General features: G+C 38.1%; 51 protein-coding genes and 2 tRNA genes (2 of these 53 cut by a window edge). 29 read left to right on the plus strand and 24 right to left on the minus strand.

Going from position 1 to position 57671, the window contains the following annotated elements; translation table 11 throughout:
* Positions 1-2406 carry the 5' portion of a M16 family metallopeptidase gene (locus FBD94_RS00485; RefSeq protein ID WP_136878709.1) on the minus strand. It extends 528 nt beyond the left edge of the window, so 2406 of the gene's 2934 nt are visible here — the first part of the coding sequence; it begins with the start codon at positions 2404-2406; its stop codon lies off the left edge, out of view.
* 170 nt (positions 2407-2576) lie between these two features.
* Between FBD94_RS00485 and surE the strand changes: the two genes are divergently transcribed.
* Genes surE through lpxB form a run of 3 tightly spaced genes read left to right on the plus strand, consistent with a single transcriptional unit; the run spans position 2577 to position 4797 of the window.
* Entirely contained in the window at positions 2577-3398 is an 822-nt protein-coding gene (surE, locus tag FBD94_RS00490; protein WP_131607322.1) for a 5'/3'-nucleotidase SurE, read from the plus strand.
* Between the two features lie 2 nt (positions 3399-3400).
* Positions 3401-3682: a stationary phase survival protein SurE gene (locus FBD94_RS00495; protein ID WP_131607324.1), complete on the plus strand. Its 282-nt coding sequence runs from the start codon at positions 3401-3403 to the stop codon at positions 3680-3682.
* Entirely contained in the window at positions 3682-4797 is a 1116-nt protein-coding gene (gene lpxB / locus FBD94_RS00500) for a lipid-A-disaccharide synthase (protein ID WP_131607326.1), read from the plus strand. Before FBD94_RS00495 ends, lpxB begins: the two co-directional genes overlap by 1 nt.
* Here lpxB and FBD94_RS00505 read toward each other — a convergent pair.
* The 4 genes from FBD94_RS00505 to FBD94_RS00515 are packed head-to-tail and all read right to left on the minus strand — an operon-like array spanning position 4741 to position 7368.
* Positions 4741-5310: an acyl-CoA thioesterase gene (locus FBD94_RS00505; RefSeq protein ID WP_136878710.1), complete on the minus strand. Its 570-nt coding sequence runs from the start codon at positions 5308-5310 to the stop codon at positions 4741-4743. The two genes, lpxB and FBD94_RS00505, sit on opposite strands and share 57 nt — an antisense overlap.
* A gap of 24 nt (positions 5311-5334) precedes the next feature.
* Positions 5335-5526, minus strand: a complete 192-nt coding sequence (locus FBD94_RS26200) for a hypothetical protein (RefSeq protein ID WP_235884327.1) — start codon at positions 5524-5526, stop codon at positions 5335-5337.
* Positions 5527-5583: 57 nt separating this feature from the next.
* Complete coding sequence (locus tag FBD94_RS00510) at positions 5584-6939, minus strand: Na+/H+ antiporter (RefSeq protein WP_235884328.1); 1356 nt, start codon at positions 6937-6939, stop codon at positions 5584-5586.
* 60 nt (positions 6940-6999) lie between these two features.
* Positions 7000-7368, minus strand: coding sequence for a type II toxin-antitoxin system HicB family antitoxin (locus FBD94_RS00515; protein WP_131607332.1), 369 nt, complete (start codon positions 7366-7368; stop codon positions 7000-7002).
* Between the two features lie 204 nt (positions 7369-7572).
* On the opposite strand from FBD94_RS00515, the gene FBD94_RS00520 reads away from it, so the two are divergent.
* Together FBD94_RS00520 and FBD94_RS00525 are read left to right on the plus strand one after the other, a co-directional pair.
* A complete protein-coding gene (locus tag FBD94_RS00520; RefSeq protein WP_235884329.1) occupies positions 7573-9966 on the plus strand; it encodes a TonB-dependent receptor in 2394 nt (797 codons plus the stop codon).
* Positions 9967-10369: 403 nt separating this feature from the next.
* On the plus strand, positions 10370-10708 hold the full coding sequence (locus FBD94_RS00525) for a hypothetical protein (RefSeq protein ID WP_136878712.1): 339 nt from the start codon (positions 10370-10372) through the stop codon (positions 10706-10708).
* 39 nt (positions 10709-10747) lie between these two features.
* On the opposite strand, the gene FBD94_RS00530 is transcribed toward FBD94_RS00525, so the two are convergent.
* Positions 10748-10830, minus strand: a tRNA-Tyr gene (locus tag FBD94_RS00530).
* A 49-nt stretch (positions 10831-10879) separates the two neighbouring features.
* Positions 10880-10956: transfer RNA gene (locus FBD94_RS00535), tRNA-Ala, on the minus strand.
* A 421-nt stretch (positions 10957-11377) separates the two neighbouring features.
* Here FBD94_RS00535 and FBD94_RS00540 point away from each other — a divergent pair.
* From FBD94_RS00540 to FBD94_RS00560, 5 genes are all read left to right on the plus strand, one after another.
* Positions 11378-11839 (plus strand): DUF4268 domain-containing protein, encoded by a 462-nt coding sequence (locus FBD94_RS00540; protein WP_136878713.1) that lies wholly within the window; start codon positions 11378-11380, stop codon positions 11837-11839.
* 40 nt (positions 11840-11879) lie between these two features.
* Positions 11880-12332 carry a DsrE family protein gene (locus tag FBD94_RS00545; RefSeq protein WP_136878714.1) on the plus strand — a complete coding sequence of 151 codons (453 nt, stop codon included), beginning with the start codon at positions 11880-11882 and terminating at the stop codon, positions 12330-12332.
* A gap of 31 nt (positions 12333-12363) precedes the next feature.
* Complete coding sequence (locus FBD94_RS00550; protein ID WP_136878715.1) at positions 12364-13677, plus strand: alpha/beta fold hydrolase; 1314 nt, start codon at positions 12364-12366, stop codon at positions 13675-13677.
* Between the two features lie 114 nt (positions 13678-13791).
* Entirely contained in the window at positions 13792-14154 is a 363-nt protein-coding gene (locus tag FBD94_RS00555) for a response regulator transcription factor (protein ID WP_131607345.1), read from the plus strand.
* A 78-nt stretch (positions 14155-14232) separates the two neighbouring features.
* On the plus strand, positions 14233-15150 hold the full coding sequence (locus FBD94_RS00560; protein ID WP_235884330.1) for a glycerophosphodiester phosphodiesterase family protein: 918 nt from the start codon (positions 14233-14235) through the stop codon (positions 15148-15150).
* Positions 15151-15192: 42 nt separating this feature from the next.
* On the opposite strand, the gene FBD94_RS00565 is transcribed toward FBD94_RS00560, so the two are convergent.
* The gene (locus tag FBD94_RS00565) at positions 15193-15441 is read right to left on the minus strand and encodes a hypothetical protein (RefSeq protein WP_131607347.1); all 249 of its coding nucleotides are present in this window, start codon (positions 15439-15441) and stop codon (positions 15193-15195) included.
* Between the two features lie 109 nt (positions 15442-15550).
* Here FBD94_RS00565 and FBD94_RS00570 point away from each other — a divergent pair, with 109 nt between their 5' ends.
* The 6 genes from FBD94_RS00570 (at position 15551) to FBD94_RS00595 (ending at position 19581) form a co-directional block, all read left to right on the plus strand.
* A complete protein-coding gene (locus tag FBD94_RS00570) occupies positions 15551-16252 on the plus strand; it encodes a DUF4377 domain-containing protein (RefSeq protein WP_136878716.1) in 702 nt (233 codons plus the stop codon).
* Positions 16253-16400: 148 nt separating this feature from the next.
* A complete protein-coding gene (locus FBD94_RS00575) occupies positions 16401-16883 on the plus strand; it encodes a MarR family winged helix-turn-helix transcriptional regulator (RefSeq protein ID WP_136878717.1) in 483 nt (160 codons plus the stop codon).
* A complete protein-coding gene (locus tag FBD94_RS00580) occupies positions 16867-17550 on the plus strand; it encodes a GNAT family N-acetyltransferase (RefSeq protein WP_131607351.1) in 684 nt (227 codons plus the stop codon). Before FBD94_RS00575 ends, FBD94_RS00580 begins: the two co-directional genes overlap by 17 nt.
* A gap of 82 nt (positions 17551-17632) precedes the next feature.
* Complete coding sequence (locus FBD94_RS00585; protein ID WP_131607352.1) at positions 17633-18229, plus strand: hypothetical protein; 597 nt, start codon at positions 17633-17635, stop codon at positions 18227-18229.
* Positions 18230-18286: 57 nt separating this feature from the next.
* Positions 18287-18784, plus strand: coding sequence for a cupin domain-containing protein (locus FBD94_RS00590; RefSeq protein WP_131607353.1), 498 nt, complete (start codon positions 18287-18289; stop codon positions 18782-18784).
* Positions 18785-18849: 65 nt separating this feature from the next.
* Positions 18850-19581, plus strand: coding sequence for an acyl-CoA desaturase (locus tag FBD94_RS00595; protein WP_136878718.1), 732 nt, complete (start codon positions 18850-18852; stop codon positions 19579-19581).
* A 183-nt stretch (positions 19582-19764) separates the two neighbouring features.
* On the opposite strand, the gene FBD94_RS00600 is transcribed toward FBD94_RS00595, so the two are convergent.
* The gene (locus FBD94_RS00600; RefSeq protein WP_131607355.1) at positions 19765-20187 is read right to left on the minus strand and encodes an SH3 domain-containing protein; all 423 of its coding nucleotides are present in this window, start codon (positions 20185-20187) and stop codon (positions 19765-19767) included.
* A gap of 15 nt (positions 20188-20202) precedes the next feature.
* A complete protein-coding gene (locus tag FBD94_RS00605; RefSeq protein WP_136878719.1) occupies positions 20203-20706 on the minus strand; it encodes a BON domain-containing protein in 504 nt (167 codons plus the stop codon).
* Positions 20707-21041: 335 nt separating this feature from the next.
* Between FBD94_RS00605 and FBD94_RS00610 the strand changes: the two genes are divergently transcribed.
* A complete protein-coding gene (locus FBD94_RS00610) occupies positions 21042-21914 on the plus strand; it encodes a sigma-70 family RNA polymerase sigma factor (RefSeq protein ID WP_136878720.1) in 873 nt (290 codons plus the stop codon).
* A gap of 130 nt (positions 21915-22044) precedes the next feature.
* Here FBD94_RS00610 and FBD94_RS00615 read toward each other — a convergent pair whose 3' ends face one another.
* The gene (locus tag FBD94_RS00615) at positions 22045-23355 is read right to left on the minus strand and encodes a DEAD/DEAH box helicase (RefSeq protein WP_131607358.1); all 1311 of its coding nucleotides are present in this window, start codon (positions 23353-23355) and stop codon (positions 22045-22047) included.
* 181 nt (positions 23356-23536) lie between these two features.
* Between FBD94_RS00615 and FBD94_RS00620 the strand changes: the two genes are divergently transcribed.
* Entirely contained in the window at positions 23537-25438 is a 1902-nt protein-coding gene (locus FBD94_RS00620) for a DNA topoisomerase IV subunit B (RefSeq protein WP_131607359.1), read from the plus strand.
* 228 nt (positions 25439-25666) lie between these two features.
* Positions 25667-27676, plus strand: a complete 2010-nt coding sequence (locus FBD94_RS00625; RefSeq protein WP_169472177.1) for an ATP-binding protein — start codon at positions 25667-25669, stop codon at positions 27674-27676.
* Positions 27677-27678: 2 nt separating this feature from the next.
* On the opposite strand, the gene FBD94_RS00630 is transcribed toward FBD94_RS00625, so the two are convergent.
* From FBD94_RS00630 to FBD94_RS00640, 3 genes are read right to left on the minus strand one after another with little or no spacing between them, the layout of a single operon-like run.
* Entirely contained in the window at positions 27679-28704 is a 1026-nt protein-coding gene (locus tag FBD94_RS00630; RefSeq protein WP_136878722.1) for a YihY/virulence factor BrkB family protein, read from the minus strand.
* Between the two features lies 1 nt (position 28705).
* The gene (tamL, locus tag FBD94_RS00635; RefSeq protein WP_136878723.1) at positions 28706-31057 is read right to left on the minus strand and encodes a translocation and assembly module lipoprotein TamL; all 2352 of its coding nucleotides are present in this window, start codon (positions 31055-31057) and stop codon (positions 28706-28708) included.
* Entirely contained in the window at positions 31041-36182 is a 5142-nt protein-coding gene (locus tag FBD94_RS00640; protein ID WP_136878724.1) for a translocation/assembly module TamB domain-containing protein, read from the minus strand. Before FBD94_RS00640 ends, tamL begins: the two co-directional genes overlap by 17 nt.
* A gap of 265 nt (positions 36183-36447) precedes the next feature.
* On the opposite strand from FBD94_RS00640, the gene FBD94_RS00645 reads away from it, so the two are divergent.
* A complete protein-coding gene (locus tag FBD94_RS00645; protein ID WP_136878725.1) occupies positions 36448-39597 on the plus strand; it encodes a DNA gyrase/topoisomerase IV subunit A in 3150 nt (1049 codons plus the stop codon).
* 5 nt (positions 39598-39602) lie between these two features.
* Here FBD94_RS00645 and FBD94_RS00650 read toward each other — a convergent pair whose 3' ends face one another.
* Entirely contained in the window at positions 39603-41930 is a 2328-nt protein-coding gene (locus FBD94_RS00650) for a M1 family metallopeptidase (RefSeq protein WP_136878726.1), read from the minus strand.
* A 21-nt stretch (positions 41931-41951) separates the two neighbouring features.
* On the minus strand, positions 41952-42539 hold the full coding sequence (locus tag FBD94_RS00655) for a HupE/UreJ family protein (protein WP_136878727.1): 588 nt from the start codon (positions 42537-42539) through the stop codon (positions 41952-41954).
* Positions 42540-42605: 66 nt separating this feature from the next.
* Between FBD94_RS00655 and FBD94_RS00660 the strand changes: the two genes are divergently transcribed.
* Positions 42606-43082 (plus strand): DUF6702 family protein, encoded by a 477-nt coding sequence (locus tag FBD94_RS00660; protein ID WP_136878728.1) that lies wholly within the window; start codon positions 42606-42608, stop codon positions 43080-43082.
* A gap of 185 nt (positions 43083-43267) precedes the next feature.
* Here the strand turns inward: FBD94_RS00660 and FBD94_RS00665 are convergent, their stop codons facing one another.
* From FBD94_RS00665 to FBD94_RS00680, 4 genes are read right to left on the minus strand one after another with little or no spacing between them, the layout of a single operon-like run.
* Positions 43268-44326, minus strand: coding sequence for a hypothetical protein (locus tag FBD94_RS00665; protein ID WP_136878729.1), 1059 nt, complete (start codon positions 44324-44326; stop codon positions 43268-43270).
* 25 nt (positions 44327-44351) lie between these two features.
* On the minus strand, positions 44352-45236 hold the full coding sequence (locus FBD94_RS00670) for a class I SAM-dependent methyltransferase (RefSeq protein WP_136878730.1): 885 nt from the start codon (positions 45234-45236) through the stop codon (positions 44352-44354).
* 12 nt (positions 45237-45248) lie between these two features.
* Positions 45249-46001, minus strand: a complete 753-nt coding sequence (locus tag FBD94_RS00675) for an ABC transporter ATP-binding protein (RefSeq protein ID WP_131607370.1) — start codon at positions 45999-46001, stop codon at positions 45249-45251.
* Positions 45998-46732, minus strand: coding sequence for an MlaE family ABC transporter permease (locus tag FBD94_RS00680; protein ID WP_131607371.1), 735 nt, complete (start codon positions 46730-46732; stop codon positions 45998-46000). Before FBD94_RS00680 ends, FBD94_RS00675 begins: the two co-directional genes overlap by 4 nt.
* Positions 46733-46911: 179 nt before the next feature.
* Here FBD94_RS00680 and FBD94_RS00685 point away from each other — a divergent pair, with 179 nt between their 5' ends.
* Genes FBD94_RS00685 through ispG form a run of 5 tightly spaced genes read left to right on the plus strand, consistent with a single transcriptional unit; the run spans position 46912 to position 51998 of the window.
* Positions 46912-47601, plus strand: coding sequence for an SDR family oxidoreductase (locus FBD94_RS00685; protein ID WP_131607372.1), 690 nt, complete (start codon positions 46912-46914; stop codon positions 47599-47601).
* A 21-nt stretch (positions 47602-47622) separates the two neighbouring features.
* Positions 47623-48351, plus strand: coding sequence for a PspC domain-containing protein (locus tag FBD94_RS00690; protein ID WP_136878731.1), 729 nt, complete (start codon positions 47623-47625; stop codon positions 48349-48351).
* A 2-nt stretch (positions 48352-48353) separates the two neighbouring features.
* Complete coding sequence (locus FBD94_RS00695; protein WP_136878732.1) at positions 48354-49295, plus strand: LiaF transmembrane domain-containing protein; 942 nt, start codon at positions 48354-48356, stop codon at positions 49293-49295.
* Positions 49296-49339: 44 nt separating this feature from the next.
* The gene (locus tag FBD94_RS00700; RefSeq protein ID WP_136878733.1) at positions 49340-49957 is read left to right on the plus strand and encodes an RDD family protein; all 618 of its coding nucleotides are present in this window, start codon (positions 49340-49342) and stop codon (positions 49955-49957) included.
* A gap of 46 nt (positions 49958-50003) precedes the next feature.
* Complete coding sequence (ispG, locus tag FBD94_RS00705) at positions 50004-51998, plus strand: (E)-4-hydroxy-3-methylbut-2-enyl-diphosphate synthase (RefSeq protein ID WP_394347779.1); 1995 nt, start codon at positions 50004-50006, stop codon at positions 51996-51998.
* Here the strand turns inward: ispG and FBD94_RS00710 are convergent.
* From FBD94_RS00710 to FBD94_RS00725, 4 genes are all read right to left on the minus strand, one after another.
* Entirely contained in the window at positions 51995-52759 is a 765-nt protein-coding gene (locus FBD94_RS00710) for a LuxR C-terminal-related transcriptional regulator (protein WP_136878734.1), read from the minus strand. The genes ispG and FBD94_RS00710 overlap by 4 nt on opposite strands.
* A gap of 217 nt (positions 52760-52976) precedes the next feature.
* Entirely contained in the window at positions 52977-53267 is a 291-nt protein-coding gene (locus FBD94_RS00715) for a hypothetical protein (RefSeq protein WP_136878735.1), read from the minus strand.
* A 56-nt stretch (positions 53268-53323) separates the two neighbouring features.
* The gene (locus FBD94_RS00720; RefSeq protein WP_136878736.1) at positions 53324-54133 is read right to left on the minus strand and encodes an outer membrane beta-barrel protein; all 810 of its coding nucleotides are present in this window, start codon (positions 54131-54133) and stop codon (positions 53324-53326) included.
* A 212-nt stretch (positions 54134-54345) separates the two neighbouring features.
* Positions 54346-55362 (minus strand): lipid A deacylase LpxR family protein, encoded by a 1017-nt coding sequence (locus FBD94_RS00725; RefSeq protein WP_136878737.1) that lies wholly within the window; start codon positions 55360-55362, stop codon positions 54346-54348.
* Between the two features lie 189 nt (positions 55363-55551).
* Here FBD94_RS00725 and FBD94_RS00730 point away from each other — a divergent pair, with 189 nt between their 5' ends.
* The 3 genes in view from FBD94_RS00730 to FBD94_RS00740 are tightly spaced (at most 42 nt apart) and all read left to right on the plus strand, a layout consistent with a single transcriptional unit that may run on beyond the window.
* A complete protein-coding gene (locus tag FBD94_RS00730; protein WP_131607380.1) occupies positions 55552-56142 on the plus strand; it encodes a TetR/AcrR family transcriptional regulator in 591 nt (196 codons plus the stop codon).
* A gap of 42 nt (positions 56143-56184) precedes the next feature.
* Complete coding sequence (locus FBD94_RS00735; protein WP_131607381.1) at positions 56185-56409, plus strand: hypothetical protein; 225 nt, start codon at positions 56185-56187, stop codon at positions 56407-56409.
* Positions 56410-56440: 31 nt separating this feature from the next.
* Positions 56441-57671, plus strand: the 5' portion of a protein-coding gene (locus FBD94_RS00740; RefSeq protein WP_131607382.1) for an MFS transporter. Its footprint extends 2 nt past the window's final position; 1231 of the gene's 1233 nt are visible here — the first part of the coding sequence; it begins with the start codon at positions 56441-56443; its stop codon straddles the right edge of the window (only 1 of its three bases is visible, at position 57671).

Here is a 57671-nt window from a genome sequence, read left to right on the forward strand (position 1 = left end):
AGTTACCTTAGGTGTCCAGGTAGGCGTGTATAAACCGCCATTACGCACCCAACGGATCTCTGACTGTACCATGTCGTAATCAGCAAAATAAACCTGATTTTCCGTGCTGTTGGCATAAGAGAATTTACTAGCAGGAGCCTCAGGACTGAATTCCTTAGGTAGATTATGTAATTTACCAATAGTTGTGGTAAATGTGTTTAGGTGTTGCGGACCATAATAGGTAATGGTATGCTTGTAGTTGTTAATGTTATGTAAAATATCCAGCAATTGAGCTGAAGTCATGTTTTTCACCTCTTCGTTGCTCATTGTATGGTTAAAAGGATTACTTGCGCCATATTGTGCATAACTTGTTAACCCATTAAGGATTGCGGTTTTGTTGAGCTTATTGTTCTCTCTTGATTTTAAGAGGCGGCTTTTAAGTTCCACAAGCGCTTGCTCATTAGGCTTACAATTGGCAAAAATATGCTCAACCAAACTCACCGCCTTGTCAAAGTTTTCCTGCAGTCCAGTTATGGTAATAGAAGTAGTTTCATTACCTACGTTAAAGCTATAGTTACAAGCAATGTTGTAAAACTCTTTGCTAATCTGCTCTGCAGTGTATTTATCTGTGCTCAAAAAAGTTAAGTATTGAGCAGCATAAGGCTGTAACTTATTGTTCCATGCACCCATGTCGAAACGGTAGGTTAGGTTAAAGATGCTATTGTCTTTATTTTGAACAGCAATAACCTCAGCAATGCCTGATTTTCCAAAATCTAAATCTTTTTTGTAATCCAAAAATTTAGGGGAAATAGGATTAACCGGCATTGATTGTAGGTTTTTTGCAAAGTCTGATGTCTCAGCAGCATTTGTGTTTACCGGAGTGATAACTGGTTTTTCAACCTTAACAATGTTTTTGTCTTCACCTTTGTGTTTGTAGACTACAACATAATTGTCTTTAAAAAACTGATTGGCAAAGTCTGTGATTTGTTTCTTAGTCACTTTGGCCATCGCATCAGGACTGCCTAATGATTTGTCCCAATTTACTCCGCGGTTAAGAATAAACTCATTGGTGATACTCTCAACGCGGAAGTCGTTTTTGTCGAAAGCTTGCAAAAGTCCGAGCTTACTATTTGCCACAGTCGCTTTAATCAGACTTTCATCAAAGTTTCCTTTTTTAAGGATGTTAATCTGGTCCAGCAATAATTGCTGTGCCTGTTCCAGGCTTTGTCCTTGTTTAGGTTGTGCCGAGAGCGTGAAAATGCCATAATCCTTCATCTGTTGGTAGCCGGCACCCGCACCTAAAACTTTTTGCTGTTTATTTAAGTTGATATCCAATAAACCTGCTTTTCCATTAGATAGAATGCTGGAAATCAAATCCAGTAGCATGCTCTGTGTGGTATTTTGCGCAAATCCTCTATAGGATAGTCTTACACTTTCTGCACTAGGGCCGTAGATGTCTACCTTCTGTACCTTTGTAAGCGGTTTTTCAGGAGCTGGATTGTAAAGAGAAAGCGGCTTTGGTTTCATATAGGCAAACGATTTGTCTACCTTTTTAATCATCTCGTCTGGATTAAAATCACCAGATAAAGCAATGATCATGTTGTTGGGTACATAATACTTGTTATAGTATTTTCCGATCTCTACCAGTGATGGGTTTTTTAAATGCTCAATAGTCCCAATCGTGGTTTGTTGTCCATAATTGTGAGTCGGGAACAACAATGCTCCAGTTTGCTCATTTATCTTCCAGGAATCGTCATCTAGTCCACGGTTCTTTTCTTCGTATACGGCTTCTAGCTCAGTGTGGAAGATACGGAAGATTGGATTGCGGAAACGTTCGGCCTGAAGCGCAAGAAACTGATCTGTAGCATTGGCAGGGAAATCCTCATTGTAAACTGTTTCTTCGTACCAGGTATGGGCATTGGTAGACTGACCGCCAATTGCTTTCATCATTTTATCATACTCATTGGCAATAGAGTAATTAGAGGCCAGGCCTGATGTTTTGTCAATCTCAGCATAAATCGCTTTGCGTTTTGCAGGATCAGTAGTATCATGATACTGCTCATAAAGTGCCGAAATCTTATCTAGTAATGGTTTTTCTTTAGCAAAGTCCATGGTGCCAAACTTATCCGTTCCTTTAAATAATAGATGCTCCAGATAATGGGCTAGACCTGTTGCCGTATGGGGATCGTTGTTGCTACCCGCTCTTACCGCAAGACGAAATTCAATGATTGGTTCCTTGGTGTTTTGCGAAAGTACTACTGTTAGTCCATTCTTTAAGGTATAGAAACGGGCTTTTGTAGGGTCATTAGTTACGTACTTATAGGTGTAGCCTCCTGATGATGCCGTTTTCCATTGGTAGGCGGATTGCGCCATTAAGCTCGAACCTGTTATCAGCAAACAGACAAGCAACAGTAAATTTTTTTTCATTAGAATAAGTTATTTGTTAGTTTTTTAAGCTACTATAGTTTTCGTAACTCATTTCAAATATAAGTTGAATGCTAAACTTTTTGTTCGAATTCTTGTACTTTTACAGCTACAAAAGTAGTTTGTTAAGTATTTCATCAAGAATGGTGAATATGGCATATTAATATACACACATGAAGAAAGAAAATTCAAGACCCAATATTTTAGTAGTGAATGATGATGGTATTACAGCACCAGGAATTAAAAACCTGATTGAGGTAATGATGGAGTTGGGAAATGTGGTGGTTGTGGCACCTGATGGGCCGCAGTCGGGTATGGGACATGCCATTACTATAGGAAAACCATTGCGTTTTGACCGGGTTGATCTGTACCCAGGTGTAGAAATGTACAAATGCTCGGGTACGCCGGTGGATTGTGTAAAGCTGGCTGTAAATAAAATATTTAAAGGTAAAAAGCCTGATCTTTGTGTATCTGGTATCAACCATGGTTTAAATAATTCTATCAACGTAATATATTCTGGGACAATGTCGGCAGCCGTAGAAGGTGCAATCGAAAATATTCCATCAGTAGGTTTTTCATTAGATGATTTTTCTGAGCAAGCAGACTTTAGTCACTGTAAAAGATTTATCAAAACTATTGCCTTACAGGTACTGGAACATGGATTGCCACAGGCCACATTGTTAAATGTGAATTTCCCTAATGGGGCCGACTTGAAAGGTATTAAAATTTGCAGACAGGCGAATGCCAAATGGGCTGAAGAATTTGATGAACGTAAAGATCCGCACAATCGCTCCTATTATTGGCTTACTGGTGTATTCCAAAACAATGATAAGGGTGAGGATACAGACGTATGGGCATTGGATAATGGATATGTATCGGTAGTTCCGGTACAGTTTGATCTTACTGCGCATCACGCTATCCCGGTATTGAACAGCTGGACTTTCGATGTTCCTCCTGCTGTTGTAGCTGCACCCGATGGGCCTTCACTTGGATAATTATGACATTAGGAAATCGGTTAGCACAAATTAAAGATTCTGTATTTACAGGCTTGGGTATCGGATTACTAATACCCGGAGTCTTACTTGCTATAGTTTGGTACCTGATGCATAAGTTTGCTTTTTTGGCAAAGGCCGATTTATTATTGATCGGATGTATTGCTGTAAATGCGGGACTAATGCATTACTTTTTTAAATTAAATAAGGACAATATTGGCCGTGGCATTATCAGTGCTACTTTTCTTTGGGCCTTTGCATTCTTTTTTTATAAAATAACCCAATAATGAGGTATTATATAGTAGCAGGAGAAGCTTCAGGTGATTTGCACGGTGCTAATTTAATGAAAGCGCTAAAGGCGGAAGATTCAAATGCCGAATTTAGGTATTATGGGGGCAATAAAATGCTGGCCGAAGGTGGAGTATTGGATAAGCATTATGCGGAAATGGCCTTTATGGGTTTCACCGAAGTGCTTTTAAATCTACGCACCATTTTTAAAAACCTAAAGGCCTGTAAGGCTGCTATACTGGCTTATAAACCAGATGTGTTAATTCTTATTGATTTTCCGGGTTTTAATTTAAAAATTGCGGAGTTTGCTAAGGCGAATGACATTAAGGTTTGCTACTATATTTCACCAAAGGTTTGGGCTTGGAACCAGAAACGCGTACTTAAAATAAAACGGATAGTTGATAAGCTGTTCTGTATTTTGCCTTTCGAAGTTGATTTCTATAAGAGCTGGGGGATGGAGGTTGATTACGTAGGGAATCCATTGCTGGATGAAATTGCCCAGTTTACCCCGGACTCTGAGTTCCGCAAAAAATACCAGCTTGAAAAGGATGTTATTGCCTTGTTGCCTGGTAGCCGTAAACAGGAAATAGAGCGATTACTCCCGGATATGCTTAGTGTTACACAAAGTTTCCCTGATTGTCATTTTGTGGTTGCTGCGGCACCGAGTTTTGACGAGACTTATTACCGACAGTTTATTAAAACGGATAATGTGACACTGGTTTTTGCACAAACTTATAACCTGCTTCATGTAGCCAAAGCGGCAATTGTTGCATCAGGTACAGCTACACTTGAAACTGCTTTGTTTCATGTGCCCCAAGTTGTAGTTTACCGTGGCGGTGCTATCTCTGTCGCGATAGCGCGGGCATTGGTCAAAATCAGGTTTATATCCCTCGTTAATTTAATCATGGATAGGGCTGTAGTTACGGAGTTGATCCAGAATGATTGTAATACGACCAATATTACCCGTGTGCTTAAGGGGATTCTAAATGGGGCCGAAAGAGCTCAGATGCTTAGTGATTATAATGAGCTCTCTGCAAAAATGGGTACAGCTGGAGCATCAGGACGTACTGCTAAACTCATTCTCAACTATTTGGCAACGCTCTCCAACAAGTAATAGCCTACATTGTTCGTCTTTTTCCGGAATATTTACATCGTTCAAGTCCTTTCGGTATTGTCGCCTAATGTCGATTCTACTTTTAGCTTCGATAAACCGTCTTACCTGCTCCCTGTTTTCCAATATCAGGCCCGGTACCTGCACGGGTTGATTATTGTCATCTTTGGCCACCATGGTAAAATAGCAGGTGTTGGTATGCTTAACCGCGTTAGTTTTAACGTTTTCAGAAATTACTCGTATCCCCACTACCACCGATGTGTTTCCTACATAGTTTATAGAAGCCATTAAGGATACCAATTCTCCAACTTCAACAGGCGCTAAAAAATTAACGGTATCAATAGAGGCGGTTACGCAGTAATTGCCAGCATGTTTTGCTGCACAGACATAAGCAACCTTATCCATCAAGGAAAGTAAAGTGCCCCCATGTATCTTTCCGCCAAAGTTGGCATAAGCGGGAATCATCAATTCTGTAAGTACGGTTTCCGAAAAACGTACTGGTTTATAATTTTCCATTTAGTTTTGCCAGTTAAATTGCTATTAGTGTTTGTTTAATCTTGCTTCTTCAAGGTCAAGATTCTCTTCCATATCTCTCAGTACTTCGTGGTCATATTTCTTTGTAGCTTTCATTTTCTTCAGCCCTTTTCTTCTTAAAGTAACCAATTCCAGCATAATTTTTCTGTATAGTTTTCTTACCGATGTAACCTCTTCTTTCTGAGTTTGCTCAAGCAAGGTGCGCTCCGTAGCATTTATACTTCTCTCAAGCTGCTCTTTAATTCGGGAAATAGTTTATAATTGACTCATTTCTGAGCTGTATTTGTCGTTCAGGAAACTTACACAATCCTTAGCCAGTTGTAAACGGATCGATTCCATCTGCTCATCTTCAGGGATATGCTCGTCTACTTCTTCGATTTTTAAGAGTCTAAGAAAAATAGGCAGTGTTAATCCTTGAAATACAAGTGTTATCAGTATCACCACAAAAGTGATAAATAAAATCATATTGCGATGTGGAAAAGGCTCGCCTGTATTTAAGGTGAGGGGAATTGCTAATGCGGAGGCCAAAGAAACTACACCTCTCATACCTGCCCAACCTATGATGAACGGAAGCTTAAAACCTGGGCTAGTTTCTTTTTTTCTGATTCGTGGACTTAAAAACCTTGGAATAAAGGCGGAAGCATAGACCAAAACGATTCGGACAATGATCACAATTAAGCTAATGATTAGGGCATATTTAATCGCTTCCCCCATAGAATAACCTTCCAATCCATTCACAATTACAGGCAGCTCTAATCCAATGAGGATAAATACAAAACCATTTAAAAGAAAACCTACTGTAGCCCAAACTTCTTTTCCTTGTATACGGGTATGGTAGTTTAGAAAATCACCAGATCGGAATGATAAAAATAGTCCACCGCTAACCACAGCCAGTACACCCGACCAATGGAACTCCTCTGCTACTATATACATCAGGTAAGGGGCAATTAGGGTAATCGGAGTGGTAATGCTTGATGATTTTGCCCAGTACCTTAATACAATATAAAGCAAGTGGGCAATAGCTAATCCTACTATTATACCCATTACAGCTAAAATAAAGAAGTCGGTAGCTGCTTTTTGGAGCACAAATTGTCCCGTTAATATAGACGCTAAAGCAAATCTAAATACGGTTAAAGAAGCTGCATCATTAACGAGACTTTCGCCCTCCAGTATTGTTAGTCCTCGTTTAGGCATTTTAAGGCCTTTTAAAACCGAAGTCGCAGCAACGGCATCTGGAGGAGAGATGATACCGCCTAGTAAAAAGCCAAATGCTAATGTAAAGCCCGGTATAATGCTGACCGAGAAATAGGCAATGGCAAGGGAGGTGATTAAAACTAAAGCAAATCCAAGAGAGAAGATGGATCTTCTCCATTTCCAGAACTCATTCCATGAAGTATACCATGCCGCTTCAAATAACAAGGGCGGTAAGAAAATAAGGAATACAATATCAGGATTGATGTTTATCGAAGGAATGCCAGGGATAAAGCTAATTCCCAGACCACCAATGACAAGAAAAATGGGATAGGAGATTTTCCAGTGCTGACTCAACAAGAAAAGAAGAGCCATAGCGAAAAACAATGCAAGAATTAAAAGGAGGTTCGCATGTATCATTTTTTAAAAATAAGCAATTGAACTTTCTTTTTACGCTTTTTTTAAGGGGTAAGGCTGTGTTTATGCATACAGGGTTTCCTTATCGAGTAATTCTTCATGTTGCACCATGTAGCTTAAAGAAGCTTTTACAAGTTCATTAAGGTTAACGCCTTTCTTTTTAGCTAGCAGTGCAGAATCTTGATGAAGCTTTTCAGAAACTCTTACATTAAAAGAACCCTTGTATGTTTTGTTGGGTTTTTTTCCTAATTCTTTGCAGGTTTTCAAGTAATCGATTATAGCGTCTTTAAAAGCTGACTCTAACTCATTCACAGAAGCCCCTTCAAAAGTTACTAAATCATTTATTCCGTGTATTTTGCCAAAAAAAACACGGTCTTCTGCGCTAAACTCTACAGAGCCTATATATCCTTCGTATTCAAAATAGTTTTTCATAGTGCTGATTAAGTTGTTGTTTAATTAAAGAATAGCTTCTCTATTTTGCTCATACAAATATACAATTAGTTTTGTAACTAAAAAATAGTTACTCTATACCTAAAGCTTATTCCGTTGGGTGAAGAGTTGTTGATTAAATTTTTGGTCGACATAGGGGTAAACTTTAAACTCGGTGTCATAAGGGGAAACCAACTCATAATGAATATGAAATTTTCCCCCATTCTCTTCGTTGCTTTTCTGATGCAAAGTTTACATGTTGTGGCTCAGCACAAAGATTCAACAACTTTAAATAGTAAAATATTAACCGAAACCATCAAAGGTACCGTGTTAGACAAGGGCAGCAGGTTACCATTAGCTGGTGTTACGATAAGGTTAACCTCAAATCCATCTGTTAAGGTGTCTAGTACAGATCAGAATGGTGTATTCCGTTTAATTGGTGTGCCTTTAGGTCGTCAGGTATTACAGGCCAGTATAACCGGTTACCAACAAGTAGTTCTTGCCGAACTATTGATTACCAGTGGCAAAGAAAATATACTGAATCTGGAGATGGAGCCGCAAAGCAATAACCTGAACGAAGTCGTCGTAAATGCGAATTCAGGTAAAAAGCCATTAAACCAAATGGCACTGGTTAGTGGACGTTCCTTTTCTCCTGAGGAAACGAATCGTTATGCTGGTGCATTTTTTGACCCAGCAAGAATGGCTCAAAGCTTTCCAGGCGTTGTTGCCGGCGGCGATGATAACGAAATCATCGTAAGAGGGAATTCTCCAAAAAGTTTACAATGGCGATTAGAAGGAATAGAAATTGTAAATCCGAATCATTTTGGTAGTGAAGGGGCCTCTGGAGGTGGAGTGAGTATGATCAATACCACCGTTTTAAGTACCTCTGACTTTTATACAGGAGGTTTAGCGGCAGAATATGGTAATGCGATTTCTGGTGTTTTTGACTTAAAGTTTAGAAAGGGAAATACAGACAAGAGAGAATATGCCTTTAATATTGGAGTATTAGGAGCTGGGGCTACTTTGGAAGGTCCATTTAAAAAGGGTGGGACTGCCTCATATTTGGTTAGTTACCGTTATTCTTCCTTGAGTTTACTGGAAAAGGTGGGAGTTGAAGTTTCGGATGCGGGTACGCCAAAATATCAGGATTTGTCTTTCAATTTTGTATTCCCTACAAAAAAGGCAGGTACTTTCTCCTTGTTTGGAATTGGTGGCTTGGGTAAGATCGATAAAGTGGCAGACCACGATTATACAAAATGGGAAGAACGGTATGACGGCTCGAATCAAAATTTGAGTTTTAATGCTGGAAGTGCAGGCTTGAAGCACCTTTATATTGCCAACAACAAACTTTATTTTAATAATATCGTTTCTGTTTCTGTTAGTCGAAGCGCTAATACTACCGACACGCTCACTAAAAACTATCAGCCTAGTCTCGATTATAAAGATCAGTATACCAATACGGCGATTCGGTATGCGGGAAGCCTAAATTATAAGATCAACGGTTCAAATACGATCAGGGCAGGTGTAAATGCTAGTTTTTTAAAATATGACTTGTATGCATTAACTCATGATACACAACTTAATGCATTAAAAGAGTTGATTAATCAACAAGGTAATACCAGTAGTTACGATGGATTTGTGCAACATAAAGCCGAATTAAACAGTAAACTAACCTTAAACACGGGACTGCATATCAATTATTTTAACTTAAGCAAGAGTTGGAGTTTTGAGCCCAGATTAGGTTTAAAGTATCAACTGTCTCCGGATCAGCTGCTATCTTTCGGAACAGGTTTGTATAGCCGTCTTGAACCGCTTTCCTACTATTTTGCTAAAAGTGGAGCATCATCTGGAAGAGCTGAGCCTGTTAAACCGCTTACGCCTACAAAGTCTGCGCAAGCTGTATTGGGATACGAAAAGCTATTTGGTGGAAACCTGAAATTTAAAACAGAATTGTATTATCAGCATTTGTATGATGTGCCGGTGTCAGTAGATCCAACTGTGAATTTTTCATTGCTCAATGTCTCAGATAATTCCGCCATCAGTTCTTCCGCTTACCGTCAGCTTGTCAATAAGGGGACTGGTAAAAACTATGGTGTCGAGTTTTTACTTGAAAAATCCCTGAGTAAAGGTTATTATTTCATTGCCACAACTTCATTATTCGATTCGAAATTTAAAGCTTTGAGTGGTAAAGAATTTAATACGTCCTTCAATACTCGATGCGTAGGTAATCTTTTGGCAGGAAAAGAATGGATAGCAGGCAAAAAAAAGAACAATATTTTCGGGTTGAATGCAAAATTGATTTATGCCGGTGGCAGAAGGTATTCTCCAATTCTGGTTGAAGAGTCTTTTAGGTTGGATGAAGAAGTCATAGATCAGAACAAAATTAATACTTTAACTGCTGATCCTTATGTAAGGGTTGATTTTTCTGCCAGTTATCGTATCAATAGTAAGAGCGTAAGTCATTTGATTATTATTGATATTCAGAATCTTTTGAACCGTGAAAATACGGTTGGGATGTTCTATAATTCGAGTAAACGGGTTATAGAACCACAAAAATGGAGTGGAATTATTCCCACAATTAATTATAGGATAGAGTTTTAAGTGTATTTGTAAATATACTTTTAGCGAGGATGCTGTTTTTTTGTGTAAAAAGTGTATCTTTGCGACAGTTTGGTTAAGTAGGTGTTTAAGCTTCAAATCATTGGACACTTGCTGATTAATTTCGATACATTACATATTGAGGCCATACTACACCCAGAAGTGCTATTAGCGCTTCTGGGTGTTCTTTTTTAAGGCTTTTTTCTGCCTCAAGCTTTATAAGCTTCAATCTCTTTTGCCAAAAACTAATGCAGCTTACAATTGGTGCCATAATCCTATGGACTTAAATTATCCGATAACGCTTCTGCATTAATTCCTGGTAAATGTTTTTCAACGGATCTTATGCAGAATTGGTTGTACGCCAATTTCAGCTGTTATAAATTGTTTCGCTAAATTTGTTAGTATTATGATTTTGAATGAAGAGCAAGTAATTTCATTTAACCGGTTTGCAGCTGCCTTTGTAACCGCCAATAAATATATGAGTAAGGCAATAAGTCGTCATAATAAATTGATTGTCCTGACAGAAAGCAATAGGCTCATCTTTGATTTCAATGGTTTTACTGAAGAGTATCAGCGAAAATTCATTCTTAATAATTTTGAACTTTACTGCACATCCTTATTTATTGCTTTTAAACCAAGGATTGTCACATTTCTAAAAAATGAAGGTATGACTTCCTATAGCTTTGATTGCGTGTTCTTATTAGGTGATCGGGGGTTGACTAAAATTGAAATTGTAAAGGTGTAGTTGTTGGTAATTGGCTTTTATGTGGAAAAGCTTTAGAAGTGGGGGGAGAAGGATTCGAACCTTCGAAGTCTTGCGACAACAGAGTTACAGTCTGTCCCATTTGGCCACTCTGGTATCCCCCCATTTATATCGTTCTAAATAATAAAGCTTCAGATTGCTCTGAAGCTTTATTGGTGGAGAATATCGGATTCGAACCGATCACCTCTTCACTGCCAGCGAAGCGCTCTAGCCAAATGAGCTAATCCCCCTTAAAACTGCCGATAATCAATTACCAGCGTGGGGCAAAAGTAATTAAATTTAGAAACCCTACAAATTAAATATTGAAATAACTGCTCTGGGAATCTGTAATAGAATCATATGACCACGTTGTCAGTGGATTATCGTTTTGATTTATTCTTTGCGTGACTTTAATTCAGAGAGGATCTCTCTAAGAATTTGGTTCTTTTCCTTTGCTGTGTTACGAAAGCTGTTTAGAATTAAGAAAAATAGAATGGTTGCCACCAGTGTAAACACGATGGGAAGTAGAGCCATTAATTGAAATAAATGCATAGTTTGGGTTTAAGTTATCTTAAAGTTATAAAAAATAGTTCTAAACTAGTCGTAGTTTTGTGGCTTTATACCCCATTACCTACGTTTGGGGAAGTTTAACTATTTTCAATACGATTCAAATTGTACTCAAAAGATCAAGTATCACAATTAAAACAGGAATTCTGGACCGCATTTGGACAGTATATTGCACCGCAACTATCAGCTGAAGGGTTAAGAATCAATTGGATTAACTATAAAACAGGAATAAAACACCTGTTCTTTAAAATGCAAGCTGATAAACGTCAGGCTACAATAGGGATAGAGATCACGCACCCAGATGCAGGTATGCAGGAATTGGTATTCGAGCAATTTAAAGAGTTTAAAAAGTTGTTTGAAGCTCAGGTGCAGGAAGAGTGGGAATGGGAACTTGGGGCAGTTGATGAGTATGGTAAAAAGATTACCCGCATTTATACAGTCTTGCCAGGGGTTAGCATCTTTAAAAAAGAAGACTGGCCCGCATTGATCTCATTTTTTAAACCAAGAATGATTGCATTGGACGAATTTTGGAACGATGCACAGCATAGTTTTGATGTGTTTAAATAAAAAAATCGGGTATATTGTGCCATTATAATTTTTAATATACATGAGACAATACACCGTAATTTTTTCTTTCCTTTTGCTATTGGGCATCTCTTTTTCTGCTCAATCTCAAGTACAGCCAGTTTTTACTGGGGCAAAAGCTACGTTGAAGCACTATAAGGCATTGTATGTGCTAAATAGTGGTGATGAAAAAAAGATCAATGGCACCCTCCGCAATATTAAAAATGCACTGGAAGATCCACGACTTAAAGGAAAATTAGAATTAGAATTTGTTGTTTTTGGAGATGGGGTAACCATTTATGACAAAAATAGCCCGTATCAAGAAAAGCTAAAAGACCTAAAGGCAAGAGGAGTGTTACTCGCGCAGTGCGAAAATACCCTTAAGGAACGAAATATCGATAAAAATACCCTATACGATTTTATAAACTTTGTGCCTAGCGGCAATGGAGAGATCATCATCAGACAGCAACAAGGCTGGGCGATTGTTCATCCTTAAAATTATACCTAAAAACCTTTAAACCATTGATATGAAGAAAGTATTTCTTTTGTTTTTTGCCCTTTTAATTTCAAGTGCATCATTTTCGCAAGGTATTTTAAGCCTTATAGGCAAATCACAAAATTTGTTTAATCAGTTCTCCGAAGATAAATTTACTGAAGCTTATGCTAATTTTGATGCTACCTTTCAAGCTAAGGTGACCCAGGATGATTTAAAGTCGCTATGGGGTAAAATAGGCGAACGATTTGGTAAGCTAGATGCTGTATCGGTCATAAATAGTAAAACTGAAGGTGACTTTTACACAGTTATAGTAGAAGGGAAGTTTACTAACGATACGCAGAATTTTATGATTGCTTATAATAAAACTGAAAAGATAGTAGGCTTTTTCCTTCAGCCTAAGTCAACAGCAGCTGCTTACGTAGCTCCTGCTTATGCTGATACAACTTTATATAAAGAGAAAGAGGTCTATGTCAAGTCGGCAGATCATAATCTTGTTGGATTACTAACTGTTCCTAAAAATGTGACCAATTATCCGGTTGTGGTGTTGGTGCATGGCTCTGGTCCAAGTGATATGGATGAAACTATTGGTCCAAATAAGCCATTTAAAGACCTGGCAGCGGGTTTGGCTGCCAAAGGCATTGCTAGCATCCGCTATGTGAAAAGAACAATGGTTTATCCAAATGATTTTGGTGGTGCTTTTACTGTTAAGGAAGAGGTTTTAGATGATGCATTGGCTGCGGTTGCCTTGGCGAGAACAATTCCGGAGGTAGATAAAAAGCAAATTTACTTATTAGGGCATAGTTTGGGTGGAATGTTGGCTCCAAGGTTGGCAATGTTAGCACCTGATTTAAATGGGGTTTTGTTACTTGCTGCACCTGCAAGATCATTGACCGATTTAATGGTGGAACAAAATAAGTACGGCTTTGCACTTTCTAAGGATACCACTCAGGCGGGTAAATTACAGCTCGATAGTGTGATTAAAATGCTTGATAAAACCAGAATTACTCAATTGGGTGCAATGAAGCCGGATTCTAATGTTTTAGTTCTGCCAGCATCTTATTTGGTTGATATTAATAATTATAATCAGGTTGAAGTCGCAAAGAAATTGAAACAGCGCATTTTTATAGCTCAAGGAGGTCATGATTTTCAGGTATCGACAACCGATTATGATTTGTGGAATGCTGCGCTTGGTAAAAAGAAAAATGTGGAGTTGAAACTGTACCCTAGTCTTAATCACTTAATGAGTTGGCAGACAGAAAAGGGATCAATGAATCAATATAGTGTCCCTTCAAGCGTATCAGAAGAGCTGATTACTGATCTCGTCAATTGGATTAAAGCTAAGTAATGATATAATTGGCTATGTTAAATTATGATATTGTCTGATAGTTTAGCTTTATTTAATTTATGGCAAAATTGTTGCATGTATTAAATTGAATTTAAACGTAAAGCAAAGTTAATTATGATTAAAAGGGTGCACGTACTTGAAGATGATGAAGATATCAGATATATTATTGGAGTTTTATTGAAGGATGAGGGATATGAACTTCAGCTTTCATCGTCATTTAGTGACCTAAAAAGCAAACTGAAAGACTCTGTTCCTGATTTGTTTATTTTAGATGTAATGATTCCTGATGGTAATGGTACAGATATTTGTGCGGACCTGAAAAATGATATTTTTACAAAACAGATCCCCATTATAGTAATGTCTGCAGATGACAAAAATAAAGATAAAAGTCTAGGAGCTGGGGCTGATGATTATATCAGTAAGCCTTTTGACATTGATCATATTGTTAATCGAATTAACAAATTGTTAGTAAAATAGATTAATCTCAATTTATAAAAAAGGCTGATCATGTATATTTGTGATTAGCCTTTTTTATGAAAAAGCCGTACCCCAGAAATGATGATGAAAATTTTGAAAAATAACGGTCTTGTATTGATGCTGACCTTATGCCTTCTAGGTGTAAGTTGTATAGCTTCGGCTCAGAAACTCCACACGCTAAATGTTAAAAACACCAAGCAACTGAAAGAATTTTTTAGGTACAAAGGCAAAAATATACCTGTTATTAGCGGTCATAGAGGAGGCATGATCAAAGGCTTTCCTGAAAATAGTATTGAGACTTTTGAAAACACCTTACGTTTTACGCCTGCTTTTTATGAGATAGATCCGCGTTTAACAAAGGATGGTGTGGCTGTGTTGATGCACGATGCTACATTGGACAGAACCACTAATGGTACGGGTAAAGTTTCTGATTATACTTATGCAGAACTACAGAGATTTAGGTTAAAAGATCCTGAAGGCCATGTGACTGAGGCTAAAATTCCGACGCTGAAAGAGGTGATTCTTTGGAGCAAAGGTAAAACGATAGTGAACCTGGATAAAAAGGATTTGCCTTTGGAGGTGACAGCAAAGATTTTGACGGAATGTAAAAATGACATCATCATGCTTACGGTACACAACGCGGAACAGGCCAAGTTTTATTATGATTATAATCCTAAGTGGATGCTTTCTGCTTTTGTGAAAACTAAAAAGGCGTTTAAGGAATATGAAGCCGCCGGGATTCCATGGTCAAATATGATTGCTTATATCGGTCCGGAAAATAAGCCCGAGAATAAGGAATTGTTTGATATGCTGCATGCTAAAGGAGTAATGTGTATGATTTCGGCTGCACCAACTTATGATAAACTAGCTGATGCTGCTGAACGCGCAAAAAATTATAGAGAGACTTTTGTGCAAGGAGCAGATATTTTAGAATCTGATTTGCCAATAGAGGTTGCAGAGGCTATAAAATCGATCAAGCCTCAGACTAAATTTTAGGGAATATTCCCTTATCTGCTTGCGGCCGTTCGCTATAAGGCCTTAGTTTAAGGTGAAAATGAAGTCTGCCTCATCCGAATTCCCTACATAAAATTTAAGGGTGGTTTTAGGCGATTTTATTAAAGGTGCAATTGGAGAGATTAAATCCGAAAATTGCACCTTTAACATGTCCATATCGGTTTCTTCTGGAACGCGGATCAAAAGATCACCACCGCTACTCCTTACTTTCCAGTCTTCAAATGTTTCATCTTTTTGTAGCATTTGCTTCCATTCCTGTTGATATTTTCCCATGATTTTTTTCTTTTTATAAAGTTAAGGACATTCCTTTAAAGATCTGTTGTTTTTTGGTCGTTATGGAAACGGAACAATTGTTGCATCCTGCTGTTATAACACAAATAAAATGAAAAGAAACATGATCAAGAGTATCGCAGTAAAATTGGTTTTAACCCTTATTTTAATCATAGGGGGCAATATGATCAGCAAGGCTGATGAGATTAGGTTAGTAGTTAAAGAAGATCTTGCCAGTTGTACCGGTGTTGCACCTATGACCTGTATGCAGGTAAAATATAAGACCAGTAAGAACTGGGAGCTGTTTTACAGCCAGATTTCTGGATTTAAATATAAGCCGGGTTATCGTTATGTACTTCTGGTAAATCGTACCAAAAGAACCAATGTTCCTGCAGATGCTTCGGCTTATGAGTATAAGCTAAAAAGGGTGGTAAAGAAAGTGAGAATGAAACAGAATACTACAACTGCATGGGATTTTGTATTGAAACACAAATGGAAGCTGATTCAGATGAATGGTGTGACGCAGAGCGAATCTCCGGTATACATGACATTTGATGGAGAGAAAAAACGTGTTGGCGGAAAATCGGGTTGTAATTCTTTCTTTGGAGGCTTTAAGAAAAGTGATGACACGTTAACTTTTAATCAGATGGCTGGTACGATGATGGCTTGTAGTCCGGAATTGAATAAGTTAGAGCATGAGTTTTTAACATTGATAGGTGATAAAACCTTTAGATACGATGTTGCAGACCAAACGCTTAATCTTTATCAGGGTAATAAGCTGGTGCTAATGTTTGGAATGGCACCTTTAAAATAAGTTTATCCTGGATATTTTTAGATCTGATCAATAAAACGGCTAGATAGATAGGGCTTTTGACCTATCCATCTAGCCGTTTTATTTTTCTTTTGGAAGCTAAATCTTTATCTCTTACATTTGGTAAATATTTACGTAAGTATTTACCTATATGGCGCAGAATATTATCAATGAATTGGGTGCTTTAGCTATTGGTTCTAGAATGAGGCGGCTTTATGACGCTTTGTCTAAAGATGCAGCAAGGGTTTATGAAGATCATGAATTGCAATTTGAGATCAAATATTTCACACTTTTCTATCTCATTAGTAAAAGAAAACAGATTGGGATAATGGATATTGCTGAAGAGTTGAGCCTTACACATCCAGCGATTATACATTTAGCCAAAGAGTTGGAAAAAAAGGGATACATCGAATCTGCGAGTGCTCCTGGCGATAGCAGAAAAAGAATGCTGCAGCTTTCTGCTAAAGGGAAAAAAAGTCTTCCCGCTTTTAAAAAGGTCTGGGAGAAGATTAACACTTTAAATGAACAGCTTTTTGTGCAGCAGCACCAGTTGTTGCAAACGCTTGAAGCGATAGAAAAGACATTGGAAGAAAGGTCCTATTATAAAAGATTTCAAAATGATACAGCTAGATAATCCTACCTGGAGTGCTTTAACCAGCACGCACAAACACTTTGCGTTGGGCTCAAATACCGCTAAAAGGTATCCGGCGAATGTTTTACCTTTCGTAGCTTTTGATCCCAATGCGACTGAGCCATTGGATACGTTGGGAGATATAGTAACCAACGAAGGTGTTTGTATCATTGGAGATCTTCCTGAGATTCCTTCTACATGGACTGTATTTAAAAAATTGGAATGTGACCAAATGGTTTGTTCCGAATTGATATCCCTGAAACAAGATGACAGCATTGAAGTTTTGAAGCTGGGAGAGGAGGATGGTCCAGCGATGTTTGAACTGATCAACAGTATTCAGCCCGGTTTTTATAAGGATTATACAGCAAACCTTGGAAGCTATTACGGGATCAGAATAGAAGGGAAGTTGGTGGCTATGGCTGGTGAGAGACTTAAAATGACAGGTCTGAGCGAGGTGAGCGCAGTTTGTACCCAGCCCGATCATATTGGAAAAGGCTTTGCAGCCCACTTGGTTTCGGTCGTATGCAAAAATATGATCGCACAGGGCAATACTCCCTTTTTACATGTATTAAGCACTAATTTAAGAGCAGTTCAACTTTACGAGCGCTTAGGCTTTGTAAAAAGAAGAAGCATTCTGTTTTGCCTGATCAAAATAAATTCGGTCAAGTAATTAAATGAAGCCTGCTATTCGATTTTGTAAAGTCATCCGATGTAATTACCTTCAAATCTAATATGTCAATGGAAGGAAGAATTTGGAAGATGAAATAAAGGGGCTCGTGCCTCATGTGTTAAGTTTCATTGTTAGTGAGTTTTGTAAGTACGGCTTTTTAATTGCCTATGAGAAGGATTTATCGGATTTGAAAGGTCTCATTGAACCAGATTCGATTGCGGCAGAAGATTTTGAATTGCTGGAGGCTGTAGATGATGAGGTGGTGCAATTGCTACTCCGATCCATAGATAAAGTTGTGGAGTGTTCTAAAACCTTTTTCATGATCAATAACCTGGATGAGTTTGAGGTGATGGAAAATGAGGAGTATAATCAGTTGGCTTCTGATAATTATTACATTTATATCATGGATTGGGAACATAAGTCCTATAACGATTTATTGGTCAATCTGAATGCTGTTTATTTTACCATTGCCAGGTTGTTGCACCATTGTGCTGCCCAGTTAAAACGCAACGTAATAGAATTACCAGATGAGTTTTATGATAGTGATGAGTTTTTGAATCAATATTCAGATATACTAGATCATAAACTTTATGATGATGATGATAAGAATGTAGCTTTGCTGTACGACCTTATTGTGGATTTAAACCTTGACTTACTGGATATTGACCGATTGTCTTAATAGGCCTTCGATTTAATTGATATTATTATCTTTGGTGATTATAAATAACAGAGATATATGTCAGATCAGAAAAAAGAAATATTCGACAGTGTAGCACAGCGTTTAAAAATCGAAGGCTTTAATGTTGTTAATCGTGATGAGACCCGTCCTTGGGGTGGTTTTTTTGTAATTGATGAAGAACAAGCACAGCAGTTTGCTAATGTATATTTTGATAAATTAAATGTTGATGATTTAAAAATATCAGGTAAACTTAGCCCAAAAATATTAATAGTTGCCCCAAATACCAGGCTTTCATGGCAATATCATCATCGCCGTGCAGAAATCTGGAGAGTGGTAAACGGCACGGTTGGCGTAATCACCAGTGATACAGACGAACAAGGCGAGGTAAAATCGTTAACACCTGGACAAACGATTAAATTAAAACAAGGTGAACGTCACCGTTTAATTGGTTTGGACGACTGGGGGATTGTTTCTGAAATTTGGCAACATACAGATCTTACAAATCCTTCGGATGAGAATGATATTGTTAGGGTTCAGGATGATTTTGGACGTTAAGACATCTCAACGTCATTTCTATTTGCAACACATCTAAATACGCATAATACCCGTTAATACTATATATGATTATTTTATCTTTTTTCCTTTTACATTGGTTTCTTTCCCTTTTTTCTCAAACGTTCTTTTTACATCGCTACGCTTCGCATAAAATGTTTAAAATGAATCCTTTTTGGGAGAAGTTTTTTTATCTGATTACGTTTTTATCACAAGGCTCATCTTTTTTAAATCCTCGCGCTTACGCGATATTACACCGGATGCACCATGCTTTCAGTGATACAGAAAAAGACCCGCACTCTCCGCATTTTGTAAAAGATGTGTGGGGGATGATGATCCAGACCAAGAATATTTATTTGAATTACGCGAAATATAACGTTGAACCTGAAGAGCAGTTTAGAGACAATTACCCATCTTGGCCAATTGTTGATAAAATTGGTGATTCCTGGATTACACGTTTTGTTTTTATTGGTTTTTATGTGTGGTTCTATGTAACTTTTGCTACTGCATGGTGGATGTTTTTATTGTTGCCAATCCACTTTTTAATGGGTCCACTTCACGGTGCAATTGTAAACTGGTGCGGTCATAAGTATGGTTATGCTAATCATGATAACAATGACCATAGTAAAAACTCTTTGCCACTTGATTTTTTAATGCTAGGGGAGCTATTTCAGAATAACCATCATAAAAAACCGAATAGCCCAAACTTTGCTTCGCGATGGTTTGAGTTTGATCCGACTTATCCGTTGATGAAAGTGATGCACTGGATGCGGATTATCAAAATAAGAAAGACAAATTAAGTGATCTGTTTTCGGACTGGAACAAATGCCTGAAGAAGGCAATTATTCCTAGGTCCTCTTCCAGACACTGAATTTGTTGGAAAAAAAACGAGGGTTCTGTTATGGAACCCTCGTTTTTTTATGCACAATATTTTATGCGTTATTTTTTGTGTGGATACTGTTTTTTGGTATCTAAGTTTTGTACTAGGCCAGGGGAGTTAGATACTGAGTGTAAGCGTATCCTTCTTCTCCTTGATCTGTTTTAACTTGCCACCATTGATCGTTGGCTTTGCTGACCAATGTTATTACTTCATTTCTGGCAGCTTTTCCCACGATGTCATCATTGGTACTTGGTCCTTTACGGATGTTGAGGTTAGAGCTATTGGTGGTTACTTTAAGCTTAGTGCCTTCTGTAACACCCGCTACGCTGTTGATGTTCATGACGAGGTCTCCTGATGCATAATTTGGATCAAGTCGTTCATAGGTATCCCACAGCTGTTGTTTTACCGTGCCGTTGGTCGAACCATCGATATACAATACGCCATCTTGCTCGCGTACATTTAAACCACTTACACCAGCAGTATTTGCAGTGTCTATTAGTTCTTTATATTTTTCTTGTAAGGCCATTTTATTCCTTTTTATTTATTTGATTACCAATTGACTGTTGTCTACTTTTTTAGGTTTTAAAGCCTGTAATGTCATTATCAGCTTTTGAAGATTCGCTTTTTGAATTTCACCTTTTAAGGTAACTACTCCATCAGAAACGGTTGCAACTACAGTAGGGAAGTCTTTGGTCGCATCTTTAACCGCTGTGGTCAAGGCATCATCTGCAGCAACCACAACAGGACCTGCTGGAGGAGCGGCAACTGTAATGTTGTTTACAACAGATTTTACCCCCATAACACTGGCAGTTGTTTTGTCTAATGTTTGTTTGCTTGTTTCATCAGTAACTTGTCCACTAAGTGTGGCAACTCCTTTTTCAACTGATACTGTAACACCGGAGGCCATTGTATTTGCTTGTATTGCGGTTTCAATGGCGGCTTTTAGATCTGCATCTTTTGGTTTGCTTTTGCAACCAGTTAAGGCGGCCGTCAGTACACAGAGTACCATTAAGGCAGCAATCATTTTGTTCATCGTGTTTTTCATAGTTAAATTAATTTGTTTTTAGTGGTTCAGAAGCTCTTCAGGTTTAGACGGAACACTCCATATAAGTTCATAATAGTTTTAGGAGTGATTTTGTTTTTACTAATGATAATTAAGTAATATTTTATCTGGAATGAAGTGCTTGAATCGAATTGAAGGAATGATGGCTTAAAATTATATTTTGTTGAACACGTTTTTGAGTTCCTCTACAAAATATTGTATTGGTTTTTATTGTCAAAAATGCGTTGTCAACCGAATATTGCTGAGGTCGGGTTATTGTTGAAGTCGCTTTATAGATTTGCTATGATTAAGGGTAAATAAAAGCGGGCAGATTTGATATGAGACCATTAAAAATAGCGCAAAGTATAACAAATCGTAATGACGATAGTGTTTCCAGGTATCTTATGGAAATCGCTCAGATTGACCTGCTTGAAAAGGCTGAAGAGGTGAATTTGGCAATAAAGGTTAAAAACGGAGACCAGATTGCCTTGGAAAAACTGATCAAAACAAATCTTCGTTTTGTGGTTTCAGTAGCAAAACAATATCAAAATAATGGATTAAATCTTGCTGATTTGATTAGTGAAGGAAACATAGGTTTAATAAGAGCTGCGAAACGGTTTGATCATACCAAAGGGTTTAAATTTATCTCTTTTGCAGTGTATTGGATTAGGCAATGTATTCTTCAGGCGATAACAGAGCAAAAGCGGACTGTAAGGTTGTCCGGTAATCAGATTTATGATATGAGTAGGGTTTCGAAAGCTTCAATTAAACTGGAGCAAATGTTAGAACGGGAGCCGACACTAACAGAACTTGCAGATGCTCTTAAGTCAACTGAAGAAAAAATTGCAGATGTTTTATATCATGGTGGGATATCGGTATCCGTTGATATGCAAACAGGTCCACATACTGAATCGACACTTCTGGATACTTTGATCAATCAAAATTCTACCTGTCCCAGCGCACAGTTGTTTAAAGATTCTTTGACAAAAGATCTGATCAGAGCTATAGATACCTTACCTGAAAAACAGAAGCTGGTTTTAAAGTATTGTTATGGTCTTGATAATTTTCCCGAATTGGCTCATGAAGATATTGGTTTTAAAATAGGTTTAACTTCTGAGCGGGTGAGGCAGTTGAGGTACAAAGGGATCGAATCGTTAAAAGCAATTTGTAAGCTCAACAATATGACAGACTATTTTAATGAAACTATATGAATTTATAGTTGTTATAGAAGGAACGCTTTCATGGTTATCTTGATGAGATTAATGCAAAAGGCGTACATAAATAAAAACCGCACATTTTCATGTGCGGTTTTTTGTTTCTCTTTAGAAGATTAGATGCTAATTATTTTGACCAGCGTCTGTTTCCGCCACCATTAGGAGTTTTCTTGGCACCACTTAAGTTAGGTTGACGTTCGGTTCTTTCCGGACGAGCACCTCTTTCAGGGCGTGCGCCTCTTGAAGGTTTTACTTTTCCTTTCGACTTTGCTGCTGCGGCACCCGACATTAGGCTTTGCCAACTCATCGCATAAGGATGGTCTTCCGATACCGGAATCTTTAAACCAATCAATTTTTCAATATCATCTAAGAATTCCTTTTCTTCTGGATCACAGAATGAAAAAGCAGTACCGCTTAATCCTGCACGGCCAGTACGGCCAATACGGTGTACATAAGTTTCTGGAATGTTAGGCAATTCGTAATTGATTACGTGGGCCAGCTCATCCACATCAATACCACGGGCAGCGATGTCTGTAGCTACTAAAATTCTCGTAGTTTTCGCTTTGAAATTAGTCAATGCCCGTTGTCTGGCATTTTGTGATTTATTTCCATGTATGGCTTCTGCTTTTATACCAACCTTAATCAGATCCTTAACAATACGGTCTGATCCATGTTTAGTACGAGCAAATACCAAAGCTGTTTCTATAGTTTTATCTTTTAGGATATGCAGTAACAAGCCTTTTTTATCATTCTTCTCTACAAAGAAAATTTGTTGTTGAATCTTTTCGGCAGTAGAGGATACTGGCGTTACTTCTACTTTAATTGGATCAGTAAGAATGGTATTTGCCAACGTCTGTATTTCTTTAGGCATAGTAGCCGAGAAAAATAGTGTTTGTCTCTTAGCTGGCAATTTGGCAATTACTTTCTTCACGTCATGGATAAAGCCCATGTCGAGCATTCTATCTGCTTCATCTAATACAAAGATTTCTATGTCACGTAAATTTACAAAGCCCTGGTTCATTAGATCTAATAATCTCCCTGGGGTAGCCACCAAAATGTCTACACCTCTGTGCAGTGCATCAGTTTGTGCTTTTTGTCCAACACCGCCAAAGATTACCAAATGTTTTAACGGAAGGTTTCTGCCATAGGCTTTAAAACTCTCTTCAATTTGAATGGCAAGCTCACGAGTTGGTGTTAATATCAAAGCCTTGATGGCTTTATGAACCTTCGTGTTGGTGTGTGGTTTACTTAACAATTGCAGCATAGGTATAGCAAAAGCAGCAGTTTTACCTGTTCCTGTTTGCGCGCAGCCTAATAAATCTCTGCCTTGTAATATAGATGGAATGGATTGTTCTTGTATTGGGGTAGGTTGTGTATAACCTTCTGTTTGCAGCGCATTTAAAATAGGCTCAATCAGATTTAATTCGTTGAATAACAATGTTTTTTTATTTTAATGTAAAATATATAGAAACAAAAGATTCTTGTTTCGCTGCAAAGGTACACATAACTTTCGGCTTTTACTTATGGGGTACTTTTACACGATAAATGTGCATTTGTTGAAATTTTATGGTTGATTCACATGCATATTCGCTTAAATTTGTAAACTACTCAATTACATCATGGCAGAACCGAATTATAACGAAGATAGTATACGCTCCCTCGACTGGAAGGAACACATTAGATTACGTCCCGGTATGTACATTGGAAAACTAGGCGATGGATCAGCTCAGGACGATGGCATTTATGTATTGCTGAAAGAGATTGTCGACAATTCTATTGATGAATTTGTAATGGGATCTGGCCGTACTATAGAAATTACTGTTTCCGACCAGAAGGTAAATGTTCGCGATTATGGACGAGGTATTCCATTGGGTAAAGTAATTGATTGTGTCTCTAAAATTAATACCGGTGGTAAGTATGATAGTAAGGCCTTTCAAAAATCAGTAGGATTGAATGGAGTAGGTACCAAGGCAGTAAACGCATTGTCTACAAACTTTATGGTGCAATCTTACCGTGATAACAAAACAAAAAAAGTAGAATTTTCTAAAGGCGAGATTGTCTTAGAAAATGACATCATAGATACTACACAGCGTAACGGTACTGCCATTACTTTTTACCCTGATGAAACCATTTTTAGAAACTACCATTACATTACAGATTTTGTAGAAAGCATGATCTGGAATTATGTGTTCCTAAATGCTGGTTTAACCATTAACTTTAATGGGCAAAAGTATTTTTCTGAAAGAGGGCTTTACGATCTGTTGCATAAACATGCAGATGTAGAAAGTATACGTTACCCAATTATTCACCTTATAGGGAATGATATTGAGATTGCGATGACTCACGGTCAGCAATATGGTGAAGATTACCACTCTTTCGTAAATGGTCAGCATACCACACAGGGTGGTACACACCAGGCTGCTTTTAGAGAGGCTGTGGTAAAAACTATTCGTGAGTTTTATAAAAAAGAGTATGATGCTTCAGATATCAGGTCATCTATCATTGCCGCGATTTCGGTGCGCGTGCAGGAGCCTGTATTCGAATCGCAAACTAAAACCAAACTGGGTTCACAAAATATGGGGCCAGATGGGCCATCGGTAAGAACTTTTATCAACGATTTTGTTAAGAAAGAACTGGATGATTATCTGCATAAACATTCTGATGTAGCTGACGCTTTGTTGAAAAGAATCCTACAATCTGAACGCGAGCGTAAGGATATTGCTGGTATAAAAAAACTGGCAAACGACAGGGCGAAGAAAGCTTCGTTACATAATAAAAAACTAAGAGATTGTAAGGTTCACTTTAACAGTACCCATGATAAGCGCTATGAAACGACCTTGTTTATTACGGAGGGAGATTCGGCTTCGGGCTCTATCACTAAATCAAGGGATGTAGATTGTCAGGCGGTTTTCAGTCTAAAAGGAAAGCCTTTAAACTGCTATGAGCTGACCAAAAAGGTAGTTTACGAAAACGAAGAATTTAACCTTTTGCAACATGCTTTAAATATTGAAGATGGACTGGATGGTTTGCATTATAACAATATTGTAATTGCTACCGATGCCGATGTGGATGGTATGCACATCAGGTTGCTAATGATGACCTTCTTTTTGCAGTTTTTCCCGGATTTGGTTCGTTCAGGACATGTGTATATTTTGCAAACGCCTTTATTTAGAGTGCGTAACAAAAAAGAAACCATTTACTGTTACAGTGATGACGAGCGCAAAAAAGCCATATTGAAACTAGGTAATAAGCCAGAAATCACACGATTTAAAGGTTTGGGCGAGATCTCTCCAGATGAGTTTGGATTGTTTATCGGTAAAGATATTAGGCTGGACCCAGTGATTCTTAAAGATCAAACCATAAAAAGTTTGTTGGAGTACTATATGGGTAAAAATACACCCGATAGACAACAGCATATCATCAGAAATCTAAGAATAGAGAAAGATGAGGTAGATGATATGGCAATAATAGCTGATCCTGTTGATACAGACGGGATTGAAGACGCAGCAGAGCTGGCTTAATTTTTAAGGTCCTAATAGGCGAATTGTAAATTTTTTGATTTATACTTGTATTCTGATCGATCCCCTTTGATAGAATAGTTTACTAGTTCTGCAGCTTGGCTGTGGTAAATTAAAAACTTTATGCCTCTTAGTGCCACAAAAAGATCGCCAATACGCTATTATCTAACTGTATTTTTAATACTGATTTTATTCCTTTTTGCATTTTTTTTATATCTGAGATTCAGCAAAATGAATGCGCTGAAGCGCAATATTGCTGAACTGGTAAAGATTAAGGAAGATTATTCGAAAGTAGACAGTTGTATTTATACATTGTACCAAGCCGAGAATAACTCACGTTTGTATGCGGTAACAGCCGATAGGGAGTACATTAAGAAATTCTCTTTGCAGATTCAAAAAGTATCTACCTTTTTGACGGAACTCAATATCAATGTTGATGATAATGTGTTAACTCCTGATTTTAACCGACTGATTAAACAGAAGAAGTTAAAGACTGAAAGCTATTTAAAACTGAGAAAACTTACAGACAGTTTGGTAATTGGGTTTTCGCAGTTAGGCCTTGTTGAAAGGGAGGTCGCCGATAAAATTGAACTTCCGGCAGCAAAGAAGCAGTTTAAAACAGTCACTAGCTTTGATACGATTAGACATCAGCCCCTTCCTGAAAAAAAATTCTTTGGACGACTTGCAGCGGCCTTTGCTGGGAAGAATAAGAAAAAGGACACTTCTCTTACCATTATTAAAACGGAGAAAAATACAGTCGTAAATCAAGATGTAAGAAGTTTTAATAAGGAGCAGCTTAAAAGGATAGAAGACTATTATAAGAAATTGTATGCCAATGCCAACAAGTTAAAGAGTGATGAAAAGGCGATCCTGATGTTAAATAGTAAACTGGTATCGGAGATCATTTCTATTTTGCAGACCTTCAAAAAGGAAGAAATTGGTTATATTATGGATACCAGGAATTTGCTTAGTGAGGAGCTTCTCGAAGAAATTAAGCAGCTGGATTGGATATCGATGATCAATGTATTGTTATTGGTTAGTTTGGTGATCATCATTCTATATAACATTATTAAACTTTATAAAAACGAAAAGGTGCTCATTATGTTAGGCAAACGTGCCTCACAAGATTCCCATTCAAAAAGTCGTTTTCTAGCCAATATGAGTCACGAAATACGAACTCCGCTCAATTCGGTAGTTGGTTTCTCAGAACAGCTAAGTAAAAGTGAGCTTACCAACGAGCAAATCGATCAGGTTGATGCCATCCGTAATTCATCGGAGATGTTGCTGGCACTTGTAAATGAGATTCTTGACTTTTCTAAATATGAAGTTGGAAAGATAAATCTTGAAAATGAGCCTTTCCATCCGGAAAATGAGATCATGGAAGTGTTTAACGGTATGAATGTGCTTGCTGTCAATAAGAATCTTCTATTGGAGGATAAAGTGTCTATCGAAAAAGATGTTTGCTTGTTGGGTGATCGTTTGCGGTTAAAGCAGTTGGTGATGAATCTGCTAACTAATGCCATTAAGTTTACGGCAAGTGGTAAGGTAACCCTAAAAGTTAATTTAGTTATGCATGGCAAAAAACATGGGGTATTAAAAGTCCATGTTGAGGATACAGGGATTGGGATTGCGGCGGAGGATTTGGAGTTTATTTTTGATGAATTTGCACAAGTATACTCTACCACTAAGCAGGGGACGGGCTTAGGCCTTGCTATTTGTAAAAAAATAGTAGAGCTGCAAGGGGGTAAAATTGACGTAAGTAGCGTTCTTGGCAAAGGCTCTATATTCAGTTTTGAAATTCCTTACGAGATCACTAAGGTGAAGGAAGTAAAGGTTGTAAAGGCTGAAGAGGTGCCGATTAGCAAAAAGTTGACAGGCAAGAATATTTTATTGGTAGACGATAATAAGATGAATGTGTTGCTTGCCCAAACTGTGCTGAAAAAATGGGAGATGGGCTTTGATTGCGCTTATGACGGTAAAGAAGCATTGGAGTTGTTTAAAAAGAACAATTACGACCTCATTCTTACTGATATTCAAATGCCAATAATGGGGGGCGTAGAGCTTACCCATGAGGTAAGATACAATGGCGACTTCGGCAAATCTAGAATTCCAATTTTGGGGATAACGGCCCATGTACTACAGGAAGATAGAGATGCCTATTTAAAAGCTGGAATGAATGATCTTGTCTTAAAACCATTTCTTGAACAGGAACTCATCGATAAGATCAGTAAATATATATAACCTTATATTTTAGTGTCTTCCGGATGCTGCGGGGGTAAGGTGTCGACATCTTTTTCAACCACGACAATCTTAGTATGTACTGCATATTTACTCGGTGTAATCCCTTTTGCATAACGCTCGGCATAAGCTTGTGTAAATTCGGCACCGAAGTAAAGAATGATGGCTGTATAATAAACCCAAAGTAAGATTACAATTAATGAACTTGCCGCCCCAAATGCAGAACCTGGGTTGCCTTCTACGATATAGATCCCTATTAAATACTTACCTAAACTAAACAGCAATGCAGTAAACAAGGCACCTATAATTGCAGGTTTCCATTTTAGTTTTACATCGGGTAAAACCTTAAAAATAATGGTAAACACAGCTGTTACTGCAGCTAGCGTTAACGCATTGTTTAATGTGTTGATTAATAAGGTGGTTGTATCATCAACAATAGGTAGGTATTTGGCGATTTTGCTGGAGGAGATGATGTAGCCGAGTTTATCACCGATGGCAACTACAATACTGTTGATAACCAGAGAGACGAGCAGTAGGAAACCTAAAGAGACAATTAAAGAGAAAGATAGGAGCCTGTTGATGAGGAACTTTTTCCATCCTTTTTTCGGGACAGCCTTTACCTTCCAAATCAGGTTGATGCTATCTTGAATTTCAATAAAGATGGCTGTGGCACCAATTACCAATGTAATGATACCAATGATTAGCCCGAGGGTGCTTTTTCCAGTGGTGTTGGCATTGGTTACAAAAGTTTGGATCTGGGCTGTGGCTTCTGGACCAACGAGTTCAGTGATTTCTGAGAAGAGTTCTTTCTTTGGGTTGAGTTTTGTGCTGTCAGAATCTGGGACATCGCCCAAAAATAAACTGGCAGCCGAAATGACAATGATGATAAGTGGGGTAAGGGAGAAAATGGTATAATAAGCGAGGGCTGCACTCAATTTCATTACACTGTCTTCCATAAACCCTTTCCCGGCAGCGATGAATAAATGTGCAGTTGCTTTAATAAAGTGTTTAACTTTTTTTAAAAATGTCATATTAAAAAGGATATCCTATTCCAATGTTATAAACTAAATTCTCTTTACGCCAGGTGTTGTTGCCAAAATCAATTTGGTCAAATACCCAGCGCTTACCTTCTTCATTGTACGGTTTGCGGATAGGGAAGGCTACATCTAGACGAATGACGAAGATTGTTGCATCAATACGAAGTCCAACTCCTGTACCTACAGCAAGCTCCTTTAATGCGTTTTTTAATTCAAAACCTGATCCGGCGCGTCCGACAGTTGCAGGAAGATTACCAATAGCTGGACTCCCTTTATCTTCCTTTCTGAGCCATATATTACCTGCATCGACAAAGGTAGCACCATATAAACGACCATATAGTTTAAATCGTAGTTCCGAACTGATTAAGGCTTTAATGTCTCCGCTTTGATCAATATAGTTGCCGTTAGCAACCAATGGATCATTTTTATAGTAGTAGGTTCCGGGGCCAATGGATCTTGCTGCCCAAGCCCTGATATCGTTGGTTCCGCCGGCAAAAAATTGACGTACAAAAGGTAGTGTCGTCTGACCGCCGTAGGCATAACCATAGCCTAGATCTATACGATTAGCCCAGATTACATTCTTTGTGATTTTATAATAATTTCTGAAATCGGCCTCTAAACGAATAAATTGGTTCAGCTCCAGACCGGCAATAACTTTGGCTCCTCTATCATTTTTGCCTGCAAACAAACCCCATACATTTCCACCAGTTTCCAGGGTACCATTGAAATAGATGTTATTTCTTCTGAAGTCTTCAAATTGATTGGTGTAGGTGAAGCCATAAGTACTTCCAATAATGAACTGTTTTTCCAGTACATTTTTTAAGCCCGGGGTTACCTTTAATATACTATCTATTTCTGTTTGTACTGAGGTTAACAGTGAAGAGGTAACATAGTTTACAGATATTGGGTTAAATGAATGTTCTTTGTATTTGTTTTCGTTCCACTTGTAACCAAATTGAGTTTTGAAGGAGTTGATGTCATACAAAGAACCTCTATGCAGTAGTTGGTAAGAAAGTGAAGCTATTGTTTTAGGAATAAAAGCATTGGTGGTATTGATCCCTTTAAACGGAGTGATAAACCTTGGGAAAGTGAGTTTACTCTCCAGTGTAAGTGAGTAAGAGTTTAAAGCTTTAGATTGTCCGCCTACCTGACTTTCAAAGCCCCCACTTGCACTTACATCCAGTTGTTCTGCTCCCCTGAATACATTACGTGTAGTTTGGGTCAGTTTCAATTCTGAGCCGACAAAGTTGTTTGATTTACTGGTTCCCGTAACAGAAAAAGAAAGGGAGTTTTTCTTTAAAGGTGTCAGGTAAATATTTAAATCCAGTTGATTGTTTTTAAAGCTGTCGAGTGGTATAAACTCGGCCTTTACAGCTTGGAATGCACCAATATTAACCATTCGGTTTAACGATTGATTATGATCTCTTCTATTGTACAACTCATCTTTTTTAAAGAAAACGAGACGATTAAATAGTGGAGCTTTAAAAGTCTTCCTGGGATCATAGATTCTAAAGTCATTATAAATCTCAGGGCTTGCTGTTCTTAAGGCACTGTCTCTCCTTAAGCTATAGTTTGGAAAGATGTTGATATGATTAATCGTATAAGGTTTTAAGCTTGCGTCGGGGGCTATATCTTTAACTTTTAAACGGATATCTACACTATTCTTGCCAATGGTACTGTCTACCTGTAAAATCAGATAATCGGGGCTAAAGTAGAAGTAGCCCTGTTCTTTTAGGTCGTTGTCTATGCGGTCTCGTTCGTTTTTAAAAACGTCTAAGTCGTAGTTGTCGCCGACTTTTAATAAACTGTTGGCTTTGTTGTTATTGATAATTGTTGCAATACCCGAGCTGTCATTAGGGAATAAAACACTGTTGATTTTGTAGCGTGGACCGGTTTCCGCGGTATAAACAGCTTTGCCTTTTTTTCCTTTAATGACGGTATCGCCCACAACATCCGATTGCAGATAACCCTGACTAATTAGATAGCTTTTTAATACCGCATTGTTGTAAGGGATTTTTACTTCGCTTAATAATACGGGTGGCTCGCCCATTTTGGTGCGCAACCAATGTTTAAAACCTTTTTTCTTTGTCGTTTCTCCTGCAAGATTATAAAAACCCAATTTGTATTTAATTCCCAAAAAAGACTTGTTGGGTTGGGGTCTGGTTTTATCCAGAAGTATTTCTTTTACTTCTTTTTGATCCGTAATTTTTACTGCCGAATCGGGATTGATATTTATTTCTGCACCCGTATATAGATATTGCCCCGGCTTCAAACTTTTTGTTGTGCTGCAGGAAGCCCAAATTAAACAGGCAAGTATAAGTAAGTTGGATTTAATTAGTCTTGTCATTTTTAGGCTGTTCTTCTTGTCTTAATCGCTGTTCCTCTTGTCTTGCTCTTTGCTTTTTAGAGAAACTTCTAAATACCTCTCTAAATTTATTGTAATCTACCACCAGTGCAAAACCTACACCGGTTTCTATAATTTCGCCTTCAATTACACCTTCATTCTGGTTGCGCCTGTAGGCTCTCAATCTGTATTTTCCATCCTTAGATAGCAGATATTCTATGTTTACATTACCTGCAATATTAGCGGAGTTTTTTCCTGCGTTTTGTCCTTCTAAACCAAATGAACTGCCTACGGTTACAATCAACCTGTCACTTAGCAGTTTTTTAGATAAGCCTATTTCCAGATCTGTTTTGTTTTGAAGCTGACCGCTAGAGTAATCCTCGGATGAATTAATTCCGAAGTTAATATCTACTCCTTTTATCAAGTCAGAAGCCAATTTGTTCAATTGATCGGAAAGCAAATTACTTACACTCGATCGTGCGTAGTTAGTAATAAGCCCGTTGCCTCCTCCTGCCAGACTTTGGAAAGGATTCTCCGCTATAAAACGTTCTAAAACCAATAAAGCAAATACTTGCTTATTTAGTTCACCTTCATCATTATTTACTTGTTGAAGCTTTCCATATACAGATCCGCCCAATGCTCCTCTTTCATTTTCAGGTAAATCGATTTTAAATTTAATAATTGGTTTTAGCAATTCACCGGTCATCATCAGATATACCTGGAAAGGAAGTTTTGTTTTAGACGTAGGGTCATCCGGAGTATTGAGTAAGTCCATGGGAGCCGCATTTACCTCAATTAAAGCTGTCAAATCAACATTAGCGCTTGTTGGTTCTCCTGTCCATATAATGCTACTGCCTTGCTGAAATTTAAATTCTTTTTTAACCGGGCCTACAGATAAGTTATAGCTTCCACTTAATACATTGTATTTGCCTGTTAAGCTGGTTTTTCCACTTGGGTCCATTGTGGCAGCGAGCGTTGCCTCTCCTTTAACCTTTAGGTTATCCCCATTTGCCGGATCTACCACAATATTTAATTCTGCACCAGGATCTATAGTAATTGTAGCACTCAGGTTAATTCCTTTGATTGGCGCTTTACTAATTGAATCGGCTACGGAAAGTGCTTTTTTGCCATTGGCAGGGGGAGCATTAAAATCAACGAATTGAACAATTCCTTCCTGGTCTATAATTGTGGGGTCATCGGGAGGCATGGCAAAGAAGAACTTTGTCTTATCTTCCACCTTAACTGTCATGTTTACATCCGGTTGGTTTAAATCGCCACGCACCTTAATGTTGCTGGTTAAGTAAACGGTTCCATAGATCATCTCATTATCTTGAGCAGTAGAATTTAGGGCCCTGAAGTTATTGGTCCTAATGTCCATATTAAACTTAAAGTCGCGGTAGTTGGTGGTTAAAATGCCGCCAGTAATTACAGCTTTCTGATTCAAGGAATCAAGGATCGTAAACCTATTGAAATCAATACCTGTATCGGTAAACCTAATGGTTTCATTAGGCATACGGAAGTAAGAATTTACATAAGCAACGTTAAAACCGGCCTGGTTAAATTTTACATCTCCAAGTATTTTAGGTGCATCAAGAGCGCCTTTAATGGAAAGCTCTCCGCTTACTGTTCCGGTTCCATTTTTAATTTGTCCCATTGATAAGCTCTGAATGGCTTTTAAATCTATCTTGTCGATATTTAAAGTCATATCAAGTGCGCTCTTGGGAGCTGTGTAATAGAAGCCGCTAGCCCTTAACTCATGTGTCCCTGACAAGGCAATGTTAGTTTCATAAGCATTTTCGGTGTTGTTGTTTACCGCAATGCGCAAAGTTCCAAGCATATCCTTTTGGTAACGAAGCTGGTCCACGGTTAGGTTGGCCTCAAATTTAGGTGTCCCGGTAAGGTCTTTTACATTTACTGTTCCATTAATGGCCCCTCCGGCCAAAGCACTGTCGGCCTCTGCAAACCTGGTTAATGTTTCTATCCTGAAATCTTTAAATTCAACTTTAAGCGGAGCATTTGGTGTGTTGCTTTCGCTGTTGATGCTGAGTAGTTGTCCACCGTTACTTAAGTTAAATTGATTAGCAAGTATACCCGATGCCCCAAATTGCAGGTAGTTCTCAGGCGATACAGTCCATTTTTCATAGTTCAATCGTACCTTTTGGGGATCGAAGCTAAATCTAAAATCCTTATCAATAGATTTGAATATACCCCCTAATACATATTTGTCTTTCCGTTTACTATCACGCAAGTAGATATTCAAATCCAGATCGTTGTTAACGGCAGCGCCGCTAATTTCATTGTTAAAGAAGGATAAAGATGGGCTTTGTAAACTTTTAATCGTTAGTTTATAATTTAGCTTCTGATCCGTATTGTTAATGTTCAATCGGGTGCTATCTACGCGATAACTACCGTAAACCACTTGTGGAAATACCGCATTCATCACTAAACTATCCTTCTTAGTGTCCAGTAAACCATTCATCCTTGAAGGGGCGAAGGTGCTCAATTCTGGCACAAGATTTTTTAAGATCTTCGGGTTGTAGAAGTTTACATAAAATCTAAACCTTTGATCAGGGATTTTAGTGACCGTACCAAACTGATAATATTTATTGATCTGATTGATCACCGCGTTTGCCAAATTGGTGATCTGGTATTTACCGTCAATCTTTGCCCTTAAAAACTCCGATTTTAAGGTAAGTAGGTTGTGGTCGGCAGAAGCCTCTGAATGTACAATGATCGTGTCTACATTAAAACGTTGACCTTCTTTAACCAATTGCAAGCTATTTACTGTAATGTCGCCATTTAGGTAATCCGGGTCGGCAGTTTGTATATCGGCTTTGATTAAACCTGCAAGCTTAAATTCTGTAGTACTGAAGTTAAGTTTTTGTAGGTCTATTTGTTTCAGATTGGCATTGGTCTTTATTGCAGGGTATTTACCTGATATATCTACATGCGCAGTCAATTCAAAATTGGCGTTGCTATCTGCCATATTGCTTTTTAAATCCAGCTTTTGTTGCTTGTAAGCGCCGCTTAGGTTTAAGTTCCGGTAGGTGTATTTGTTATAATAAGCATTGACCACTTGTCCATTTATTGTGGCTGAAGCTTTTTTAGGATCTAGTCCTGTGCCTTTAACATTTGCTTTTATAGTGATTCTACCTAATTGAGGCTCCATTTTTAACAGGCGACCCACATTGAAATTATTTAGATTAATGTTGGCGGTATAACTTTCTTTCCCTTTAGGACCTTTCATATTAGCCAATAGCTTGGCGGACCCCATGTCGGTATTGATGTTGAAACCGGTATTGAAATTGGTCATGGATCCTGTAAACTTACCAGTTGCATTAATCGAATTTGGTAGGGTGATGTTGGTTGGGAGCGTTTTTTTAGGAATAACTACAAGCAGGTCATTTTTGGTTAAAGAGAAACGCTTGATGTTCAAATCGAATATAGCTTTATTAACATCGGGCAAACCTTTTACCGTTCCATTGACATCGATGTGTGTGCTTTTTAAGCCATCAACCTGCAATTTTGGAATCACAAGGTTATTCATATATCCACGAGCCTGTGCATTCACTTTTAGTTTCTCGTTGCGATAGTTTTCGGGTATGGCATCGCTAAAATAGCCTGCATCCTTTAAACCTATGGTGGTGTTTTTTACCTGCACATAGATTTTCACCCTTTCAGGGTGTTTGGTGAGGTCTTCCATAGCCGTATAGTCCAGCTGGGTATTGTTCTCAATACTGGTATTTGGAGTCTTCAATACCAGGTTGTTTACCTTGGTCTGCTTTTGGGTATAAGCAACATCCCCTTGTAATTTCGATAACTCGAAACCACTTTTTTCTTTAAAGCTACCTGATTTTACATTAACCAGGATGCCGGCATCACTATAGGACAACTTTTCGGCTTGTAAGCCAAGTTTCTTTATATTTAGGTGGTTAAAGTCCATTCCTTTCGCTGTCTTTTCAGCCAGGTTATCGAACTTTATATTGTTGTCTAACAGACTTAGGTTTTTCGCCAGAAAGGCAATTCCGGGAGATGCCGGAGCTGGTGCTGGTTTTTGAGGAGTTTTAGTGGGAGGAACTGGTTTAAATGCAAATGCAACATCCGATTGGTTTAGTTTTGCCTCATCCAACTGGTATTTGTTGTGGTTTACATCAGCAATCAGTTTGGTTAAGGAAAATTCCTTCAGTTTAACCTGTGCACGCATATCCGAGGCCGCAGTTTTAAAATCAACTTTACTGTCATTGATTTTTGCATCCTCAATCTTATACTGATTGTTGGTAAGGTCGATAAACAGTTTAGTTAACGTTAGATTATTTAAATCAAGGTCGGCACTAGTTTTCGAAAGTCTGTCGTCAAAACCTATATTAACTTTATTGAATGCGAAATCTTGTATTTCAACAAGTGGTAATTTGCCCGATTCGGTTTTTGCAGTATCAATGCTATTTGCTATTTGCGCCTGCAACTGCGTTAAGGGTTTTTGCTGCAGATATTTAACAGAAGTGTTGTTTAAGGACAGTTTTTGGATTACATAATGCTGATTATCCAGATCGAAATCTTTAATGTTTGCTTTAAATTCCCCAAGGTTCAGCTTCATCTCATTACCGGCAACATCATCCCGATAAACAATACCAATATCTTCCAGATTAATTTTACTGATCGAAAACTTTAGAGTAGAAGTCGTATCTTTCTGAACTTCGGCTTCTGGTTTTGTCTGTTCGGATAAGAAAGCGTCTACTAAAAAGGAAAAATTAAATGTTGTATCAGGATGAATACGCGTCACATTTGCCCGTATTTTTTGTAACCCGATGTAGTTTACTTCAACTTTGTTGTTTAGTAGCTCGTACAGGCTAATGTTAACAGCTAGTTTTTGTGCATAAACCAGGGTGTCGCCTTTTTTATCTTCGATGTAGAACTTATTAAGAACAATGTCATTGGGTAAATCTAGTCCGATGCTTTCTAACCTAATTTCTGTCTTTGTCTTGCCTTTAAGGTAGTTAACGGCAATATCTTTAACGAAATCCTGAACATAGGAGATTTTTAGGGAGAGCATAATCAGTACGAGCAACAAAATAACGCTTGCTACAATCCAGAGTAAAACTTTAAGACTTATTCGTATATATTTATTCAATTGAGCAGTATTGAAAGTTCATGTATGGTCAACTTCACCAAAACCATGCCACCGAGGGGAGTTTTGGGTTGTTTATTATATTACAATCTATCGAATTAATTGTTCAAAAGTATAAACAATTTGTATGTTTTGTAACTTTGCGGCCGAAAGCAGGTAATTATTCTTCTTTGAGCAAAAATAATATATCAACATAGAACTGTTAAAAATTCAGTTCTTAGAATTCCGTTTTCAACCCTTATATTTACAGCATAACAATCCTTTTTTGATGAGCGAAGAAATAGAAAACAACATAAACGAAGAAAACAAACATACCGTAATTCCTATTAATGGACTATACGAAAACTGGTTCCTCGATTATGCTTCTTATGTAATTCTGGATCGCGCAGTACCACACATCAATGACGGCTTGAAGCCGGTACAGCGACGCATTATGCACTCTTTGAAAGAGATGGATGACGGACGTTTTAATAAGGCTGCCAATGTGATCGGAAATACCATGAAGTATCACCCGCATGGTGATGCCTCCATCGGTGATGCAATGGTTCAAATTGGTCAGAAAGACTTATTGATCGATTGTCAAGGTAACTGGGGAGATCCAATTACTGGTGACAATGCTGCTGCCCCTCGTTATATTGAAGCCCGGCTTTCTAAATTTGCCAATGAAGTGGTATTTAACGGTGATACAACCATTTGGCAATTGAGTTATGATGGACGTAATAATGAACCTGTAACCTTACCTGTTAAGTTTCCTTTACTGCTGGCACAGGGTGCCGAAGGTATTGCTGTAGGTTTGGCGACAAAGGTAATGCCCCACAATTTTATCGAATTGCTGGATGCTTCTATAGAAGTTTTACAAGGGCAGCGACCTAATATTTTACCCGATTTCTTTACCGGTGGTATGGCCGATTTTTCTGCCTATAACGAAGGTATGCGTGGAGGTCGGATTAGGGTAAGGGCAAAGATTACGGAGAAGGATAAAAAGACTTTAGTAATTACCGAAATTCCTTATAGTACAACTACGGGCTCGGTTATCGATAGTATCTTGTCCGCTAATGATAAGGGTAAAATTAAAATCAAGAAGATAGAAGACAATACTGCTGCTCATGTAGAAATTGTTATTCAGCTTGCTCCTGGTATTTCTCCGGATGTGACTATCGATGCTTTGTATGCCTTTACTTCATGCGAAGTTTCTATCTCTCCAAATACCTGTATCATTAAAGATGAAAAGCCTCAGTTTTTAAGTGTAAATGATATTCTAACACAGAATACGTTGCACACCAAGGCTTTGTTGAAAAAGGAATTGGAAATTAAACTGCACGAGCTGCAGGAAAAAATATTCTTTAGTTCTTTGTTAAAGATCTTCATTCAGGAAGGGATGTACAAAAATGCTGAATACGAAAATTCAGGTAATTTTGACACCGTTGTAGAGGTTTTAAACTCGTTGTTTGAGCCATTTAAACCAGATTTATATAGAGAAATACAACCTGAGGATTTTAAAAAGCTGATTGATAAACCAATGAGCAGCATTACCCGCTTTGACGTTAAAAAAGCGGATGATCAGATGAAAGCCCTGTCGGATGAGATTAAGGTGGTTAAAAATCACCTGCGTCATCTTACTGAATATGCGATTGCCTGGTTTCAAAAACTGAAAGACAAGTATAGCAAGGGAAGGGAACGTAAAACGGAAATCCGTTTGTTTGACCGTGTTGAGGCTTCTAAAGTGGCCTTGGCCAATGTGAAATTATACCTGAATCGTGAAGACGGTTTTATTGGTACAGGTTTGCGTAAGGACGAGTTTGTTGCAGATTGTTCCGACATTGATGAGGTCATTGTATTTAGGGAAGATGGAAAATGCATCATTACCAAAGTAGCCGATAAAACCTTTGTCGGTAAAGGAATATTACATGCCCAGGTATTTAAAAAAGGGGATGAGCGTACTGTTTATAACATGATCTATAAGGATGGTGCAAGTGGGGTTTCTTACATCAAGCGTTTTGCTGTAGTAGGAGTTACGCGCGATAAAGAGTACGATTTAACGAAGGGCAGTAAGGGTTCTAAAGTGTTGTATTTCACAGCTAATCCAAATGGAGAGGCAGAAATTATAACCGTACAGCTTAAGCCTCATACTAAATTAAAGAAATTACAATTTGATCTGGACTTTGCCGAAATTGCAATTAAGGGACGTGGTTCACAGGGAAATATTGTATCTAAATATCCGGTTAAAAAGATTCTGCTGAAGAGCAAAGGTGTATCTACTTTATCTGGACTAAAAATCTGGTACGATGATTTGTTGAGAAGACTTAATGTTGATGGCAGGGGTAAGTATCTTGGTGAATTTGATGGGGATGATAAGATCTTGCAGGTACACAAAGATGGTTGGTACGAACTCAGTACTTTCGAACTCAGCAACCACTTTGATGCCGATTTGATATTGATTCAAAAGTTTGATCCTGAAAAGCCTTTTGCTGTAGTACAGTATGAAGGTAAGGCGAAAAACTACTTTATAAAAAGGTTTGTTTTTGAATCGATTGGAGTTGGTAAAAAACAAAGCCTGATTAGTGAAGAGACTGGTTCTAAATTCTTATACTTAACGAGTAACGCGGCCGCTGTGTTAACGGTAGATGTATTGAAAGGTAAAACTCAAACTCCGGAGACACTTGAGATTGTACTGTCTGAGTTTATTGATGTGAAAGGGATTAAGGCAAATGGAAACAGACTGACTGCCCATGATGTTAAAAACATTACCATTTCTAATCATAAAGAGATAGAACTGGAAGAAGAAGTTAAGGCAGTTGCTGCAACTGCAGAAGATTCAACGGATGATGATTCAATGAATGAGTCAGGAGCGCCTGTTGGAGACGTAGTTCAGGATACTAATGAGGAAGAACTTGTTGATCCGGCAATGAGTAAAGATGCGGATGAAGAAGAGGTTCCATTGCCTGAGGCTGACGAGGAAGTAGCAGATGAAGCAACGGAAGAAGAACCTACACCTGTTAATGAAGCGCCTGCACCAAAACCTAAGAAAGTTTTTGAGAGTAAACCGGCAGTTAAAGCTCCTGTTGAAACACCTGGAGTGCCAGAAGCAGATATAGAAGAACCTAAACAACCGATAGTTGAAAAAGAGGTTATTGTGGAAGAGGAAAAAACTCCTGCTCTTGAGAAACCGAAAAAGGCATGGGGTAGTCCGGCTGCGAAACCTGCAGCGGCAACTAAACCTGAAGAGGTTAAAGAAACTGAAACTGTAAAGCCTGTTGAAGAGAAATCGGAAGAGGCTATAAAAGTAAAAGAGGAACCTGCGGCTAAGCCAGCAGCAGAACCTAAAAAGGAAGAAAAACCCGTAAAGAAAATAGATTTCGAAATCACCAATCCTGAGGATATCAAGATTGATGATAAAGGTCAATTAGGCTTCTTTTAGATAAACTAGCGCTGCCTGGATTGTTGCATAGGATTTGATCCTGTAGATGATCCACGCGGCGCTTGTTGTTGTTTAAACAATTCAAAGCGCGAAGGCTGGCTTTTTCTTGGCCATGAGTTATTTTGCTCATCGATATCCGCAGTTTCACGATAAGGATCAAGCTGTACCGATACTACTTCCTTATCTTTAGCAAAAACCTTAGTTACCTTATTTTCGTCTTTTCTCCAGATATACGCTGAGATACGGTCTACCTCTTTAGTGCCATCTTTAAAAGTCCATTCAATAATAATAGGCATCACCAATCCACCTTCATTAGAGAAGTCCAACTCATAAAAGTTCTTTTTGCTTTCATAGAGTTTTCGCTCATCGGCAGTTAGGCTACTCATGTAATTTTGAAACTCCTGATCAGCAGTTTTGCTGACTTCAAAACGGTTAAATTTGTTATAAAAATCTAGTAAGCTAGTATCTTGTTCTACTGCGAATTTAATGCCTTCTTTACGATTACGTTCCCTTCCAATATTATATAGGTCCTTGTCATATGCTTTTTTGGCTTCGTTGTTTTCAAGCGTTTGGTTCTTGCTGTCTAAGCGGTAATAGCGAACGTCATTAAGAGAAATGTCTACCGGATCAGTTCCAAAGAACCAGCCTCTCCAGAACCAGTCAAGGTCAACTGCTGAGGCATCTTCTAAGGTTCTGAACAAATCAGCAGGAGTAGGGTGTTTAAAGGCCCAACGTTTTGCATATTCCTTAAAGGCATAATCAAAAAGCTCCCTGCCCATAACGGTTTCCCTTAAAATGTTTAAAGCCGTTGCTGGTTTAGCATAAGCATTTGGCCCAAAGTTGATGATGTTTTCAGAATTGGTCATGATGGGCTCCAGCTGATCCTTCGGCATCTTCATATAATCAACGATTTTATGTGCTGGGCCACGTTGTGAAGGATAGTTATTATCCCAGGCCTGTTCAGCCATATATTGACAGAAAGTGTTCAATCCTTCATCCATCCAGGACCATTGACGCTCATCTGAATTCACAATCATAGGGAAAAAGTTGTGTCCTACTTCATGGATGATTACACCAATCATGCCGTATTTAATCGCTTCGGTATAAGTTCCGTCCTTTTCTGCACGGCCGTAATTGAAGCATATCATTGGGTATTCCATTCCGTTGGCCGCTTCTACAGAAATAGCTACAGGGTAGGGGTAAGGAATGGTGTGTTTTGAATATTCTCTTAAGGTATGGTCAACTACTTTCGTAGAGTATTTGTTGTAAAGTGGATATGCTTCAGGTCCATAGTAAGACATTGACATGATTTTCTTTCCATTGATATGTGTTGCCATGGCATCCCAAACTAATCTGCGGGACGATACCCAGGCAAAATCTCTTACATTCTCGGCGGTATAAGTCCATGTTTTTTTAGCAGATGATTTCTTGCCTATTGCCGATTTTACTTCAGCCAGGTTTACAATCTCTATTGGTGTCTTTGCAGTTTGTGCAGTATCCCATCTTTTTAAACTACCTGCATTTAATACTTGTGCATAATTCTGACACTCACCCGTGGCACCCACAACGTGATCTGCAGGAACTGTCATGTTTACTTTATAGTTGCCAAAGGCAAGGGCAAATTCGCCGCGGCCTTCAAATTGTTTGTTTTGCCATCCCTGGAAATCAGAATAAACAGCCATACGCGGAAACCATTGTGTAATGGTAAACAGGTAATTGTCGTCCTCGGCAAAATACTCATAACCACCTCTGCCACCATCAGACATTCGGTCAGCAATCTTATAATTCCAGGTTATTTTAAGTTTATATTTTTGTTTAGGTTGTAAAACAAAAGGAAGATCTATACGCATCATCGTATTATTGATGGTATAAGGTATAGCTGTTCCTTTCTCGTCGGTAACCTTTAATATGTTTACGCCAAGATCGTTCGGCGGATTGATGATGTCAGACAATCTTTTGTAGCCCACCTGCTCTGCCATTCTGCTACCCTCAGTGAGTTTATTGTCGCTGGTTGATTTATGTTGGTTTTCATCTAGTTGCACCCATAAATAACTTAAAGGGTCGGGAGAGTTATTGTAATAGGTAATCGTCTCAGCACCATTTAATCGAAGATTTTTCTCATCAAGCTCTGCATTGATTTCATAGTCTGCACGTTGTTGCCAGTATGCCGGGCCTGGTGCTCCAGATGCAGAACGGTATAGGTTTGGATCAGAAATAATGGTGCCCAATTGTTCAAACTTGCTTCCATGATTAGAACCTGGGTTATTTATATACTGACTGAAAGCATTTGTACTGAATATAAGCGCAACAAAAAACAAGAAGTTCTTATTCATGGGGAGTTTGGTCTTTGGTTTTTACGGAAGTAATGCTGGAAGCCTTTCTGCCGCCATTACAAACGATATTCCAAATATAGCCGATGAAACAAAGAAATTATAATCCCATCGCTTTATTTTTACAATCCAGATGAGGATAAATGATAATATTAAAACTCCAGCAACGATGATCAGCTGACCAAATTCTAATCCGACATTAAAGGCAAACAATTCGGCTGTTATACTGCTGCTTTTGCCCAATAAGCTTCTTAGGTAATTTGAAAAGCCTAATCCATGAATCAAGCCAAAAAATAACGCTATTGTGTATTTAAAGCGCTGGCCTTTGGGCTTTTGACGTTTACTCAAAATGTTTGATATCGCTGTGATCAGGATGGTAACAGGAATAAGGAATTCGATTAAAGGTGTATTTACACTAATCACTTTAAATATACTTAAAGCTAGTGTGAGACTATGACCTAACGTAAATGCAGTAACAAGGATTAATACTTTTTTCCAATCGGTGAATGTATAAGCCCCACAGAGTGCGATTACAAATAAAATGTGATCATATCCCTGCCAGTCTAAAATATGTTGCCAGCCTAATTGAAAGTAAAGGGAGAAGTCCTGCATCGAATAAAATCGTAAATTAGCTAATTAATTATAGCAATATCCTTATTTAGATTAAGAAAAACAACTATGTGGCAATTGTTACTGCTTTTTTGGTTAAATGTATTCCACCCATTTTATGTTAGTGTAACTGAAATCGTGTACAATAAAAATTCTGGAACCGTACAAGTGAGTGTGAGAATTTTCTTTGATGATTTTGAAAAAGCATTAGAAAAAAGAAGTAAAACTCAATTGAATATTTTAAAGCCGACGGATAGAAAACAGGTTAATGCTATGATTGCGGCTTATATAAAAGATCATTTAAAAATTAATGCTAATGATAAAAGTCTGGATTTAAAATTCCAGGGTTACGAAATAGAGGAGGATGCTGCCTGGTGTTATTTCGAAACGTCACAAGTTGGAAGCATAAAGCAGCTTCACATTAAAAATGACATTCTATTTGAGCAGCAGAGCTCACAAAGTAATATGATTCATGTAGTCGTAGATGGAAAGCGAAAAAGTACCAAATTAGATAATCCAAAAAGCGAAGCTGATTTTACCTATTGATTTTCTTATAATAGTATAGAAATGCCATTTTTAAAACATAGCGGGAATAATTAAGCGTTAATTACTGGAGCCTTGCCGGGGTGTTGGTTAGGCTATGGCCCCAGCAAGGCCCCGGAAATTATAGGCTACAAAAAAGCGGCTTCCTAGTTAAGGAAAGCCGCTTTTTTGTAGCTGATTTTTTGCAATTATTGGTACTGAATATAAATCGGTACTGGTTTTAATTTCATTAAATCCTCAGGTGTCATTAACCTGTTTGGGGCCTTTTTCAAATCATTTTTATAGAACAGTTTAAACCCTGTAAACTGAACGGGTTCAGAATAGATAAAGTGGCGATAAGTACCTTTTTTAAGTTCAGGTTCACCCCAACCATCCATATGCATTACAATTTGAACTTCTGGACGAAGTTTAATGCTCTGGTAATTGGTAACCATTTTTTTAGTGAAACGGTGGATTACAAATACTTTAGGAGGCAGATTGTATTTTTTTACGATATCAGCCAAATGCTGGGAAACAAAGTTGATGTCTGCAGCGTCATAGGTGCCGATTTTCTTGCCTGGTAAAGTGCCATCTTTCATAGAGAATTCCGGATCAATGCCTAAATGTACATAAGGCAATTGTAAGTATTTTTCTATGTGCGGAAGTTCTGCTTTAATGTTACTAAGTGCGACTTGTAGATCCAAGAATACAATCGTGTTAGGACGCATTTTAGCAATGGCTAGTACAGAATCAATCTGGCTATTGGCCATCCTGTTGATGTATTTGCCATCTCTGCCTGGGGTGCCACTTGCTACAGCAGCAATATAATGGAGACCTGCTTGTACTGGGGTAGATGGATCTACCTTCTCCCAATGTTTAATTTCAGCATTTAGCCTTTTCCACATTTCTTTAGGAGCATATTCGCCCAGTGCACCCATTTTTTTTGAATGTAAATTTCCGTAATAAACAACAATACGTTTAAATGGTAGAATTGCACCTGCTAATGGATAAGGCTGATTTTTTACTGGCCATTTTCCAGTTGTGTCGCCATTAGCTAGTTTCGTTAATAGGGCGTTATACTTCGCCGTGTCAACCGGTTTACGGGTACCCACTTCTTCGGTTTCCACAGAGTCGGTCGTTACAGTATTGCCGGTAGCGGTTATTTTGATTTGTCCTTTTGTTTTTTTTGCATCAGAAGCGCAGCTGGTTAATAAAGCCATTGTTGCTGTGCTGATTAAAAGAATTGCCGCCAGATGAGGTATTTTCATAGATATAATGTTTTAGCTATTAATTTTATTTAAACGAGTTGAATTTACCGAAAACACCTAATGGTAATTTAATACCAGAAGTGGCTTGAAGGTAAAGCTCTCCAGTTTCCAGGTTTTTGACTTGCGGAAATGAAGTTTTAATTAAATTCTCTACAATTACTGATGAAAATCCTAATGAGTAAGTGTTTAGGATTAAAAAATGTTCCTGCTCATCTAACAGTTGTACCACTTCCATCATCATTTCTTGAATATGATCTTCTAGTTTCCATTTTTCGCCATTAGGACCATGTCCAAATGCCGGTGGGTCTAAGATGATTCCGTTGTATTTTTTGCCGCGTTTCAATTCTCTTTTTACAAACTTTAAGGCATCTTCAACTACCCATCGTACATCTTTCAACTTTGAAAGTTCTTGATTTTCATTGGCCCAGTTTACAACTTGCTTTATTGAATCTACGTGAGTTGTATCTGCTCCGGCAGCTTTAGCGATTAAAGACGCAGCACCGGTATAGGCAAATAAATTTAATACTTTCGGAACGGGAGTTTTGAACTTTTTGATGGAAGAAGAAATGTAATCCCAGTTTACCGCTTGCTCGGGAAATACCCCAACATGCTTAAAAGAGGTTAATCCAAGACGCAGATTGATGGTTACATCATTGTTGGTATATTCAACATTCCATCTGTCCGGCAGCTGTACAGAGCTTTTTACCCATTCGCCAGAAGTAGCCGAACGGCCTTTAAATCTGATGTGGGTAAGCTTTTTCCATTCCTGATCTGATATTGTTTTTTTCCATACAGCCTGAGGCTCTGGTCTGGACAATATCAAATTGCCAAAACGTTCTAATTTTTCAAAATCACCACAATCAATTAACTCATAATCTTTCCAGTGAGTGGGGGTTAACAGGCTTATCATAAAATGGATATATTAAAATTTTCCTTTTGCTGCCTTCATAAAGCGGCTGGCAAAAACAAAGTCATTTAGTTCTTGAACATCTGTGTGGGCAATTTCTTTATTAGAACCTTCCCAGAATTTTTTTCCTTCATGAAGGAAAATTATATAGTCGCCAATACCCATTACTGAGTTCATATCGTGGGTAACTACAATGGTTGTTGTATTATATTCTTCAGTTAGTTCCTTGATCAACTCATCAATTACAATTGATGTTTTAGGATCAAGTCCCGAATTGGGCTCATCAACGAATAAATATTTCGGGTTCATGGCAATGGCCCTGGCAATACCTACGCGTTTTTTCATCCCTCCAGAAAGTTCGGCAGGGAAAAGCTTGTTCTTGCCTTCCAGGTTTACGCGTTCCAGACAAAAGTTAACTCTTTCGAGTTTTTCTTTGCGACTCTGCTCAGTAAACATATTTAAAGGAAACATGATGTTCTCCTCAACCGTCATGGAATCAAACAAGGCAGATCCTTGAAACAGCATTCCGATCTCTTTTCTGATCTGTATCCTTTCTTCAAAGTTCATGGTTGTGAACTCCCTGTCGTCGTATTCTACAGTACCTTTTTCAGGCTGGTGTAAGCCAATCATACATTTTAACAGGGTTGTTTTTCCCGAACCGGAACCACCAATGATTAAGTTGGTTACCCCTGGTTTAAATTTACCAGATATGCCTTTTAGGACTTCATTATCGCCAAATGATTTATAGATGTCTTTGATTTCGATCATAGCAATAACTGGGTTACAATGTAATCACATGCCAAAATAGATATACAGCTTACTACAACTGCTCTTGTACTGGCTTGCGCAACTTCTAAGGCACCGCCCTTTACATAAAAGCCTTCATAAGCAGGTACAGAGGTAATGATAAAGCCAAATACAAATGCTTTAACCAAAGATACAGTAATGGTATAAGGGTTGAAATCTGTTGTAATCCCTTGCATATAGTCTGCGGGAGTAATGGCACCAGATAAAGTACCTCCTAGATAACCACCGGTAATGCTCAAAAACATAGATACGATCACGAGTAGAGGAACCATAGTAATGCCGGCAATAATTTTAGGAAGAATCAGATACCCGGGGGAGTTGATGCCCATAATTTCTAAAGCATCAATTTGCTCACTTACGCGCATGGTACCAATTTCTGATGATATAGCAGAACCAATTTTACCGGCTAATACAATGGCACTGATGGTTGGACTTAGCTCTAATATAGTAGAATCTCGGTTTACTGAACCTATAATCGTTTTCGGAATAAAGTCGCTAACCAATTGGAAAGCGATCTGCAAAGTCATTACTGCACCAATAAACGTAGATATGATAGCGATTAGCCCTAATGAGCCAACGCCGATGAAATCCATTTGTTTAAAGATGGCTTGCAGGTATATTTTAAATTTTTCAGGTCTTCTAAATACTGCCTTTAACAAAAGGAGATATCTGCCAAAATTGGTGAAATTCATGCAATGAAAAATTAGCTATAGTATTTACGCAATATTAGTACAAAGAAACAATAAAAAGTTGAAACCCCATGAGATTGCTTTTACAAACCGGCTTAAACGGCTTTTTGACAAATCTTTTGCCCAAAGTTTTGCTGGACAGCCCTTTTTTATAATATTGCGGCTTATTAATAGGTAAAACAATGAATGCAGTCATAACCGGAGGTACCAAAGGTATTGGAAAAGCCATAGCAATTAACCTGGCAGAACATGGATATAATTTGGCTATTTGTGCCAGGAATACCAAAGAACTGGAAAACTTTGCTGAAGAGCTGAAGTATACCGGGGCAGATGTATTTATTTATCAGGCCGATTGCAGCATCAAAGATGAGGTGTATGCCTTTTGTGATGCTGTTAAAGAAAAAATGGGAAAGGTAGATGTTTTAGTAAACAATGCAGGGACCTATCTGCCGGGTAGTTTGTTGGATGAGGGGGATGATATTTTGGAAAAACAGCTGAATTTAAACCTTAATGCTGCCTATTATATGTCGAAATATATAGGGAAAATGATGCGTGAACAGCAATCAGGCCATGTTTTTAACATTTGCTCCATAGCCGCCAAACAGGTTGTAGAAAATGGAGGCAGTTATTCTGTAACTAAATCAGCCTTGCTTAGTCTTAATGATGTATTGAGGCAGGAACTATCGATACACAATGTAAAGGTAACCGCGATATTGCCGGGATCTACATTAACTTCATCATGGGAGGGAACTCAAATTCCACCTGAACGTTTTGTACAGCCGGAAGATATCGCTAAAACTTTGTACACCATTTTAAATTTAAGTAAAGGTGTAAACGTTGACGAGGTAGTTTTAAAGCCGCTGCAATTTTAAAATTAGAAGAAGGAAATTATCATGGAAAAGAGATTATTTAGAAATGAGCACGATAAGGTAGTGGCAGGCGTCTCGTCTGGAGTTGCTGAATATATGGAGGTAGATGTAACGATAATCAGGTTGCTTTTTGTGCTTTCAACCATCTTTTTAGTGGGGACAGGGATATTGGTTTATATCATTATGTGGATAGTTGTACCCGTTAACACGGATCCTAAAGCACGGTTTTCAAAATTTAACGATTATTTTAAAGATCAAAATAATGCATTTCAATCTCCAAATCCGTTTGGTGGTTCAAAAAGTAGTGCGGAAAGTAGCGATCCATTTCAAAATTGGACATCCTCAACAGTAAAAGATGATAGTTTTGAAGCATGGAAGAAAACGACTGAATTTAAACCTTACAAAAAAAATAATGAAACTGGGCGTACTGTTGCGGGGTTATTCTTGCTTGTAATTGGTATGTATTTTTTGATGGACGAGTTTGACTTGATTCCTTATGGGTTTAGGCTGACTAAGTTATGGCCGTTGGTTTTTGTAGCCATAGGTGCAAGTTTTATTATTAAAGCAAAAAACCATAATGCCTGGGAAAGTTGGAAAAATCAGAATCAGGATCCGATGAGTCCGGAGCAACCGCCGGTTAGCCCTCAAGAGCCTATTACTCCGGTCGACCCAATTACGCCTGATGCTACCCCGGGACAAAACCCGGGTACAGATACTGAAACTAATGATCGATTTACCAAAAAAGATATATAGTTATGAGGCTGGATAGAATAATGTGGGGTATTGTGCTGCTCTTTGTTGGTGGCGTACTTCTTTTAGAAAATTTTAATGTAATAGATTTTTACTGGCGTAGTATATGGCGTTTTTGGCCAATATTTTTAATCATCGCCGGGGTTAATATCCTTTTTAATAAGAACAAATCGCAGTTAGGTGGAATGGTGTCTATTGCTATTTTGATTGTTACTTTGATTTTGTTGTTTTTTAAAGGACAGGAACAGCCTGATCGGAGAATAACGATTATCGACGAATTGGAGGGTCGTACTTCAGATGGTGATTTGACTGAGGATCGGGCTAATAATCAGCACTTATTTTTACCGTATGAAGCGGATTCGATGACGAAAAGGACAGTTCTGAAAATCTCTGGAGGCGGGACGACGTTTGAGCTGAAGGGACATACAGACAGTTTGATTTCGGCAGATGTAAATACCAGAAGGAATGCTTTCATATTAGTGAAAAATGTAAGTAAGGATAGTGTTACTACTTTGGATTTAAAAATGAGGGGCAAAGGGAACTGGAATACAGGTAGTAATAACGTAGATCTTATGTTAAATACCAATCCTATATGGGAAGTTCAGATGAATATGGGGGCTGGAGAAGCCAACTTTGATCTATCTGACTATAAAGTTAGGGAGTTTAATTTCGATGGTGGCGCTGCTGCACTGGATGTTAAATTGGGCGCTTTGTTGCCGATTACTGATGTAAATGTTAAAACAGGAATGGCAGATGTGGAGATAAAAATTCCTACGGCTTCTGGATGTAGAATTAAAGCTAAAACAGGTCTTTCTTCTAAAGAATTTACTGGTTTTACCAAATTGGATGATAACATTTATGAAACACCGAATTTTAAAACTTCAACGAATAAAATATTTATCAATTTTGATGGTGGATTGAGTAGCTTTGAGGTAAACAGATATTAGGTTTGTCCTAATGCTTGTTTATGAAGAATATAAATGATTGAAGGATGCCTAATGGAAATGTTGAATATATTATAGTTATTAACGGAAAACCTGAAGGGCCATATCTGCTTGAAGAATTAAAAACAAAATATATACATCCTGAAACTTTTGTAAGAAAGCCAGGGATGGACGATTATAAAGAAGCTCACGAGTTACCAGAACTCCGTGAGCTTTTTGGTTTTGGTAAACAGATTACTGCGCCACAATATTTTGCTTCTTTTGATCAGCGCCTGCTGGCATGGGTTATCGATTATTTCTTTTTAACCCTTGTTTTTGTTGTTTTGGTATTGCTTAGCTTTGTCTTTGTAAGAGAAAAAGAGCAACGGATTATGCTCATTTTTTCGGCGATGCCATTGATTGTTGTTGCCAAGTTTATTTATGGCAGTATTGCAGAGGCCGGAGAGAAACAAGGTACTATTGGGAAAAGGCTATTGAAGATCAAAGTAACGGATATGGAAGGGCAGAGGTTGAGTATGGAAAAGTCATTTGCGCGTAATGCTGCGAAGGTTATATCTATCATTCCTTTATTCACAGGTTATTTGGCTTCGTTTCTAAATAAAAAGCAACAATGCCTGCACGACTTGATTGCAAATACGCTAGTAATAAAAGAGCGGCTGATCTGACATTACAGTTATAAACTTAATCTTTATCTTTGTGTCAGATTTATAAATGATGGAAGAAGTATTAGGTCAACATACGTTATTGAGCACTTTAGATGGTGGGTATTGCAATAGTTTAACACAATACTCAAGATTTTTGACCCGGGAGGTTGCCATTGGTGATGTTCCCATGGGTGGTTTGAATCCAATACGTATTCAATCTATGACGACTACAGATACCATGGATACATTGGGGACTGTTGAGCAAACCATCAGGATGGTAAATTCTGGTTGCGAATATGTGCGCATTACTGCACCGAGTATGAAGGAAGCAGAGAACCTGGCTAATATTAAAAAGGAGCTTAGGTTACGTGGTTATACCGTTCCCTTGGTCGCTGATATTCATTTTACGCCAAATGCAGCAGAGGCGGCAGCCCGAATTGTTGAAAAGGTAAGGGTAAATCCAGGCAACTATGCCGATAAAAAACGTTTTGAAAATATTGAATATACGCAGCAGGCTTATCAGGCCGAACTGGAACGTATATACAAGAAATTTACTCCTCTTGTAAAAATCTGTAAAGAGTATGGTACGGCCATGCGTATTGGCACCAACCATGGTTCTTTGTCAGATCGCATCATGAGTCATTATGGTGATACCCCACGTGGGATGGTCGAATCGGCAATGGAGTTTATCCGTATGTGCGAAGATTTGAATTACTATAACCTGGTGATCTCTATGAAGGCCAGCAATACACAGGTGATGGTGCAGGCTTATCGCTTACTTGTTGAAACCATGGTGAAAGAAGGGATGAATTATCCTTTGCATTTGGGCGTAACTGAGGCTGGTGATGGCGAAGACGGCCGTATTAAATCTGCTGTTGGTATAGGGACTTTATTGGAAGATGGTCTTGGTGATACGATTAGAGTGTCCTTAACGGAAGATCCTGAATTTGAAGCTCCTGTTGCAAAGGCTATGGCTTTGCGGTATGAGAAAAGAACTATTGCAACTGTGCAAAATGAGCGCCTTAATCCTGAGAAGAAATTCAGTTTTGCAGCATTACCTTATAGTCCTTACGAATACAATAGAAGACACACTACTGCAGTGCAACATATTGGTGGACACCACCACCCTATAGTGATGTTGGATGTAAGTGCGGAGAACTTAAAAGATCCTTACTTTTTAACTGCTGTTGGGTATAAATATAGTGCTGGATTGGATAAATATAATCTTGCCGATCAGGCTTGCGATATGGTTTATCTGGGAGATCAGCTACCTTCTTTCTCTTTTCCGGGGAATTTAAAACAAGTATATAATTACAATACCTGGCTTTTATTGAAGGATAAGAATAATTGTCACCCACTTTTATCATTTGAGGAGTATAAGACTGCGACACTTAAAGACGAGCTGCTGAATCTGGTTAAAGTAGATGCTGCCGGATTGACGGAACAAGATTTTTCTATTTTAAAAGATAATGTGGTGTTGGTTGTGGAAACCTCGGCTATACATGGAATGGCTGAACAAAGGAGCTTTTTCATTTCATTGATGAAATTGAATATTCAGTTACCTGTGATCATCAAAAGGACATATCCTGGTGTAAAAGCCGATGACCTGATGTTGTATGCTGCAACCGATATAGGGGCATTATTTACAGATGGATTGGGGGATGGTATATGGATGGATGCTGATGCTTCTGTCGGCTTGCCTTTAATGAATGCAACTAGTTTTGGAATTCTGCAAGCTACACGAACTCGTATTTCTAAAACGGAATATATCTCTTGCCCAAGTTGTGGCCGTACGCTGTTTGATTTGCAGGAAACTACGCAATTGATCCGCTCTCGTACTGATCACTTGAAAGGTATTAAAATAGGTATTATGGGTTGTATTGTAAATGGCCCCGGTGAAATGGCTGATGCCGATTATGGTTATGTTGGCACTGGACCCGATAAAATTACTTTATATCGTGGTAAACAGGTGGTAAAGAAAAATGTGAACGCTGCACGGGCGTTGGATGATCTGATTGACCTGATTAAGGAAGATGGCAATTGGGTTGAAGTGACTGCTTAGTAATTATCTCCCATACGGTTCATCATCAACTCAATCATTGATCTGGATTTTGTTTTTTTAAGCATATTCTTGCGGTGGGTGTCCACGGTGTGTTTACTTATGAATAAAGTATCGGCAATTTCAATGCTGGTTTTCCCTGCTGATAGTAAATTTAATATTTCTTTCTCCTTGTTAGTTAATTTGTCTTTTGTGACTGATGGTTCGTTGCTGGTAGCGAAATTATGGTAGGAAGGTTCACCATCCAAGCCAATAAAAGATAGGGTAGAGCCGTTCTCTTTTTTCAAGTGGCTAATGTCTGTATGCACATCTATAACCCTTAAAACGGCACCGTTTTCATTTGTTTGTATGGTTATGGCTTGTTGTAAAATGCGTATATATTTTCCATCGAGGCGCCTTATCCGATAATCATAGCTCACTTTATATTTTAATATTTTTTCCGGTGGCAATTGGTTGAAAAAGGTGGTCACCCTATTTTCAAAGTCAATGAAATAAGGTAGATCATCTGGATGTATATGGTTAAGAATAAACTCAATGGTAAAATCCTTAGGGCAAACTAATCCCAGTACCTTTGTAATTGAATTACTTGCCCATTCTATCTGGGCAGTCGGGCAGTTGAAAATGAAATAGTAAAAATCGCCTACATGGAAGATGTTTAGCATTTTTTTATACAATTCTATCTCAAATGAAGGCTTCTCACTTTTATTGTATTTTGCTATTTTATGCCATATTTCTATGGCCTTATTGTATTCAACGCATCCCATTTTACCTTAATTACAATGTTTATGATGAGCCTCTGCAGTTGGGTCTATAATACCGTTAGGCGCAGAAAACACTAATTGAAAGCAAATGTAATGGTCTGGATTTGATGAAAAAATACGCCAAAAGATGTATTTTTAATACGGGTACAAATTAAAATTTAAACAATTGGTGAATAAGGGGGCGTTCATAAAGTATATAGCGCCCCCTTATTAATTAATTTTATTTAAATGGACTACAGTCCATTTCTTCATAGATTTCATAAACCTTAAGAAATGCATCTTTACTATGGCCGGTACATTTTTCTGCTTTTTTTGTTACCTCGAGACCATACTGTCTAAGTGCATTGCAATTCGCTACTGTAGAATTCTCTATAAATGCGTTTAGCTTCTTTTGATACATTTCAGTTTCGGCGGTAAGATCACATTCATTTGATTTTTCATCTTTTTTACAGGAAACAAAAGTCATGATACCTAGCAGAAACATGAAAAGGATAGTAGTTGATTTTCTCATATGTATTTAATTATGGTTCTAAAGCTGTTATTGGTTTTTAAGAGCATTAAATTATTTTAAAATTTAAATACGATACCAAGGTTAATATATCCTAAACCATAGCCTACATCGGCCCATGCCCCAATTTTTTTGCTGAAGTAATAGTTTGCACCTACTTGAGCTCCAAATAGTACTTTTCCATCTGCGCCGCTTATTTCATCGTCGTCATCCTCGGTTACGCTAACGGCGTTGTATCCAAGAGTTGCTCCAACGTAAGGGTCAAATTTTTCGCTCGTGCTGAAATGATAATTACCTCTTACGCCGGCAAGCAAGTAATTATAGCTCAAGCTTGATGAACCGATCATCTCATCATCGTATTCTATGCCCGGGTAATCGTATTTAGCTGATGAATAACCTAAAACAACACCTGCTGAAATTTTATCCGTTACAGAAAATTCATATCTAGCTTGTATTGCGGGTATCGATGTTTTAAGTCCAGAGGCATAATAACCACCACCAAGACCGAATCCTATTTGAAGAAATTTTGAGCCTTTGTGAAATGCGAGGTCCTCATTAACGGCAGCTGTAGTATTGCTTGCCAGGACCTTTTGTAAACCGTTTTTTTGTTGCGGTTTAGTTGGTGCCTCGGCTTCAAATGTTTCGCGTTTCCCATTTTTATAGATGATCATAAAGACATCTGATTTTTTAATACTATAGGTTGGACCGTCTTGAAAGTCAATTTTTTTGTATTTAATTACTGATTCTTCCACGTCCAAAACTTTCGCTTTGACTTCTTCTTTGTTTGTTTTGACAATTACGTCTTGTGCTTTCAAGTTAATACCTGTAATAAAACACATTCCAATAATCAAGGATTTAATGATTTTCATTTTTTGGTTAAAGTTTGTTTTTTAATTTAATTGTGAATAATGTAATTCTTGTCGAAATCCAATATGTCTTTCGAATAATATACTTTTACAGTAAGCAAATGTATTTGCTGTTGTTTTAATATTCAATACCTATAAATGGGTATATTTCTCATTATCTGAGTTTTAATTTCTTTGCCGCCAATTTTTTTTGATGTTTATTGGTGTGGTAGATTTTAAAATTTATAGGTAAGCGTAAAGTTTCCCCAGGTATGACCATATAGGTCTTTCATCCATGGAGTTGTGGTGGTCTGAATTGAGGAGATGCTGAATCGGTTAATGACAAAGACAGGTCCATAAGCATAGCTGGCTATAAGATTCTTGATTGGGTGATAATATTCCAGATTGGGAGTAGCGCCATTTTTTCCGGGGACGAGGATTGGGGCTGGGTGGGAAGCGTTGATTCCGCCTTGTAATATCGCATTACTCAACATCCATTGTACCCTAAATTTGAAAACGAAATAAAACTGTATTTTGCTTCCTGTTTCCGAACGACTGAATTGTGTCATTAACCCTTGAAAATAAGGATTCATTTTTCCAATTCGGATCATGGAATATGCCGACATGGCATTTATTTCTGTTCCAACTTGTGCCTGTCCGCCACCAATCATTTCCAGGGATTTGCCAGAATGAAGTAGTTGTTTCTCTGCAGTAAAATTGAGGTTTATGATTAAGCTATTTCCGAATTGATTGCTCCATCCCTCTGGTTGTTGATAACGAACAATACGATGGGCTGTTTGCTGTACTTGTCGGGCCAAAGCGGCAGGGCCGCTGACACCAAGATTTAATTCTGTTTGGAAATCATATTTCTGCTCTTCATTATAAGAATAAAGGCTATGTGTAAGGTACAAGGTTCCAGACCAGGGATAATCATTTGGCTGGAAGTTTGGGTTTGAGATATTGTTGGGCGTGAAAATCATTTGTGCCAGCCCAATGCCAAATACATTTCGACTGTTGCTTCCTGCTTTGGGAAGAAGGCGGTCGATTAGAAACTGGGAAGGCTTCTTTTTGGTGTAAAATAAGGTATAACGTGTACCACTGGTGTAAGCCTTATCCGTGCCATTTCCGTAAAAATTTATATAATCGTCGTCAAAATAAGCTTGTAACAGCCGACTGGGAGTTTCTTGTTGAGCCCAGGAGCTGTTGAATGTCTTGAACCCAAGCAGGAGGAGTATGTACAATAGCTTTTTCATAAACCATAGTGTTCAAAACTGAGGCTATAACCAACGCTCGTGGAAATAGTTTTACTAATTTCTTACCATTTTATTAAATGTGTTTTACAGATAGCAATCGACTACGTTTGATGCTAAAAACTATTTTTTCGAATTAATTCTATTAGTGAATGAATATTCATTTATATTTGATGGATAATTAAAGATCTTATGCGTGCAAGGGATATAAATAAAGTAGAGCTGGTAAAACAAAAGGCTATTGAGTTGCTAGTCGAGGTTGGATTTGAAGGCTTTACGATGAATAAGCTGGCTAAGGCTTGTAGGATATCCGTAGCTACCCTTTACATTTATTACAAGGATAAGGACGATTTGATTCTTAATATTGGTACGGAAGAGGTGCATCGGATGAGTGCAATTATGTTGGAAGATTTTGATCCTGAAAGTTCTTTTGCAGAGGGGTTGAGACAACAGTGGAAAAACCGCGCAAAATGTATCCTCGAAAATCCCTTAACTGCACAGATGATAGAGCAGTTGCGTAGTTCTACTTATCAGGAGAAGATTTTTGAAACTTTCGGGGAGATTTTTAAGGAGCCACTTGGAAAGTTTATGCACAATGCGATTGAAAGAGGCGAAATCGCTGCTATGCCCTTGGAAACTTACTGGAGTGTGGCTTTTGGGCCTTTGTATAGTCTATTGCGTTTTCATAACGAGGGAAAAAGCTTAAGTGGAAAACCGTTTGTTTTAACAGATGAGGTACTTTGGAGCGCTTTTGATTTGGTATTAAAGGGATTTAAAAAATAAAAAGAGTCTATTGGTGGACTCATAAAAACTAAAAATTAAGAAATGGAAATTAATATTAACGAGATCCTGCTTTTTAAAACCAATATACGAACCGAAGATGATAAAAAGCATATTGGTAAAATTATGGAGGAGCATAAAATTGGGCAGTGGACGGTAGATTTGCATGATGTAGATTGTGTATTACGCATTGTATCACCTGTGCTTAAGCACCAAGACGTCATTACCTTGGTGATGAAAAATGGTTATACCTGCGAGGTGTTAACTTAAAAATGAATAAGATCTAATTACATATCTAATAATGGAACAATCTACAAAGCCTATAGCCGAACCTTTTAGTTCTTATCAGATTCTGGTAATTGCTTTATTGGCTTTATTACAGTTTACTATAGTACTGGATTTTATGGTACTTGCGCCACTTGGCGATTTTTTAATGAAATCTTTGTCCATGACGCCTAAAGGGTTTGGACTTGTGGTTTCTTCCTATGCTTTTAGTGCCGGAGCTTCCGGTATTTTGGCAGCTGGTTTTGCTGATAAGTTTGATCGTAAAAAGCTGCTTTTATTTTTTTACGCGGGATTTATTGTCGGCACATTATGTTGCGCACTTTCTACTAATTACGAGATGCTTTTAGGAGCAAGGATTGTAACTGGATTATTTGGTGGAGTAATTGGTGCGATATCCATGACAATTGTTACTGATATTTTTGCTGTTCATCAGCGTGGCCGTGTGATGGGCGTTGTGCAAATGGGCTTTGCTGCAAGTCAGGTTTTGGGTATTCCAATAGGTCTTTATCTGGCCAATATCTGGGGTTGGCATTCGTCATTTTTAATGATTGTTATCTTGGCTATTATGATTGGGCTAACGATTTTGTTTATGATGAAGCCTATTGACAAACATCTTGCCTTGCAATCAGACAAGAGCCCGTTTTTACATCTATGGCATGCACTATCTAATCGTTCTTATCAAATGGGCTTTATTGCAACTGCTACAATGAGCGTAGGTGGTTTTATGTTAATGCCTTTTGGAAGCGCGTACCTGATCAATAACATTAACATCACACAGCAAGAACTGCCGTTGGTATTTATGTTTACTGGTTTGGCCTCTATTGTTATTATGCCTTTAGTTGGTAAATTAAGTGATAAAGTAGATAAGTTTATGTTGTTTACAGGCGGCTCAGTTTTGGCCATCATACTTATTTTGATCTATACAAACCTTGGCCCGATTCCGTTATGGCAAGTGGTGGTGGTTAATATGGTATTGTTTATGGGGATCATGAGCCGGATGATACCGGCTACGACACTTACCATGAGTGTTCCTGATGTGAAGGACCGGGGTGCATTTATGAGTGTGAATGCTTCCTTACAACAAATGGCAGGAGGGATAGCTGCATTAAGCGCCGGTTTAATTGTAACCCAGGAAACGAAAACGAGTCCGCTAGAGAATTATGACATTTTGGGGATAGTAGTTTCGGTAATGATTGTGATTTGTATATTTTTCGTTTATAGGGTCAGTGAGTTAGTAAAGGCTAAAT

The sequence above is a fragment of the Pedobacter hiemivivus genome (genome assembly GCF_005144565.1).
Classification (GTDB): Bacteria; Bacteroidota; Bacteroidia; order Sphingobacteriales; family Sphingobacteriaceae; genus Pedobacter; species Pedobacter hiemivivus.

What these genes read in the sequence shown, in the direction of transcription:
- FBD94_RS00595 (WP_136878718.1), top strand. Translation starts at nt 18,850, where the DNA reads ATGATTATTTTATCTTTTTTCCTTTTACATTGGTTTCTTTCCCTTTTT.
- FBD94_RS00645 (WP_136878725.1), top strand. Translation starts at nt 36,448, where the DNA reads ATGAGCGAAGAAATAGAAAACAACATAAACGAAGAAAACAAACATACC.
- FBD94_RS00655 (WP_136878727.1), bottom strand. Translation starts at nt 42,539, where the DNA reads ATGCAGGACTTCTCCCTTTACTTTCAATTAGGCTGGCAACATATTTTA.
- FBD94_RS00700 (WP_136878733.1), top strand. Translation starts at nt 49,340, where the DNA reads ATGCCTAATGGAAATGTTGAATATATTATAGTTATTAACGGAAAACCT.
- FBD94_RS00725 (WP_136878737.1), bottom strand. Translation starts at nt 55,362, where the DNA reads ATGAAAAAGCTATTGTACATACTCCTCCTGCTTGGGTTCAAGACATTC.
- FBD94_RS00495 (WP_131607324.1), top strand. Translation starts at nt 3,401, where the DNA reads ATGACATTAGGAAATCGGTTAGCACAAATTAAAGATTCTGTATTTACA.
- FBD94_RS00735 (WP_131607381.1), top strand. Translation starts at nt 56,185, where the DNA reads ATGGAAATTAATATTAACGAGATCCTGCTTTTTAAAACCAATATACGA.
- tamL (WP_136878723.1), bottom strand. Translation starts at nt 31,057, where the DNA reads ATGACAAGACTAATTAAATCCAACTTACTTATACTTGCCTGTTTAATT.
- FBD94_RS00730 (WP_131607380.1), top strand. Translation starts at nt 55,552, where the DNA reads ATGCGTGCAAGGGATATAAATAAAGTAGAGCTGGTAAAACAAAAGGCT.
- FBD94_RS00515 (WP_131607332.1), bottom strand. Translation starts at nt 7,368, where the DNA reads ATGAAAAACTATTTTGAATACGAAGGATATATAGGCTCTGTAGAGTTT.
- surE (WP_131607322.1), top strand. Translation starts at nt 2,577, where the DNA reads ATGAAGAAAGAAAATTCAAGACCCAATATTTTAGTAGTGAATGATGAT.
- FBD94_RS00710 (WP_136878734.1), bottom strand. Translation starts at nt 52,759, where the DNA reads ATGGGATGCGTTGAATACAATAAGGCCATAGAAATATGGCATAAAATA.
- FBD94_RS00675 (WP_131607370.1), bottom strand. Translation starts at nt 46,001, where the DNA reads ATGATCGAAATCAAAGACATCTATAAATCATTTGGCGATAATGAAGTC.
- FBD94_RS00625 (WP_169472177.1), top strand. Translation starts at nt 25,667, where the DNA reads ATGAATGCGCTGAAGCGCAATATTGCTGAACTGGTAAAGATTAAGGAA.
- FBD94_RS00510 (WP_235884328.1), bottom strand. Translation starts at nt 6,939, where the DNA reads ATGATACATGCGAACCTCCTTTTAATTCTTGCATTGTTTTTCGCTATG.
- FBD94_RS00610 (WP_136878720.1), top strand. Translation starts at nt 21,042, where the DNA reads ATGAGACCATTAAAAATAGCGCAAAGTATAACAAATCGTAATGACGAT.
- lpxB (WP_131607326.1), top strand. Translation starts at nt 3,682, where the DNA reads ATGAGGTATTATATAGTAGCAGGAGAAGCTTCAGGTGATTTGCACGGT.
- FBD94_RS00630 (WP_136878722.1), bottom strand. Translation starts at nt 28,704, where the DNA reads ATGACATTTTTAAAAAAAGTTAAACACTTTATTAAAGCAACTGCACAT.
- FBD94_RS00620 (WP_131607359.1), top strand. Translation starts at nt 23,537, where the DNA reads ATGGCAGAACCGAATTATAACGAAGATAGTATACGCTCCCTCGACTGG.
- FBD94_RS00555 (WP_131607345.1), top strand. Translation starts at nt 13,792, where the DNA reads ATGATTAAAAGGGTGCACGTACTTGAAGATGATGAAGATATCAGATAT.
- FBD94_RS00605 (WP_136878719.1), bottom strand. Translation starts at nt 20,706, where the DNA reads ATGAAAAACACGATGAACAAAATGATTGCTGCCTTAATGGTACTCTGT.
- FBD94_RS00670 (WP_136878730.1), bottom strand. Translation starts at nt 45,236, where the DNA reads ATGATAAGCCTGTTAACCCCCACTCACTGGAAAGATTATGAGTTAATT.
- FBD94_RS00545 (WP_136878714.1), top strand. Translation starts at nt 11,880, where the DNA reads ATGAGACAATACACCGTAATTTTTTCTTTCCTTTTGCTATTGGGCATC.
- FBD94_RS00570 (WP_136878716.1), top strand. Translation starts at nt 15,551, where the DNA reads ATGAAAAGAAACATGATCAAGAGTATCGCAGTAAAATTGGTTTTAACC.
- FBD94_RS00690 (WP_136878731.1), top strand. Translation starts at nt 47,623, where the DNA reads ATGGAAAAGAGATTATTTAGAAATGAGCACGATAAGGTAGTGGCAGGC.
- FBD94_RS00560 (WP_235884330.1), top strand. Translation starts at nt 14,233, where the DNA reads ATGATGATGAAAATTTTGAAAAATAACGGTCTTGTATTGATGCTGACC.
- FBD94_RS00525 (WP_136878712.1), top strand. Translation starts at nt 10,370, where the DNA reads ATGATTTTGAATGAAGAGCAAGTAATTTCATTTAACCGGTTTGCAGCT.
- FBD94_RS00580 (WP_131607351.1), top strand. Translation starts at nt 16,867, where the DNA reads ATGATACAGCTAGATAATCCTACCTGGAGTGCTTTAACCAGCACGCAC.
- FBD94_RS00650 (WP_136878726.1), bottom strand. Translation starts at nt 41,930, where the DNA reads ATGAATAAGAACTTCTTGTTTTTTGTTGCGCTTATATTCAGTACAAAT.
- ispG (WP_394347779.1), top strand. Translation starts at nt 50,004, where the DNA reads ATGATGGAAGAAGTATTAGGTCAACATACGTTATTGAGCACTTTAGAT.
- FBD94_RS00685 (WP_131607372.1), top strand. Translation starts at nt 46,912, where the DNA reads ATGAATGCAGTCATAACCGGAGGTACCAAAGGTATTGGAAAAGCCATA.
- FBD94_RS00665 (WP_136878729.1), bottom strand. Translation starts at nt 44,326, where the DNA reads ATGAAAATACCTCATCTGGCGGCAATTCTTTTAATCAGCACAGCAACA.
- FBD94_RS00565 (WP_131607347.1), bottom strand. Translation starts at nt 15,441, where the DNA reads ATGGGAAAATATCAACAGGAATGGAAGCAAATGCTACAAAAAGATGAA.
- FBD94_RS00660 (WP_136878728.1), top strand. Translation starts at nt 42,606, where the DNA reads ATGTGGCAATTGTTACTGCTTTTTTGGTTAAATGTATTCCACCCATTT.
- FBD94_RS00520 (WP_235884329.1), top strand. Translation starts at nt 7,573, where the DNA reads ATGAAATTTTCCCCCATTCTCTTCGTTGCTTTTCTGATGCAAAGTTTA.
- FBD94_RS00550 (WP_136878715.1), top strand. Translation starts at nt 12,364, where the DNA reads ATGAAGAAAGTATTTCTTTTGTTTTTTGCCCTTTTAATTTCAAGTGCA.
- FBD94_RS00695 (WP_136878732.1), top strand. Translation starts at nt 48,354, where the DNA reads ATGAGGCTGGATAGAATAATGTGGGGTATTGTGCTGCTCTTTGTTGGT.
- FBD94_RS00600 (WP_131607355.1), bottom strand. Translation starts at nt 20,187, where the DNA reads ATGGCCTTACAAGAAAAATATAAAGAACTAATAGACACTGCAAATACT.
- FBD94_RS00575 (WP_136878717.1), top strand. Translation starts at nt 16,401, where the DNA reads ATGGCGCAGAATATTATCAATGAATTGGGTGCTTTAGCTATTGGTTCT.
- FBD94_RS00505 (WP_136878710.1), bottom strand. Translation starts at nt 5,310, where the DNA reads ATGGAAAATTATAAACCAGTACGTTTTTCGGAAACCGTACTTACAGAA.
- FBD94_RS00715 (WP_136878735.1), bottom strand. Translation starts at nt 53,267, where the DNA reads ATGAGAAAATCAACTACTATCCTTTTCATGTTTCTGCTAGGTATCATG.
- FBD94_RS00590 (WP_131607353.1), top strand. Translation starts at nt 18,287, where the DNA reads ATGTCAGATCAGAAAAAAGAAATATTCGACAGTGTAGCACAGCGTTTA.
- FBD94_RS00720 (WP_136878736.1), bottom strand. Translation starts at nt 54,133, where the DNA reads ATGAAAATCATTAAATCCTTGATTATTGGAATGTGTTTTATTACAGGT.
- FBD94_RS00680 (WP_131607371.1), bottom strand. Translation starts at nt 46,732, where the DNA reads ATGAATTTCACCAATTTTGGCAGATATCTCCTTTTGTTAAAGGCAGTA.